A 49306-nucleotide genomic window follows, 5' to 3' on the forward strand; every position below is an offset into this window, starting at 1 on the left:
GGCCCGGCCGCCGCGCAGGCGAGCGCGCAGGCCGCGCAGGCGCCGGAGCCCCGGCGCGCCGCCGGGGGCGGCGCATGACGGCTCTCGGCGTCCGCCACCCGGTGGCCCGCGCGCGGGAGGCGGTGGTGCGGCGCGTGCTGCGACCGGGCGTCCCGGCGGTCCTGGCGCTGGTGGCGCTCGTCGGCGTGGCCGTGCTCGTGCCGCACTCCCCCGTGCTGGCCGTCGCCGTCGCGCTGGTGCTGCTGCTGGTCGTGGTCACCCTGTTCGAGCCCGCCGTGGTGCCCGTGCTGGCGATGCCGGCGCTCATCGTGGTGCAGCGCGTGGGCGGCGACGGCCTCAACCTGTCCCTCAGCGACTTCGCCCTGGCCGCCGCGTTCTGGCCGGCGGTGCTCCTCGCGCCGCGCCCGTTCAGCCCGCCGATGCGCACGCTGCTGTGGGCGTCGGCCGGGTACCAGGCGGCGACGGCGTTCACGGTGCTGGTCAACCCGTACCTGGCCAACACCGTCGAGTGGTTCCACGCGTGGCTGTCGGTCGGCGGGGCGCTGGTGGTGGGCTGGGCCGTCGGCCGGTCGGGCCGGGCGCGCGCGGGGCTGACCCTGTTCCTCCTGGCCTGCGTGGCCGTGGCCGTGCTCGCGGCGGTGCAGGGCGTCGTGCAGCTGGCGTCCGGCAACACCGGCCCGGTGTACCTGGAGTTCCCCTACCAGATGCACAAGAACTTCATCGGCTGCCTGCTCGCCGTGGCCGCCCTGGTGGCGTACGCCCGCCCGACGTGGGTGGGCTGGCCCCGGTGGTTCGCCCTCGCCGCGTTCTGGCTCTGCGTCGCCGGCACCGCCGCGTCGCAGGCGCGCCAGGCGCTCGTCGGGCTGGCCGTGGGGGTGCTGGTGCTGGCGCTGCGCCCGGAGCCCGGCCGCCGCCGGTCCCGCGTGATCTGGCTGGCGGCGCTCCCGGCGCTGTGGTTCGTGGTGCTGGCGGTGCAGGAACAGCTGGCCTCGGACAACGAGTTCAACTCCGTCAACCAGCGGCTGCAGTGGTACGAGGACGCCCTGACCGTCTGGCGGCGCAACCCCTGGTTCGGCATGGGGCTGCGGTGGTGGACCACCGGCCGCACCGAGTTCGTCTTCCAGCCGCCCAACGCGGAGCTGGAGATGCTCTCGTCGGCGGGCCTGGTGGGGCTCGTGGGGTTCCTGCTGCTGTTCGGAGTCGGCCTCGTGGCGCTGTGGCGCACCGACCGGCGGTTCGGCACCCTGGCGTTCGTCCTGCTGCTGACGCGGTTCGTCATGGGCCAGTTCGACCTGTTCTGGGTGGCCGTGCAGGTCTCGGTGCCGTTCGTGCTCGTCGGCCTGTGCCTGGGGGCGCAGGAGCACGCGCGGACGCAGCGGCGCGACCGCGCCGCCGCGGCGGGGGCGGGCACCGCCCCGCGCGCGGCGCGGGGCACGGCCCTGGGCCTGGTCCGCACGCCGGTGGGGGCCGGCACGCCCGGGAGCGAGGGGGAGGCGCCGTGAGGATCGTGCAGGTGGCGCCCGAGGTCGGGCCCGGCAGCGGCGTCGGCGGGGTGGCCCACCACCTGGAGGCCGCGTGGCGGCGCGCCGGCGTCGAGACCGCCCGGTTCACGCTGGCCGACGCCGGCGGCGGGCGCCTGCCCGCCCCGGGCCCGGGCCTGCGGGGCCGGGCGGCGCTGGCCGCGCGCGTCGTGTGGTTCTCCACGGTGGGCAGCCTGCGGTGCGCCCGGCGGCCCGGGCGCCGCCCGGACGACGTCGTCGTCGTGCACAACGACGTGCTCGGCGGCGACGTCTACGTCAACCACGGGCTGCTGCTGGTGGCCATGCGCGCCCGCGGGGCCGCCGCCGCGCGGCTGCTGCGCAACCCGCTGCACCTGTTCACCACCGCGCGCGACGCCGTGCGCTACCGCCTGCTGCCGCCGGCCGCGATCGTCTGCCTCACCGCCGGCGAGGCGGCGGCCCTGCACCGCCTGCACCCGCGCACGCGCGGGCGCACCGCCGTCGTGCCCAACGGCGTCGACACCGACCGGTTCCGCCCGCCGACGCCGGCCGAGCGGGCGGCGGCGCGCGAGCGGGCCGGCGTGCCCGACGGGGCGCTGCACCTGGTGTTCGTGGGGCACGAGCCCGACCGCAAGGGCCTGTACCTGGCCCTCGAGGCGCTCGCGCAGCTGCCGGGCGCGCGGCTCACCGCCGTCGGCGGCACCGCCGACGTCGTGGCGGCGGTCCGCCGCCGCGCCGCGGCCCTCGGTGTGGCCGACCGCGTCGCGACGCCCGGCGTCGCCGACCCGCTGCCGTACCTGGCCGCCGCCGACGCCCTGGTGCTGCCCAGCGCGTACGAGGCCAACGCGCTCGTGGTGCTGGAGGCGCTGGCCTGCGGCGTGCCGGTGATCGGCACGCCGGTGGGCCACGCCCCGGCCGTGGTGCGCGACGGCGCCACGGGGTACCTCGTCGAGCGGTCGGCGGCCGGGGTGCTGCGCGGCGTGCGGGCGCTCGCCGCGCTCGACGAGGTTGGCCGCGAGCGGCTGCGCTCCGGCGCGCGCGCCGTGGCCCTCGAGCACACCTGGGACGCCGTGGCGGCGCGGTACCTCGAGGTGCTGGCGCGGGTGCGGCCCGACGCCGCGCTGCCGGGTGAGACACCGGCCGCTCCGGGCGTGGGGCCGGGCGCCGGCGGCGGCGCCGGTCCAGACTTCGCTGCAGGCCCCGGCCCAGACCTCGCGGTCCACGGTGCGGCAGGGGGCGCGGCCCAGGGGGAGGCGCCGGTGGCGGCGCCGGCCGAGGAGGTGCGATGAGGATCCTGCACGCGGTGCGCTCGGACGGCTTCGCCGGCGTCGAGCGGCACGTGGCCCGGCTGGCCCGAGGCCAGGCCGAGGCAGGCGAGGCCGTGGTCGTCGTGGGCGGCGAGCCGGCGGCGATGGCGCGCGAGCTCGACGGCGTGCCGCACCTGCCGGCCGCGTCCCTGCCCGACGTCGCGCAGGCCCTGCGCCGCCACGGCCGGCGCGCCGACGTCGTGCACGTGCACATGACCGCCGCCGAGGTCGCCGCGGGGCTCGCGCTGTGGTCGGCGCACCCCGCCGTCGTGACCACCCGCCACTTCGCCCGGCCGCGCGGCAGCGGGGCCGCCGGCCCGCTCGTCGCGGCGGCCGCCCGGCGCCCGCTGCGCGCCCAGATCGCGATCTCGCACTACGTCGCCCGGCACGTCGACGGGCCCACGACGGTGGTGCACCCCGGCGTCGACGTCGCGCCGCACGACCCGGCGGCCCGGGAGAAGGTGGTGCTGGTGCTGCAGCGGCTCGAGCCGGAGAAGGCCACCGACGTCGCCCTGCGCGCGTTCGCCGCCTCCGGGGTCGCCGCCGAGGGCTGGCGGCTGCGGGTCGCCGGGGCGGGCAGCCGCGAGCCGGCCCTGCGCCGGCTGGCCGAGCGGCTGCGGCTCGACGTCGAGTTCCTCGGCCACCACCGCGACGCCCCGGCGCTGCTACGCACCGCCGGCGTGCTGCTCGCGCCCTGCCCCGTCGAGGGCCTGGGGCTGAGCGTCCTGGAGGCCATGGCGCACGGCCTGCCCGTGGTGGCCGCCGACGCCGGCGGGCACACCGAGCTGCTCGGCGGGCTCGACCCGCGCGCCCTGTTCCCGGCGGGCGACTCCGACGCGGCCGCCGACCACCTGCGCCGGCTGGTCGACGACGACGTCGGGCGCGTCGCGTACGGCGAGGCGGCGGCGCGGCGACAGCGCGCGGGCTTCACCCTCGCCACGCAGGTCGCCGAGACCGGCGCCGTCTACCGGGGAGTGCTCTCGTGAGCGCCGCGCCCCGCACCCCGCACCCGCCCTGGGGGCTGCTGGTGTGCTCGCTGGAGCCGTGGGACAGCGTCTGGCGGCGCAACCAGCACCTCGTCTCGCGGCTGCTCGCCGACCCCGGCCTGCGGGTCGTCTTCGTCGAGCCGCCCGTGGACCCCCTGCACGCCCTGCACCGCGGCGCCGTGCCGCGCCTCGGGCGGGGCCTGCGCCGGCTGCCGTACGAGGAGCACGAGTTCCCGGGCGCCGACCGGCTGTGGCTCTACGAGCCCACCAAGTGGGTGCCCCGCAAGATGGCGGACGGCGGCGACCGCCGCCGCGCCCGCGCGGCGCTGCGCGCGGCGCGCAGCATCGGCGCCCCGCCCGCCGTGCTGTGGGTCAACGACATCTCGTACGCGGCCCTGCTCGACGTCACGTCGGTGCCCGTCGTCTACGACGTCACCGACGACTGGCTCGCCGCCCACCGCCCGCCCGCCGAGACGGCCCGCCTGGTCGAGGCGGAGGCGCGGCTGCTGCGCGAGGCCGCGGCGGTCACGGTCTGCTCGCCGGCGCTGCAGCGCGCCAAGGGCCGCGACCGCGCCGTCGAGCTGGTGACCAACGGCGTCGACGTGGCCGCCTACCGTGACCCGGGGCCGCGGCCCGCCGACCTGCCCGCGGGGCCCGTGGCCCTCTACGTGGGCACCCTGCACGCCGACCGGCTCGACGTCGCCCTGTGCGTGCGTACCGCCGCGGCGCTCGCCGCCGTGCGGGGGCGCCTGGTGCTGCTGGGCCCGGACGCGCTCGAGGAGGACGAGCGGCGCCGCCTGACCACGGCCGGCGTGGTGCTGCTGGGCGCCCGCCCGTTCGACACCGTGCCGGCGTACGTGACGCACGCCGACGTGCTGGTGGTCCCGCACGTGGTGGACGCGTTCACCGACAGCCTCGACCCGCTCAAGCTCTACGAGTACCGGGCCGCGGGCCGGCCCGTCGTGGCCACCCCGGTGGCCGGGTTCCGGGACACCGCCGACCCCGCGGTGCGGGCGCTGCCGGCGACCTACTTCCCCGCCGCCGTGGTCGCCGCGACGCGCGCCGAGGCGCCGCGCCGCGAGCCGCCCGCGGACCTGCCCACCTGGGAGCAGCAGGCGGCGCTCATGGCCGCCGTGCTCGGCGACGCCGCCGGTCGGCCCGCACCGCCGTCGGCCCCTCCGTCCGCGCAGCCGCGGCACGCTCCCACGCGGTCATGACGGCCTCGGCGGTGACGCCGACGCCGAAGCGCCGCAGCGCCGCCGCGTGCGCCGCGGCCGCGCGGCGGCGGGCGGCCGCCGGGTCGGCGAGGACCGCGGCGATCGCGGCGGCCAGCGCGCCGACGTCGCCGGGCGGCACGAGCAGGCCGAGCGGCTCGGCGGGCGTGCCGTCGGCCGCGGGCTCGGGACCGTCCGGGGCGAGGATCTCCGGGACCCCGCCGGCATCCGTGGCCACCACGGGCACGCCGCGCACCATCGCCTCCACCACCACCTGGCCGAACGGCTCGGGCACGGGTGAGGCGTGCACCAGCACGGTGGCGGCGTCCAGCTCCGCCGCCGGGTCGTCGACGGGCGGCACCCGCTCGACGCGGCCGGCGAGGCCGAGCCGCTCGACCTCGCGGTCCACCGCCGCGGCGTAGCCGGCGGCGCCGAACAGGGGCGCGCCCACCATCCGGAACCGCACCGTGGGGTGGGCCGGCAGCACGCGCGCCGCGGCGCGGACGAGCTCGAGCTGGCCCTTGGTGGGGCTCACCCGGCCGAGCAGCAGCACCACCGGTGCCGGCGGCTCGGCGTGACGCTCGGGCGCGTCCAGCGCCTGCGCGGGCGCGAACCCGGGGTAGGCCACCGTCAGGCCGCGGGCGCCCGGCAGCGTGGCGGCCGTCGCGGCGGAGTTGGCCACGACGCCGCGCGGCAGCCGCCGCGCCGCCGCGCGCAGCGCGAGCACCACGGGCCGCGGCAGGTAGTCGTCGGCGACGCGGTCGTGCACGTGCCACACCACCGGGCGCCGGGCCAGCAGCGCGGCGGGCGTGCCCAGCACGTGCGACTTGAGCGTCGTCGTCACCACGAGGTCCGGCGAGCGCCGCCGCACGTGCAGCGCCAGCCGCGCGACGAGCGGCACCAGCCGCACCGCCTGGCGGGCCCCGGCGCCGCCCACCACCGCGGTGCGCGCCGTGCGCGCCGCCTCGGCGTCCAGCGGCAGCACGTCCACGGGCACGCCGGCGGCCGCGAGGCGCGCGGCGAGCGGGCCGTGCTCCAGCAGCAGCACCGTGACCTGCACCCGCGCCGGGTCGACGGCGGCGAGCAGCCGCTCCAGCGCCAGCTCGGCGCCGGAGGCCTGGGCGGAGTGCCCGACGACGAGGACGCGCAGCGGGCCGCCCACGGCTCAGGCCGTGCGGCGGACCGGCTGCGACACCGTCGGCAGCGGGTCGGGCTGCCCCGCCGCCTCGGCAGCCTCGTCGTCCGCGACGCGGCCGAGCGGCGCGCCGACGCCCGTGCGGGCCTCGGCGTCGTCGCCCTGGGGCTGCGCGGGGGTGCTGTCGGCGTCGCCGTAGGTGGCGGCGTACTCCGTGCGCCGGCTGCCGGCCCGCCCGGCGACCACCACGCCCAGCAGCGGCACGCCGTTGGTGCGCAGCCGCTCGGCGGCCTGCGTCAGCACGACCCGGTCGGTGCCGGCGGCGTCCGCCACGAGCACGACGCCGGAGGTGTAGGCCCCGAGGATGGCGGCGTCCGCGGCGGCGAGCACCGGCGGTGCGTCGACGACGACGATGTCCGCGGCGCGGCTGAGCCGCTGGACGAGGTCCTGCGCCGCCTCGGTGGCGAGGAAGTCGGCGGGGTCGAGCTCGACGTCGGGCATCGGGCAGACCTCAAGGTGCGGCACCCGGGTGGGGCGCAGCTCGCCGCGCGCGCCCGACCAGCCCTCCGGCGGCGGCAGCATGTCCTCGATCTGCGGGCGCCTCATGTCGCCCGCGAGCACCACCGTGCGGCGCCCGGACAGGGCGAACGACACCGCGAGGTTCGCCGCGACGAACGCGCGCGGCGCGCGCGGGTCGGCCGCCGAGACGACCACGGCGACGTGGGGCCGGTGCCCCAGGCCCACCTGGACGGCGGTGCGCAGCTCGCGCACCGACTCGGTGAACGGCGTCGCCAGCCGGGTCGCCACGGGCATGCGCCCCTCGCGCGCGCTGCGCATCGCCCGGCGCACGCCGGACAGCTCGGCCAGCACCGGCGCCTGGGTCAGCTCGGCCGCCTGCGCCGCCGACCGCACCCGGGTGTCCAGGCCGTGCCGCAGCAGCGCCGCGCCGACGCCGGCGAGCAGCCCCGCGAGCAGGGCCGCGGCCAGCACGGTGGTCCGGCCGGGCGCCTGCGCCTCGGCGGCCTGCGCCGGGGCGACGACCTGGCCCGGGGTCACCAGCGACAGGAACGCCGTGCGCGTGCCGGTCAGCGCGGTCAGCTGCGCCCCGCCGGCCTCGTCGAGGGCCGTGGCCACCGGGTCGTCCGCCTGGCCGCGCAGCGTGGCGCGGGCCGAGCGCACCTGCTCGCTCACGGCGTCGATCTGCTCGTCGAGCGCCTCCACCTGCCGCTCGATCACGGCGGGCAGCTCGTCGGCGTAGGCCTGCGCGACGGCGTTCGCGGTCGCGACCGAGCGCTCCGCGTCGGGCGTGACCGCCATGACCGCCATGCGGCGCGAGCCGGAGTCGTAGGTGGCCGACAGGCCCGCGGCGGACAGCTCCGGCACACCGAGCTGCTCGGCCGCGCGGGCCAGCACCGGCTCGGACGTCACGGTGGCGGGCGACCCGTCCGGCGTCACGGTCTCGGTGCCCGACGTGGCCTCGCCCAGCTCGACGACGGCCGTGGCGCGGTAGTCCACGATCTGCCGGTCGGTGTACACCCACGCGACGGCCACCACGACGAGCAGCGCGGCGAGCGCGTACCCGCGGCCCGACCAGATCACGTGGAGAAGCTCGCGCAGCGTCATCCGGCCTCCCCCGGTCCCGCGCCATCGGACGGCGCGGCTCCGCCAGACTAGGGCGGCGCAGCGCCGCCCCGGGAAGGGGCCGCGGGGTAACTCACCCGGGTGAATCGGCGGTCTCGCGGGCCGCCGACGGGGTGTCCGCGCAGGCCAGAGGGGGTGTGATGGTCGCCGAGGCGGGCGGCGTCCGCCGTCGCGGCGCCCGCTCAGCCCGCGGCGGGCAGGCCCTGGCGCAGCTGCTCGGGCACGAGGTCCGCGGGGAGGCGGTCGACGACGTCCTGGCAGGCGGCCAGGTCACCCGCCTGGCACTGCTCGCCCAGGCCGCCGAGCTCCTGCACCTGCGCGGCGGTGCCGAGCCACTCGGCGACCTCGCCGAGGGAGACGCCGTCGGTCAGGGGCGCCAGCAGCAGGTCCGGGACGGAGTAGTCGGTCTGCGCCAGCTCGTTCACCTGCGCCAGGCCGCGCTCGACGTCGTCGCCCACCGTGCTCCACAGCCAGACCCCGGCCACGACCACGAGCGCCGTGACGACCACCTGGATCGAGCCGAGCGTGATGCCGGTCGCCGCCATCCCGCGGCCCTGGGTGCCGCGGCGGCGCGTGCGGTCGAGCCCGATGCCGCCGAGCACGATCGCCAGCACCCCGACGAGCGGCACGACGATGCCGAGCAGCCCCGTCAGGAGGGACCCCACGGCGGTCGGCTCGGTGCGCCGGCGGGCCGGCACGGCCCCGGCGTGGGCGGGCTCGGGTTCGTACGCGGGCCTGGCCGGCGGGAAGGCGGGACGGCGGTCGGGCTCGAGGCTCATGGGGCTCCTGGATCGTGCGTCGCGCGGGCGCGGCGGGCGGTCGGTCTCGGCTCCGTCTCGACGGAGCGTCGATGGTAGCGGCCGCCCCCGGTCGCGCCACAACGCCGCCGGTCAGACCCCCAGCGCGGTCGTCAGCGCCCCGTAGTCGTACCGGTACATGCCGTCGCCGACCTGGAAGGCGACGACCAGCAGGACGATCGCGAGCACGGCGAGGACCACCCCGACGGCGCCGAGCACGATGCCGGCGATGGCGAGCCCGCGGCCGTCCTGGCCGGACTGCCGGATCCGGGTCAGCGCGACGATGCCGAGCACGATCGCCACGACGCCGAGGCCGAGGATCCCGGTCACGAGGGAGGCGATCGCGAACCCGTCGGTGCCGCGCGGCTGCTGGTACCCGCCGTACGGCGTCCCGTAGGGCGTGCCGCCGGAGGGCCCGGCCGGCGGGGCGGCCGGCGGCTGGCCGTACGGCTGCTGACCGTAGGGCTGCTGCTCGTACGGCTGCTGGCCGTAGGGCTGCTGGCCGTAGGGCTGCTGCTCGTACGGCTGCTGACCGTAGGGCTGCTGCTCGTACGGCTGCTGGCCGTACGGCTGCTGACCGTAGGGCTGCTGCTCGTACGGCTGCTGGCCGTAGGGCGGCTGGGCGGCGGCGGGCGGCGGCGCGCCCGCCGGGTCCCAGCGCGGCGACGGCGGCGCCTCGTGGCCGGTGGTCTCCGGCCCGCCGGCGCCCCGGCCAGCCGGGTCCTCGCCGGAGCGCGGGTCGTCGGCCCCGTCGGGCGGGTCCGGCACGGCGTACGGGTCCTCGCGGCTCATGAGGGCACAGTAGGCGCGCCGCGCGCCGGCGTCATCGGCTGGCGCGGGTGGTCATGCCTTCGTGTGGTAGCGCCCCTGGGCGGCGAGCAGGCCGGCGGTGAGCACCATCTCGACGGCGTCGGCGGCGTCGTCGACGAGCATCGGCAGGTCCTTCTTCTCCGTCGCCGTGAAGTCCTTCAGGACGAAGTCGGCGGTGTCCATGCGCCCCGGCGGGCGTCCCACGCCGACGCGCACGCGCACGTAGTCCTTGGTGCCCAGCGCCTTGGAGATGTCCCGCAGGCCGTTGTGGCCGCCCTCGCCCCCGCCGGTCTTCAGCTTGATCGTGTCGAACGGGATGTCCACCTCGTCGTGCACCACGAGCACCTGCTCCGGCTCGACGCCGTAGTACTTCGCCAGCCCCGAGACCGGGCCGCCGGAGGTGTTCATGTACGTGGTGGGCTTGGCCAGCACGACGCGGGGGCCGGGACGCCCGCCCGGGAGCACGCCGAGGCGCCCCTCGGCGACCACCGCCTGCGCGCGGGCGTGCCGCGAGAACCGCGCGCCGACGCGCTCGGCGAGCAGGTCGAGCACCATCTGGCCCACGTTGTGCCGGTTGCCGGCGTACTGGGCTCCGGGGTTGCCGAGCCCGACGACGAGCCAGGGCGTGTCGGTCATAGGTCTCCTCGATCAGGTGCGCCGGGGCGTGCCGGCCGGTCTGCTTCCGGGGCGGTGACGCGCCGAGGCGCCCGGTCCGTCACGGTACCGGGCGCCTCGGCGCAGAGCTGGTGGTCCGGCGGGAGGCCGGACGCGCGGCGGGACGGGCCCGCCGCCGGGAGGTCACTCCGCGGCGGTCTCGCCCTCGGCCTCGGCGCCCTCCGCCTCGGCGGCGGCCTCGCCGCGCGGCTCGGCGATGGTGACGACGATGTGCTCCGGGTCGACGACGAGCGTCGCGCCCTGCGGGAGCTTGACGTCGCCGGCGGTGACCGTCGCGCCGGCCTCGAGGCCGGTGATGTCGACGTCGACCGACTCGGGCAGGTGCGTGGCCTCGGCCTCGAGGGAGAGCGTCTGCGCCTCGACGAGGTGGATCGTGCCGGGGGCCGACTCGCCCACGACGTTGACCGTCACGTCGACGGCGACCTTCTCGCCCTGCTTCACGGCGAGCAGGTCGATGTGCTCGATGAAGCCGCGGATCGGGTCGCGCTGGACGTCCTTGGCGATGGCCAGGTGCGACTCGCCCTCGAGCTCGATCGCGAACAGGGCGTTCGAGTGGCGCAGGGCCAGCATCGACTCGTGGCCCGGCAGGGTGATGTGCACCGGCTGCGTGCCGTGGCCGTACAGGACGGCGGGGATCTTGTCCTCGCGGCGGATGCGGCGGGCGGCACCCTTGCCGAACTGGGTGCGGGCCTCGGCGACAAGCTTGATCTCGGCCATGGAACAACTCCTACGGGTCGCGTGGTGTGCCGCTGGCAGCACCAGCGGAAGGTCTCGGGGGCGGCTGCGTCGGCGTGGGACCCATGACGGACGCGCGCGACTCACGGGGACGCGCGCTCACGCGCGTCACGACCGCCCAGTCGATCACGGATCTCGACGGAACCACGAGGCCCGTCCTACGTCCCTCGCCGAGGCAACCGGACTACTGTACCCGGCCTCGCGGGGTCCGGGAAACGTCGGGGTCCCGGGCACCGCCGGCGCCGCCGGGGGCGCCCGCCGAGGGACGCCCGCCGAGGGACGCCCGCCGGGGGCGCCCGCCGGCGGGCGCACGGCGAGGGGCCCGCCGGCGCTGCGCCGTCGGGCCCCTCGTCACGCTCCTCGCGCCGCGGCGCGGGCGGGCGTCAGCTGTTGCCGTCGAACAGCGAGGTGACCGAGCCGTCGTCGAACACCTCGCGGATGGCGCGGGCCAGCAGCGGCGCGATCGACAGCACGGTGAGCTGCGGGAACCGGCGGTCGCTGGCGATCGGCAGCGTGTCGGTGATCACGACCTCGGAGGCGCCGCACTCGGACAGGCGCTGCGCCGCGGGGTGCGACAGCACGCCGTGCGTGGCGGCCACGATGACCGACTTGGCGCCGGCGTCCATGATCACCTTCACGGCCTCGGCGATCGTGCCGCCGGTGTCGATGAGGTCGTCGACCAGCACGCACTCCTTGCCGGCGACGTCGCCGACGACGCGGTTGGCCACCGACTTGTTGGGGCGGGTGACGTCGCGGGTCTTGTGGACGAACGCCAGCGGCCCGCCGCCCAGCTTGGCGGCCCACTGCTCGGCCACGCGGATGCGGCCGGCGTCGGGCGAGACCACGGTGACGTTGCCGGTGTCGACGCGCGTGCGCACGTAGTCGGTGAGCACCGGCATGGCCCACAGGTGGTCCACGGGGCCGTCGAAGAAGCCCTGGATCTGCGGGGTGTGCAGGTCCACGCTCATGATCCGGTCCGCCCCGGCGGTCTTGAGCAGGTCGGCCACCAGGCGGGCCGAGATCGGCTCGCGGCCGCGGCTCTTCTTGTCCTGGCGGGCGTAGGCGAAGAACGGGGCCACCACGGTGACGCTCTTGGCCGAGGCGCGCTTGGCGGCGTCGACCATGAGCAGCTGCTCCATGAGCCACTGGTTGACCGGCGCGGTGTGCGACTGCAGCAGGAAGATGTCCGTGCCGCGCACCGACTCCCCGAACCGCACGTACGTCTCGCTGTTCGCGAAGTCGTACGCGGAGACCGGCAGCAGGGCGATGCCGAGCTCGTCGGCGACCGCCTGGGCCAGGTCCGGGTGGGCGCGCCCGCTGGCCAGGACCAGGTTGCGCTCGCCGGAACCGTGGATCGAGTTGTTCATCAGTGCGTGCTTCCTTCGGGGGCGGCGTCGGCGGCAGGGGCAGGAGCGGGGTCGGACGGGTCGGCGGTCGGGTCGCCGGTCGGGTCGCCGGTCGCGGCGGCGCGGGCGCGCGCGGCGGCCTCGGCGGCGGGGGTGCCGGGGCGCTTGCGCTCCACCCATCCCTCGACGTTGCGCTGCGGCGAGCGGCTCACCCCGAGCGCGCCCGGGGGCACGTCGCGGGTGATCACGGAGCCCGCACCGGTGTAGGCGCCGTCGCCCACGGTCACGGGCGCGACCAGCATGTTGTCGCCGCCGACCTTCACGTGCGAGCCGATCACGGTGCGGTGCTTGGCCACGCCGTCGTAGTTGAGCGTCACGGTGGCGGCGCCCACGTTGGAGCCCTCGCCGATCGTGGCGTCGCCGATGTACGACAGGTGCGGCACCTTGGAGCCCGCGCCGATCTCGGAGTTCTTGGTCTCGACGAACGTGCCGAGCTTGCCCTTCGCGCCGAGCACCGTGCCGGGGCGCAGCGAGGCGAACGGGCCGACGCTCGCGCCCTCGCCGATCACCGACAGCACGGCGTGCGTGCGCACCACCGTGGCGCCGGCGCCGACCTCGACGTCGGTCAGCGTGGTGTCCGGGCCCACCGTGGCGCCCTCGGCCACCGTGGTCGCGCCGTGCAGCTGGGTGCCGGGCAGCAGCGTGACGTCGGGCGCGAGCTCGACGTCGACGTCCACCCACGTGGTGGCCGGGTCCACGACGGTGACGCCGTCGAGCATCCAGCGCTCGAGGATGCGGCGGTTCATCTCCTTGCCGAGCACCGACAGCGCGAGGCGGTCGTTGGTGCCCTCGACCGCCATCGGGTCGTCGGTGATGACCGCGCGGACGGCGCGGCCCTCGGCGCGGGCGAACGCGACGACGTCGGTCAGGTACATCTCGCCCTGGGCGTTGTCCGTGCCGAGCGAGGCGAGGCCGCGGCGCAGCACGTCGGCGTCGAACACGAAGATCGACGTGTTGATCTCGCGGATCTCGCGCTGGGCGTCGGTGGCGTCCTTGTGCTCCACGATGGCCAGCACGTCGCCCGTGCCGTCCTCGCGGACGATCCGGCCGTACCCGGTGGCGTCGGCCACCACGGTGGTCAGCACCGTCACGGCGTTGCCGTCGGCGACGTGCGCGGCCACGAGCTGGCCCAGCGTCCCGCCGTCGAGCAGCGGCACGTCGCTGGCGGTGACCACGACGGGTCCCTCCAGGCGGCCGCGGGCGTCGAGCGCCTCGATCGCGCACTGCGCGGCGCGGCCGGTGCCCGGCACCTCGTCCTGGTCGACGACGACCGCCGCGGCGTCGACCCGCTCGACCTCGGCCGCGACGAGGTCGCGGCCGTGGCGCACGACGACGGCGAGGGTCTGCGGGTCCAGGGACCGCCCGGCGACCATCGCGTGGCCCAGGAGGCTGCGGCCGCCCACGGCGTGCAGCACCTTGGGCCGCGACGACCGCATGCGGGTGCCCTGGCCGGCCGCCAGGACGACGACCGCGGCGGGCCGCGGGGCGGGTGCGTCGGGACGCGACGCGGCGTGGTCGGCGGACCGGCCCGCCGGTGTGCTCGAGCCTGTCGAGACCACGAGTGCTCCCATCTCTCCTCGGGTGCTGGCACCAGCTCCGCCCCCAGGACTCGAACCTGGACCAAGGGCACCAAAAACCCCTGTGCTGCCGATTACACCAAGGCGGATCGGACGCTCGAGCGGCGGGCGACGCCCCGCGCGCACCGCCGCGCGTCCCTGCGACAGTCTGCCAGGTCCACCGGGCTGCACCGGCACGCGCCCGCGCCCCGCCCGCGCCCCGCGGGTTCCCCCGTCCGGGCCGCCGCAGGCGCCCGCGGCGGCCCGGACGGGCACAATGGCACGCATGCCCTCCGAGCCCCGCGAGCCCCGCCGCGCGCCAGCCCGAGCCACGCGCGCCCGCATGACCGCGAGCCAGCGCCGCGAGCAGCTGCTGCAGGTCAGCCGCGGACTGTTCGCGGAGAAGGGCTTCGACGGCACGAGCGTCGAGGAGATCGCGGCGCGCGCCGAGGTGTCCAAGCCCGTGGTCTACGAGCACTTCGGCGGCAAGGAGGGCATCTACGCCGTCGTCGTCGACCGCGAGGTGCAGGCGCTGACGACGGCCCTGACCGGGGCGCTGGCCGCCGGCGGCCACCCCAAGGTGATGGTGGAGCGCACCGCGCTGGCGCTGCTCGACTACATCGAGGCCCACGAGGACGGCTTCCGCATCCTGGTGCGCGACTCGCCCGTGGCGCAGGCCACCGGCACGTTCTCCTCCCTGATCGGCGACGTGGCCACCCAGGTGGAGCACATCCTCGTCGCGCAGTTCCGGTCCAACGGGCTGGAGCCGCGGGTCGCGCCGCTGTACGCGCAGATGCTCGTGGGCATGATCGCGCTGACCGGCCAGTACTGGCTGGACGCCCGCCAGCCGAAGAAGGCCGAGGTGGCCGCGCACCTGGTCAACCTCGCGTGGAACGGCCTCAAGGGCATGGAGAAGCGGCCGGCGCTCACCGACGAGCGCTGAGCGCGGCCGCACGGCTCACCACGCCTCCTCGAGCAGGCGCAGCACCGCCTCGGCGTCGAGGGGGCGCGGGTTCGGCGCGGGGTCGGCGGCCACGGCCTCGGCCACCGTGCGCAGGCCCGCGGCCGGCACGCCGAGCTCGGACAGCGCCGTCGGGCCCTCGTGGCTGCGGACCAGCTGCGCGACCTCCGCCACCGCGCTGCCGCCGCACACCCGCGCGAGCCGGGCCGCGGCGTCGGGCGCGGCGCGCAGGTTGAACGCCATGACGTGCGGCAGCAGCAGCGCGTGCAGCTCGGCGTGCGGCAGGTCGAACGCGTCGGCCAGCGCGTGCGCGAGCTGGTGGTGCAGCCCCATGCGGCCGTATGCCTGGCACAGCCCCGCGAGCCACGCCGCGCCCTGCAGCCGCTCGCGGGCGACGACGTCGCCGGGGTCGTCGAGCACCACGGGCAGCGCGTTGAGGATGCCCTCGGCCGCCTCGATCGCGTACGCCCGGGTGACCGGCGTGCCGTCGGCGTCGTAGAGCGCCTCGACGGCGTGCGCGAGGGCGTGCAGCGCGCTCGTGAGCGTCAGGCCGCGCGGCATGGTCAGCGTGACGAGCGGGTCGTACACGACGGTGTCCGGCACCAGCGCGGGGTCGCGCCGGACGGCGTCGAGGCCGTCGGTGGTCTCCTCCAGCACCGGCGAGACCTCGGTGCCCGCGTACGTCGTCGGCACCGCCACGTGCGGCCACCCGGTGCGGGCGACGAGCGCCTTGCCGAGGCCGACGGCGGAGCCCCCGCCGAGCGTGACGACGCCGTCGGCGTCGTGCGCGCGCCCGAGCGCGAGGGCCGCGGCCGTGACCTCGACCGGCGCGTGCTGGCGCGGCTGGTCGAACACCGCGGCGCACCGCTCGCCGAGCGCCTCGGCGAGGTCGTCGGCCGTGGCCTTGGCCGACGGCGCCGCGACCACCAGCACGCGCCGGGCGCCGAGCCGGTCGACCTGCGCCGGGACCTCGCGCAGGGCGCCACGGCCGAGCAGCACCCGGCCGGGGAGCATCTCGTGGACGGTGATCTCGTGGGCGGTCTCGTGGGCAGTGACGGGCTGGGACACCCTCGTCTCGTTCGCTGCGGGCGTGCACGACGCCGTCGTGGCGCGCGCCCCCGCGCTCGCGTCGACGGCCCCCGCGGCCCGGGTGGGGCGGTGCGGGGCCGGCGCGGCCTCCGGGTGGGAGTCGAGCGCGGACACTCCCGAGAGTAGGCCCCGAGCGTAGGCGGCAGCACCGACCCCAGGCACGTCGCCCGCGTGTCGCGCCCCGATCAAGAGTCTTGACGTCGAGACACCGGCGGTAGGCTCGTCCGCATGGTGAGCGCACCGCGGGCGACCACGCCGCCCAGCACCGACGAGGTCGACCGGATCGTCGCGGCCTGGCACCGCGAGCGTCCCGACCTCGCGGTCGAGCCGCTCGCCGTCTTCTCCCGCGTCTCGCGGCTGGCCCGGCACCTGGACCGCGCCCGGCGCGGCGCCTTCGCGCGCCACAGCCTGGAGCCGTGGGAGTTCGACGTGCTCTCCGCGCTGCGGCGGGCCGGCGAGCCGTACAGCCTCTCCCCCGGTGCGCTGGTCACGGCCACCCTCGTGACCAGCGGCACCATGACCAACCGCATCGACCGGCTGGAGGCCCGCGGGCTCGTCGAGCGGCACCGCTCCCCCGGCGACCGGCGGGGGGTGCTCGTGCAGCTCACCGCCGAGGGCCGCGAGCGGGTCGACGCCGCGATGACCGACCTGCTGGAGGTCGAGGGTCGCGTGCTCGACGCGCTCGCCCCCGCCGAGCGCCCGCAGCTCGCCGACCTGCTGCGCACCGTCGCCGCCCAGTTCGACGAATGAGCCCGCCCGGCGGAGGTGCCGCCGGGCCCGCCCCGGCGTCCGGGACGTAATCCGCGCCACAGTCGGGCCCTCGCGGCCGGACGGCGGGCCGGCGGCCCCTCCCGGGCGGGTACCGTGGTGGCCCGTGACGACACCCGGGACCCGAGCACGTGGCGCCGGGTTCCTCCTGGTCGCGCTGATGCTGGTGGCGCTCAACCTGCGCGCCCCGCTGACCTCGTTGCCGCCCGTCGTCGCCCAGGTCTCCGACGCGCTGGCGCTGACGCCGGCCCAGGCGGGCCTGCTCACCTCGGTGCCGGTGCTGTGCTTCGCGCTGCTGACCCCGCCGTCGTCGCTGCTCGTGGCCCGCCTCGGTCCGGAACGGTCGGTGCTGCTCGCCGTCGTCGGCGTGCTCGCGGGCGAGATCCTGCGCTCGGCCGGCTCGGTGCCCGCCGCCCTCGCCGGCACCGCGGTGCTCGGCGCCGGCATCACCGTGGGCAACGTGGCCGTCCCCGTGGTGATCGCCCGCGACTTCCTCGCCCGGTCCGCCGTCGTGACCGGCATGTACTCGGCCACGATGAACCTCGGGTCCACGCTGACCACGACGCTCACCGTGCCGCTGGCCGCCACCCTGGGCTGGCAGTGGGCGCTCGCCGGCTGGGGCGTGCTGGCCGTCGTCGCGATCGTGGCGTGGGGCGCCGCGATCCGTGGGCTGCCGCACGGCGGCGCGCCGCGCGTCGCCGCGCCGTCGGCCGCCGGGGCGCCCGTCCAGACCTCGCGCCGGCTGGTGGTGCTGCTGTGCGTGGCGTTCAGCGGGCAGGCGTTCTCCTACTACGGGGCCACCGCGTGGCTGCCGGAGATCCTCCACTCCCGCCTCGGCCTCGAGCCCGCGGCGGCCGGCAACCTGTCGGCGCCGTTCCAGCTCGCCGCGATCGCCGGGTCCTTCGCCGTCCCGCTCGCCCTCGGCCGCGGCGCGTCCTTCCGCGCCTCGGCGCTGGGCACCACGCTCGCCTGGCTGGCGCTGCCGGCGGGCATGCTGCTGGCCCCGGGCCTCGCGGTGGTGTGGGTCTCGATCGCCGGCGCGGCGCAGGGTGCGAACTTCACGCTCGTGTTCACGCTCATCACGCAGCGCGCGCCCACGGTGGCGGCCGCGCGCCGGGCCTCCGCCGTGGTGCAGACGGTGGGCTACGCGTGCGCGGCGCTCGCGCCGACCCTGCTGGGCGCCGTCCACACCGCCACCGGCGGCTGGGACGTGCCGCTGCTCGTCGTGCTGGCCACGCTCCTGGTCATGGGCGTGATGCTGCAGTTGGCGACGCACCAGCCGCGCGCGGGGCGCTGACCGCGCGCGCAGCGCCGACCCCCGCGGCCGGCGCGGCCTGAGCCGCGGCGGCGTGCCGCCCGGAGGCCGCCCGTTCCCCGGTCCCCGGCCCGGCGGCCGCCCGTGCCGCCGCGGCCGCGCGCACCACGGCGGCGAACCCGCCGACCAGCGCCCGGGCCTGCGCCGTGTTCACCGGCGCGTCCGCCCGCGCCGCCTCCAGCAGCGCCGCCCGGTCGAACCCGCCCGCGGCGAGGTCGGACTCGTCCCACGTCGCGAGCCGCTCCGCCGGCACCTCGGGGTGGAACTGCACGCCCCAGGTCGTGTCGCCGAGCCGGAACGCCTGCACCCGGCAGGCGGGCGACGTCGCCAGGTGCACTGCGCCCGGCGGCAGCGCGGTGATCGAGTCCCGGTGGTTCTCGATCATGCGCAGCTCGGCGTGCCCGGCCAGGCCGCCGAACACCGGGTCCGCGGCCGCGGCGTCGAGCAGGGTGATCGCGCACGAACCGCGCTCGGTCTCGCCGGACCGCGGCGTCACCCGTCCGCCCGTCACGGCCGCGACGAGCTGCGCCCCCAGGCAGATGCCCAGCAGCGGCACCCCCGCCGCGATCGCCTCGCGGGTCAGCGCCCGCTCGCGCGCCAGGAACGGCGCCCGGGCGTCGTCGTCGGGCATGAGCCCGCCGCCCAGCAGCACGATCCCGTCCACGGGGCCCGGCAGGTCGGCGAGGCGGTCCGGGAGGTCCGGGCCCTGCACCACCGTCACGTCGACCTGCTCGTCGGCCAGCCAGCCGGGCAGGCGGGCGGGGCGCGAGCGCGCCGTGTTCTGGACCAGCACGACGTGCGGGCGGGTCTGCGGGCTGGTCGTCGGATGGGTCTGCGGGCGGGTCATCGGGCGCTCCCTGGTCGGTCCGGCGCGGCTGCCCGCCGCGCGGCACACCTTCTCCATCGAACCACCGTCGGCGCGCGACGGCGCCGCGAGGCGCACGCCGACCGACGTCGACGGGCAGGGCCGCAGCGCGGGAGGATGGCGGCATGACCACGCCCGCCGCCGGGACCGCCGCGCGGCGACAGCCCCCCGACCTCGCCGAGCGGCCCGGCCCGCCGGCGCCGCGCCCGGCACCGCGCCCGCTGCGGCCGGCCGTGCGGCCGCCCCGCCTGCGCCCGGGCGACCTCGTCGCCGTCGTCTCCCCCGCCGGCCCCGTGCCGGACGACCGCATCGACCGCGGCGTCGCCGTCCTGCGCTCCTGGGGGCTCGAGGTGCGGGTCATGCCGCACGCGCGCGGCCGGCACGCGGAGCGCGGGTACCTCGCCGGGACCGACGCGGAGCGCGCCGAGGACTTCACCGCCGCGTGGCTCGACCCGGACGTGCGCGCCGTCGTCTGCGCCCGCGGCGGCTACGGCGTGCAGCGCATGGTGGACCTCGTCGACTGGGACGCGCTGCGCGGCGCGGACCCCACCGTGCTCGTCGGCTTCAGCGACGTCACCGCGCTGCACCAGGCGGTCGCGGCGCGGCTCGGGCTGGTGACGCTGTACGGCCCGATGGCCGGGGCGGCCTCGTTCCTGGTGTCGCGCGCCGCGCAGCGGCACCTGCGGGCCACGCTGTGCGAGCCGGAGTCGGTGCGCGTCGTCGCGCGGCGGCGCGCCCACGCGCTGCGCGGCGGCGAGGCGACGGGCGTGACCACCGGCGGCTGCCTGTCGCTGCTCACCACGTCGGTGGGGACGCCGGCCACGCTCGGCACGGCACGCGGCGGGATCGTGCTGCTCGAGGACGTCGACGAGAAGGCGTACCGCGTCGACTCCTTCGTGACGCACCTGCGCCGCTCCGGGTGGTTCGACGGCGCCGCCGGCGTCGCGCTCGGCTCGTGGCAGGGCTGCGAGCCCGACGTCGAGGAGGTGGTCGCCGAACGGCTCGACGGCCTGGGCGTCCCCGTGCTGGGCGAGCTCGGGTTCGGGCACTGCCCCGACCCGCGCACGGTGCCGCTCGGCGTGCTGGCCCACCTGGACGCCGCTGGCGGGCGGCTGACCCTCGAGGAGCCCGCCCTGGCGTGACGGGCGATGCCCGCCCGGGCTCGGCCTGCCTCGCTGCCGACCGGCCCGCCGGTCGCCGTCCCACCGCCTGCCGCCCGTGGCGCCACCTCGTCTGTTCGGTGATTCGTTGGCTGATCGGTGATCCGGATCACCGATCAGCCAACGAATCACCGAACAGACCTGGACCGACGACGTAGCCGGCCGCCCGAGACCCCGCGCGACGGCGCAGACCGGCCACCGAATCCACCGTCCGACGGCGCTGGCATGCGCCGGCGGAGGCACCCCGCGGAGAGGGCGCGCGCCGGGCTGTGGACCGCACCGCCGTCCACACCCCTCAACCCGCTGCTACCGGCAGCGGCCCGCGGCAGCCAGCGTGAACGCATGGGACGACGCGAGATCCTGGTGGCCCGCGAGCACGACCGGTTCGCCCTGCGGTCGGCGTACCGCGCCGGCGCCGTGCGGCGGGTGCGTCGCGGGGCGTACGTCCGCGCCGCGGACGACGGCGGGACCGGGGGCCGGACCGGCGGCGGGACGGACGGCGCGGCCGCCCGTCACCGTGACCGGATCCTCGCCGTCCATCGCCAGCTGCGCGCCGACCACGCCTTCAGCCACGACAGCGCGGCGCTCCTGTGGGGCCTGGCCCTGTGGGACGAGCCGGACCGCGTCCACGTGATCCAGGAGTACCGGTACGGGACGACGGCCGCCCGAGACATCGCGCGCCACCACGACCGGGTCGCGGGCGTCGTCGAGCTGGACGGCATCCCCGCCACCGACCTCACCCGCACCGTCGTGGACTGCCTGACGACGATGGCGCCGCTCGCGGGGCTCGTGCTCGCGGACTCGGCACTGCGCCGGAACCTCCCGGTGGCGTCGGCGCTGGACATGCTGGGGCAGCGACGTCGGCCCAACGGACGGGCGCGGGCGCGGATGCTGCTGGGGCTGGCCGACGTCGGTGCGGAGTCGCCGTGGGAGTCCTGGCTGCGGTACTCGGCGCTGCGCCTGGGCCTACCGCGCCCGCAGACGCAGGTGCTCGTCGCGACCCGGCTCGGGCCCTTCCGCGTCGACGTCGGCTGGCCCGAGCACGGCGTGCTCGCCGAGTTCGACGGCCGGGTCAAGTACACCCCCGGTGCTCTCGGAGCTCGGTCGGACCCGCAGTCGTCGCTGTTCGACGAGAAGCGGCGCGAGGACGCCATCACGGAGGCCACCGGCATCCGGCTGCTGCGGTTCACGGCGCGCGATGCCGCTCGGCCGGCCGAGGTCGCCGAGCGCCTGCTGCGACGCTTCCCCGCCGACGTCCGGCGCGCGGCGCGGGTCGACCCGCGGCTGCCCGTCCCCGCGCCCGGCCGCGGGTGAGTCGGCGGGGCGGCGCGGACCAGCGGCGCCCGGCGGGCTGGCGTGCGACCCGCGCGGCGGCGCCGCGCGGCGGCCCGGCGATGCCGGCGGGCGCCGGTGAGCGACCGGCGTGCCGGCGTCGGCTTGTCTGTTCGGTGATTCGTTGGCTGATCGGCGATCCGGATCACCGATCAGCCAACGAATCACCGAACAGTCGCGGGGGGTCGGGCGGCGAGGCGGCGCGGCGGCCGGGCGGCACAGCCGCCGAGGGCGCCCATCGAAGCGGCGGACCGGCGGAGCACCACAACCTCGGGGCGGCGTTCGACGGCGGCCCGGTGCGGGCCCTTCCCCCGGGCGCACCGGCCTGGCACCATCAGGCCGGTGACCACCGCCCCGCCGGCGCCACCAGCGCCGACGCCCCCGTCCCCGTCGCCCGCCGCACCGCCCGTGCTGCCCGGCGGGCTGACCCCGGCGCCGTGGCTGCGCCGCGTGGTCGCCGCGATCCTCGACGCGCTGCTCCTGACCGGGGCCACCTGGGTGCTGGTGCGCAACGACGACGTCGCCCCGCCCTCGCTGTCGCTGCCCGGCCTGCCCTTCGCGGTGGCGGCGGGCAGCAGCCAGGCCGCGGACGCGCCGTGGTGGTGGCACTCTCCGTGGCTGGTGCTCGTCGTGGTGGTGATGCTCGGCCTGCAGGCGGACACCGGCTGGACGCCGGGCAAGGTCGTGGTGGGCATCCGCGTGCTGCGCGAGGCCGACCTGCGGCCCGCGGGGTTCCTGCGCACGCTCGCCCGGGTGCCCGTGCACCTCGTCGACTCGCTGCTGATGATCGGCTACCTGCGCCCCTTGTGGGAGAGGAAGAACCGCACGTTCGCCGACTCGGCGCTCGGCACCGTCGTGGTCCTGGGCCGCCCGCTGACACGCACGCCGTCGCAGGAGTACGCGCTCACGGCCGTGGCAGCGGCCGTGTGCCTGCTCGGGGCCGGCTTCGCGTTCCCCGGCGGCACGCACAGCGGCGCCGACACGACGCCGCAGCGGCAGCTGTGCTCCTTCGGCGCGCCGGTGGGTGCCGCCGGTGACGACGGCGTGCGCGCGGACGTCGCGGTGGCGCGGACCGACGTGTCGCGGCTCGTCCAGCGCCTGTGGCTCGTCGCCCCGGAGCCCGTCGAGCACTCCTTCGACGTCACGTGGCGCTGGGACGCGGCGACCGTCGGGGCCGGCGACGTCGCGATCACGACGCTGGTCGCGCGCGCGGGCGAGGACGGCACGACGCGCACGTCCCGGGTCGTCGAGGCCCCCGTCGCCGACGACGAGGTCGGGGTGCAGCGCGGCGCGGGCCGCGGGTGGCCCTCCTCGAGCGCCACCGTGCCGCTCAGCGGCGACGACTACGCCGACCTGGGCGGCGCCGTGCGGGTCGAGACCGCGCTGACGGTCGACGGTCAGGTGGTCGCCGAGTGCTCGGAGCCGAGGGTCACGTTCGACGCCGCCCCCTGAACCGCGCGCCGACGGTGCCCGCCGCCCGACCGCGCGTCACTCCTGGCGCCGGCGGCGCTCCGCGTCCGGGGTCAGGGCGTCCAGCGTCCGGAGCACCGGGTCGTCCGCACGGGCCGCACCGCCGCGCCGTGCGGCACCGCCGTCAGTCCCGGGGACGGCGTCGCCGTGGCGCGACCCGCCCCGCAGCAGGCTGCGCCGGCGCGGGGGCGTGCGGCCCTCCGCCTCGAGCTTGCGGCCGATGGTGCGCGCGCCGCCCCAGCACAGCGCGGCGACGAGCACCACCCACGCCACCTGGACCACGGCGCTCAGCGCGCCGGGCAGGTCGGCGGCGAACAGCAGCACGGTCAGCGCCACGAGGGCAACGACCCCGACGGGGTACAGCACGACCGGCCTCATGGGACCATTCTCCGCCACGCCCTCCCACACAGCTCGGCCGCGCAGCCCCGCCGCGCACGGCCGGCGTCAGGCCTCGCGCTCCTCGACCTCCGCGACGACGTCGGCCACTGCCGCCGTCACCTGGCCGAGCACCTCGAGCGACCGGCGCCAGTGGCCGCGCACCTCCATCGAGTGGTTGGCCCCCTCCACCTCGAGCACGCGCGCGCCGGACGCCTTGGCCACGTGCGTGTCCCACAGGGCGTCGGCGGTGCCGCCCACGAGCAGCGCGGGCACGCGGTGCACGCCGAGGGCGAGCGCCGCCTCGCGCACGTCGAGGGTGCCGTGCTCGGAGATCAGCGGCGTCAGCCAGACGCCGGGCACGCCCATCCGCACGGCGACGGGCATCGCCAGCGTGCCCAGCGACTTGCCGACGACGAGGTGCCGGGAGCCCGGCAGGGAGGTGACGCCGTCGTGCACCACGTGGCTGTAGACCTCGCGCGCCTCGGACCGGCCGCGGCACTCGCCGTCCCACACGAGCGTGCGGATCGTCCAGCCGGCGTCCCGCAGCACCGTCGCGGCGTAGTGGAGCAGCGGGCCCTGGGCGGTGTACCCCTGCCCGGGCAGGATCGTCGCGACGCGGTCGTGGTCGCCGTCGTCCACCCACAGCTCGAAGGCCGTCATGGGTCCAGCATGCCCCCGCCCGGCGCTACCGTCAGCACCGTGACCGGATCGATGCCTGCCCTCCACACCTCCTCCGGGACGACGCCCGGCGACCCCGTCGGCGGCCCCCTCGGCACCGACCCGCTCGCCGCCGCGTTCCGCGAGATCACCGACGACGACGTCGCCCAGGTCGTCGCGCTGTGGGAGGCGTGCGGGCTCACCCGCCCGTGGAACGACCCGCACGTCGACATCGCCGACGCGCGGCGCGGGCCGACGTCGACGGTGCTGGTCCTGCGCGAGCCCGCCGCCGAGCCCGCCGCCGTCGTCGCGACCGTGATGGCCGGGCTCGACGGCCATCGCGGCTGGCTGTACTACGTCGCCGTGGCGCCGGACCGGCAGGGCTCGGGCCTGGGGCGCGCCGCCGTCGCCGCGGGCGAGGCGTGGCTGCGCGCGGCCGGGGCCCGCAAGGTCCAGCTCATGGTGCGCAGCACGAACACCCAGGTGCTCGGCTTCTACGAGCGCCTCGGCTACGGCGACCAGGCGACGACGGTGCTGGGCCGCTGGTTCTGAGGCCGGCGCCCGGAGCGCCCGGAGCGCCCGGAGCGCCCGGACGTCAGCCCACCAGGCGCCCGATGACCCGCGCGAGCGCGTCGACCCCGACGTCGAGCGTCTCGCGCTCGACCGTGAGCGCCGGCCGGAACCGCACCGACCGCTCCCCGCAGCCGAGCATGAGCACGCCCTCGTCGCGCAGCCCGGCCAGCACGCGGTCGCGCAGGCCGGCGTCGGGCAGGGAGAGCGCGCACATGAGCCCGCGCCCGCGCGGGTCGGACACCACGCCCGGGAAGCGCGCGGCCAGCTCCTCGAGCCGCCCGAGCAGGTAGGCACCCTCCACGGCGGCCCGCTCGATCAGCCCCTCGTCCTCGTAGACCTCGAGGATGCGCCGGGCGCGCACCATGTCCGCGAGGTTGCCGCCCCAGGTGGAGTTGAGCCGCGAGGACACGTGGAACACGTTGTCGGGCACCTCGTCGACGCGGCCGCCGGCCATGATCCCGCAGACCTGCGTCTTCTTGCCGAACGCGACGACGTCGGGCGCCACGCCGAGCTGCTGGTACGCCCAGGCGGTGCCGGTGAGCCCGGCGCCGGTCTGCACCTCGTCCATGACGAACAGCGCGTCGTGCTCGCGGCACAGCGCCTGCATCGCCTGGAGGAACTCCGGGCGCAGGTGGTGGTCGCCGCCCTCGCCCTGGATGGGCTCGGCGACGAAGCACGCGACGTCGTGCGGGTGCGCGGCGAACGCGGCGCGCGCCTCCTTGAGCGCGCGGGCCTCGAGAGCCTCGACGTCGCGCGGCGTGCCGTCGGCCTCGTGCCCGGTGTACGGGGAGGTGATGCGCGGCCAGTCGAGCTTGGGGTAGCGCGCCACCTTGACCGGCTCGGTGTTGGTCAGCGACATCGTGTAGCCCGTGCGGCCGTGGAAGGCGTGGCGCAGGTGCAGCACCCGGGTGCCGAGCTCCGGGTCGATCCCGTGCGCCTCGTTCCAGCGCGACTTCCAGTCGAACGCCACCTTGAGGGCGTTCTCGACGGCGAGGCCCCCGCCGTCGATGAAGAAGAGGTGCGGCAGCGCGGGGTCGCCCAGCACCCGGGCGAAGGTGGCGACGAACCGGGCCATCTCCACCGAGTAGACGTCGGAGTTCGAGGTCTTGTTCAGCGCCGCGGCCAGCAGCTCGGCCCGGAACCGCTCGTCCTCGGCGAGGCCGGGGTGGTTCATGCCGAGCGGGCTCGAGGCGAAGAACGTGAAGAGGTCCGTCCACTCGTGCCCGTCGCGCGCGTCGACGAGCACCGACCCGTGGGACCGGGCCAGGTCGAGCACCAGGTCGAACCCGTCGACCTGCAGGTGCTCCCGCAGCGTGTCGAGGACGGCGGTGGCCTCGACCGAAGGTGTGGTTGCGGTCATAGCGTCACGGTAGAGGAGATCCTCCGGCATGACGAGGGTTCCTGCGGAGGATTTCCTCCCTCGACGGCGGTGCGCCGGTGCTTCCGCGAGGCGCCGCAGAGCGCCCGAGAGCGCCGCGGGGCGCTGCGGGGCCCCGCGCGGTCCCTACTCGAAGTACGTCTGCAGCACGATCGTCGAGCGCGTCGACACCCGCGCCTCGCGCCGGATCTCCCCCAGCAGCTCCTCCAGCGCCTGCGGCGAGGCCACGCGCACCATGAGCATGTAGTTCGCCTCGCCGGCCACGGAGTAGCAGGCCTCGACGCCCGGCAGGGAGCGCACCCGCTCCGGGGCGTCGTCCTCCTGCGCCTGGTCGAACGGGCGGATCTCCACGAAGGCGGTGAGCGGCAGGCCCAGCGCCGCGGGGTCGACGACGGCGCGGTAGCCGGTCACCACGCCGCGCGCCTCGAGCTTGCGCACGCGCGCCTGCACCGCCGACTGCGACAGCCCGGTGACGCCGGCGAGCGTCGCCAGCGTGGCGCGCCCGTCCTCCCGCAGCGCCGCCACCAGCCGGGCGTCGACGTCGTCCAGCCGCGCCGGGCCGTCCGGCAGCCCGGCGCGCCCGCGCCCGTCGCCGCGCGCGGGGGTCTCGGCGGTCATCCCGCCACCTCTGCCGCCTCGAGCCACGCCATCTCCAGCTCCTCCTTCTCCGCCGCCAGCTCCTTGAGCTGGGCGTCGGCCTGGGTCACTCCCGCGACGTCGGTCGGGTCGGCAGCGATCGCCTCGTGAAGACGCTTCTCCGCCTCGGCGATCCGCGTCAAGCGCCGCTCCACGCGGGCCAGCTCCTTGCGGGCCGCGCGCACCTCGGCGGCGGAGGCCGCGGGCGCGGCCCCGGGGGCCCCGGACGCGGCCCCGGCGGTGCCCGGGCCGGCCGTCGTCGTCGCCGACGGCGACGGCGACGAGGCGCCGTCCGCCCGCCCCGGCCGGCCGACGCCCTGGCGCCGCAGCTCGAGGTACTGCTCGACGCCGCCGGGCAGGTCGCGCACGGTGCCGTCGCCGAGCAGCGCCCACTGCCGGTCGCAGACGCGCTCGAGCAGGTAGCGGTCGTGGGAGACGACCACGAGCGTGCCGGGCCAGCCGTCGAGCAGGTCCTCCAGCGCCGCCAGCGTGTCGGTGTCGAGGTCGTTGGTGGGCTCGTCGAGCAGCAGCACGTTGGGCTCGGCGATTAGCAGGCGCAGCAGCTGCAGGCGCCGCCGCTCGCCGCCGGACAGGTCGCGCACCGGGGTGTGCGCCCGCTCGCGGGTGAACCCGAGGCGCTCGGTGAGCTGGCCGGCCGTGAGCTCCTTGCCGCCCACCACGACCGTCGACTTCTCCCGGTCGACCACCTGCACCGGGGTGAGGTGCCCGACGTCGTCGAGCTCGCCCACGTCCTGGCTCAGCTCCGCGACGTGGATGGTCTTGCCGCGCCTGACCCGGCCGGCGTCGGGCTCGCGCCGCCCGGCCAGCAGGGACAGCAGGGTGGTCTTCCCGGCGCCGTTGACGCCCACCAGGCCGAACCGGTCGCCCGGGCCCAGCCGCCACGTCACGTCGTCCAGCAGCGTGCGGCGCGCGTCGCCCTCGCCGACCGCCACGGTGACGTCCTCGAGGTCGAGCACGTCCTTGCCGAGCCGGCGGGTGGCCATGCGGGTGAGCTCCATCGAGTCGCGCGGGGGCGGCTCGTCGGCGATCAGCGCCTGCGCGGCGTCGATGCGGAACTTCGGCTTGGAGGTGCGGGCCGGCGCGCCGCGGCGCAGCCAGGCCAGCTCCTTGCGCAGCAGGTTGTCGCGCTTCTCGGCCGCTGCCGCGGCCTGCCGGGTGCGCTCGGCGCGGGCCAGCACGTAGGCGGCGTACCCGCCGTCGTAGCCCTCGACGGCCCCGTCGCCCACGACCTCCCAGGTGCGGGTGCACACGGCGTCGAGGAACCAGCGGTCGTGCGTGACGACGACGAGCGCGCCGCGCGCGCCCGGCCGGCCGTAGCGCTGCTGCAGGTGCTCGGCCAGCCACGCCACGCCCTCGACGTCGAGGTGGTTGGTCGGCTCGTCGAGCAGCAGCACGTCGGGGTCCTCGACCAGCAGGGCCGCGAGCGCCACGCGCCGCCGCTGGCCGCCGGACAGCGTCGTGGCCGGCTGGTCGAGGTCGAGGTCGGCGAGCAGCCCGTCGTGGACGGCGCGCACGCGCGGGTCGGAGGCCCACTCGTGCGTGGCCGCGGAGCCGTGCACGAGGTCGAGCACGGTGGCCGCCTCCTCGGCGTCGTCACGCTGGCGCAGCATGCCCACCGTGGAGCCGCCCACGCGGGTCACGCGGCCGGCGTCCGGCGCCGCGGTGCCGCCGAGGATCCGCAGCAGGGTCGACTTGCCGGCGCCGTTCGGGCCGACGACGCCGACGCGGTCGCCGTCGTCGAGGCCGAGCGAGACGTCGGCCAGGAGCGTGCGGGTGCCGATGGCGAGCGTGATGCCGTCCGCGCCGAGGAGATGTGCCACGCATCAAGGGTACGGACGTCCGGGCGCCCGCCCGTCCGGCGTCCGGGCGCCGGGCCCCCCTGCGGCCCGGCGCCCGGGTGCTCCCGCGCTCCTGCCCGTCGGTCGCCCGTCAGTACAGGATCGCCGTCCGCCCTCGCGGCCACGCGAGCGTCGCGTAGATCTGCACCATCGCGGCCTGGTCCAGCAGCGCGGTGCGGGCGCCGTCCACCGGGAACAGCCCGGTCCGCGGGGCACGGACCTCGTCCCACTGCCGGTCGGCGTACGCCGCCATGGCCGCCCGGTACCGGGTACCGCCGGCGACGGACTCGAACAGCAGCAGGTTCTTGAACCAGATGGAGTTGAAGAACACCTCGTGGTCGTCGAGGCGGCCCTCGGTGACGAAGTACCGGTACGACGCCTCGGCCACCGCGCGCGCCCGGTCGAGGTACCGCCGCTCGCCCGTGGCCTGGTACAGCAGCGTGAACACGCCCACGGGCACCCCCTGGTTGTAGGAGTAGTGCCGGGTGTCCACCGCGCCGTCGAGCTTGATGTTGTCCCAGTACAGCCCGTTCGGCGCGAGCAGGTGCGCGTCGGTCCACGCGACCATGCGCAGGGCCCAGTCGAGGTACCGCTGCTCGCCGGTGATCAGGTACAGCCGCACACCGAGCTGCGCGCCCGGCATGGTCGAGACGGTGTTGCGGTCGGTGCTCCACGGCGCCTGGGTCCAGAAGACCCCGCCGGGCGCGGCGTGCGTCGGGTCGTCGTCCCAGCCCGAGACCACGAGCTCGAAGATCTCCCGGGCCCGCTCCAGCGCCTCGGGGTCGCCGGTGGCCAGGTGCTCCTGGACGTCGGCGAGCGCTACCCACTCGTTGTCGTCGTAGAACATGTCGCCGCCGTCGCCGTACGGCGCCCGCGGGTACGAGTCGTACCCCGGCAGACCGGTGGTGCCGCCCTCGGCGTTCCAGTACCGCTCCTGGCCCACCTCCCGGTCGGCGAGGTCGTCCGAGAGCTGCCGGCCGACCCGGCCCGGCAGGCCCGTGAGGTCGAGCGTGGCCACGTGCGCCTGCGAGAAGGGCCACTCGAACGAGTACGTGCGGTCCTCGGGCGCCCGGGGGAAGTGCTCGAGGTAGAGGCTCGAGCCGTCGTCGGCGTACAGGTACCGCTGCATCGCCTCGTACGAGGCCAGCGCCCGCTCCACCTGGACGGCTCGGGAGCGTTCCTCGGCCGGCTCCTGCGCCACGGCGGCCGTCGGCGGTGCGGCCGTGGCGAGCAGGACGGCGGCCGTCACGAGGGCGGCCGATCGGGTGCGTCTCATGGTTCCCCCTGGGTGTCGGTGATGTGCTCGGTCCTGTGCTCGTCCTCGGCGTGGTCGGTCCCTCAGCTCCGGCGCGCTCCGTCGCCCCGCCGGAAGCGCAGCGTCAGCACCTGGAACGGGGTCAGCCGCACCACGACGTCGTCGCCGTCACGCTCGGCCGGCTGCGTGCCGCGCTCGAGCAGGTCGGTGACCACGACGTCGTCGTGCGCGAACGCGGGCCGCAGCCGCGCGGTCGCCCGGCCGCCGCGGCTCTCGTAGAGGCGGGCCACGACGTCGCCGCTGCCGTCCTCGGCGAGCTTGACCGTCTCGATGACCACCGCGTCGTCGTCCGTCGACAGCAGCGGCTCGACGCCGCGCTCGCCGCGCACCACCCGCTCGGGCAGGTTGAGCGCGTACCCGTGCCGGACGGCGTCGGCGACGTCCGCGCCGACCACCAGCTCGCACCGGAAGGTGTGGGCGCCCTGGTCGGCGTCGGGGTCGGGGAACCGCGGGGCCCGCAGCAGGGACAGCCGCACCACCGTGCCGGCCCGGCCGCCCGGCGCGCTCGTGTCGAGGTGGGCGCGGGTGACGTCGTGCCCGTAGACCGAGTCGTTGGCGACGGCGACGCCGAAGCCGGGCTCGCCGACGTGCACCCAGCGGTGCGCGACGGTCTCGAAGCGGGCGGCGTCCCAGGAGGTGTTGGCGTGCGTGGGGCGGTGCACGTGGCCGAACTGGATCTCGGAGGCCGCGCGCTCGGCGTGCACGTCGAGCGGGAACGCGAGCTTGAGCAGCTTGTGCGTCTCGTGCCACTCGACGTGCGTGGTGATGCGCAGCGCCGGGGCGTCGTCGGGCAGCTCGAGCAGCTGCTCGACGCGCGAGGCCCCGACCGTGCGCACCACCCGCAGCGCGGGGCCGTGCTCGCCGTCGACGGCCTCGACCGACTCCGCGTCGGTGAGGTCGGTGACCGAGCGGCGGTAGTGCTCGTCGATGTCCCACGCCTCCCACTCGTTGGGGATGTCGCGGTGCAGCTGCAGCAGGTTCGCGCGCGCCCCGGGCAGCACGGCGTCCCGGCCGGTCGGGCGGTGCACCGCGGAGGTGACCAGGCCGGCGCGGTCGACGACGACGCGCACGGCGGCGTTCTGCAGCACCCACCCGTCGTCCGCCTCGGTGAGCGTGGCGGCCGCCGCGGGGCGCTCGTCGCGGACCGCGGCGCCCGCGCCGGGCACGCCGTGGCGGGCCAGCGGCGAGGCGTTGACGACGACGTCGCGCTCGCCCGCGCCCGTCAGCGTCGCCAGCGCGGAGGCGACGACCTCCTGGAGCTCGGCGGTGATCTCCTCGTGCGCGCGCTCGGCCTCGCGGTGCACCCACGCGATCGACGAGCCGGGCAGGATGTCGTGGAACTGGTGCAGCAGGACCCGCCGCCACAGCCGCTCGAGGCGCTCGGCGGGGTACGGCGCACCGGTGCGCACCGTCGCGGTCGCCGCCCACAGCTCGGCCTCGCGCAGCAGGTGCTCGTTGCGCCGGTTGCCGCGCTTGGTCCGCGACTGCGAGGTGTACGTGCCGCGGTGGTACTCGAGGTACATCTCCCCCACCCACGCGGGCGGGTCGGCGTACTCGGCGCGCGCGGCGTCGAAGAAGGCCTGCGGGTCCGACAGCACCACGCGCGGCGAGCCCTCGAGGTCGGCCTCGCGCCGGGCCGCGGCCACCATCTCGCGGGTGGGGCCGCCGCCGCCGTCGCCGTACCCGAACGGCACGAGCGAGGTGTTGGCCCGCCCCTTCTCGGCGAACTGCCGCTCGGCCCGGGCCAGGTCCGTGGCGGACAGGTCCGAGTTGTACGTGTCGACCGGCGGGAAGTGCGTGAACACCCGGCTGCCGTCGAGCCCCTCCCACCAGAACGTGTGGTGCGGCATCGTGTTCGTGTCGTTCCACGAGATCTTCTGGGTCAGGAAGTTCTCGCTGCCCGCCAGGCGCGCCAGCTGCGGCAGCGCCGCGGTGTAGCCGAACGAGTCCGGCAGCCACACCTCGCGCGGCTCCACGCCGAGCTCCTCGATGAAGTACCGCTTGCCGGCCACGAGCTGGCGCGCCAGTGCCTCACCGCCGGGCATGTTCGTGTCCGACTCGACCCACATGCCGCCCACCGGCACGAACCGCCCCTCGGCGACGCGCTTGCGGATGCGGTCGAACAGCTCGGGGTAGTGCTCCTGCACCCAGGCGTACTGCTGGGCCGACGAGCACGCGAAGCGCACGTCCGGGTCGGCGTCCATGAGCGCCAGCACGTTGGAGAAGGTGCGCGCGCACTTGCGCACGGTCTCGCGCACGGGCCACAGCCACGCCGAGTCGATGTGCGCGTGGCCCACCGCGTGCACGGTGTGCGCCGTCGCGGCCGCCGGGCGGGCCAGCACGTCGGCGAGCGCCGCGCGACCGGCGGCCGCGGTGCCGGCGACGTCGTCGGGGTCGACGGCGTCCATCATGTCCTCCAGGGCCCGCAGCACCGCCGCGCCGCGGGGGCTCTCCGGGGGCAGCACCCCCACCAGCCCCGCCAGCACGCGCACGTCCTGCAGCAGCTCCCAGACCGTCTCGTCGAGCAGCACCAGGTCGACGGCGCGCAGCGCGTACAGGGGTGCGTCGCCCGCCGTCGCCTTGTCCCCCAGCGGCGTCGGGCGGGTCCACACGCCCCCCGGGACGTCGGGGTTGGCAGCGGCCTCGACGTACGCCTCCAGCGTGCCGTCGGCGCCGAGCACGTCGGCCAGCGGCACGTGCTGGTTGCGCGGCTCGACGGCCTTGACGATCCGCCCCGCCGGGGTCCACACCGTGCCCTCGGCCTGGAACCCGGGGTGCGCCGTGGTGAAGCCGAGGTCGACGAGGAGCTCGGCACGGGTGCCGTTCTCGGCCCGCCAGGCGGCGGGCACCTCGCCGCTGACCCGGAACCACACGGTGCTCCACGGCCGGCCCCACGGCGTCCCGACCGCCACGGGCGCGTACGTGGCCTGCACGGCCTCGGCGAACGGCACCGGCTCGTCCGGCACCTGCCACGCCGCGACGTCGAGCGCGAGCCGGTCGCGGTGGACGGCGGGCTCGAGGCGTTCGGGGACGAAGCGCTCGAGCCGGCCGAGCGTGCGGGCCCTGGTGTCGTGCATGCGGGTGCCTCCTGGGGCGTGGTGGGACTGAGCGGTGGGGACTGAGCGGTGGGGCTGAAGCAGCGGGACTGCAGCGGGACGGGACGACGAGCGGGCAGGGCCGGCCGGGGCGGTCAGCCCTTGACGGCCCCGGCGAGCGCGAAGGACGAGCCGGTGAGCCGCGAGACCAGCACGTACAGCGCGAGCGCGGGCACGGAGTAGGCGAGCGAGTAGGCGGCGAGCTGCCCGTACGCGACCGTGCCGTACGAGCCGAAGAAGGCGAAGATGCTCACCGCCGCGGGCTGCTTCTCCGGCGAGAGCAGCAGCACGAACGGGACGAAGAAGTTCCCCCAGGCCTGGACGAACACGAAGATGAACACCACGGCGACGCCCGGGCGCATGAGCGGCAGGACGACACGGCGCAGGGCGGTCATCGCCGTCGCGCCGTCGGTCCAGGCCGCCTCCTCGAGGGAGACGGGCACGGAGTCCATGAAGTTCTTGGTCATCCAGATGGCCATGGGCAGCGACGTCGCCGCCATGAACGCGATCGTGCCGGCGAGCGAGTCGAGCTGGCCGAGCCGCACGAACAGCGAGTAGACCGGCACCATCATCGCCGTGATGGGCAGGCACGTGCCGAAGAGCACCGTGTACAGGAACGGCTTGTTGAGGCGGCTCTGGTACCGCGACAGCGGGTAGGCGGCGAGCACGGCCGCGACGACCGTGAGCAGCCCCGTCCCCGCGGACAGCAGGAACGAGTTCCACAGCGGGCGCCACGCCAGCTCCGGCGTGAGCACCTCGGCGAAGTTCTGCAGGCTCCACTCCTGCGGCAGCCGCACCACGAGGGTGCCGCGCGCGTCGAACGACGCCAGCAGGATCCAGCCGAGCGGCAGCAGGAAGCACACGCCGATCAGCGCCAGCACCGCCGTGGTGGTGGCCCGCAGCCGCCGCCCGCCCGGGGCGGCGAGGGCGGGAGCGGCGGGCGCGGGAGCGGCGGGCGCGAGGGTCGCGTCGCGGGCCATCAGTCCACCTCCGGGCGCAGGCTGCGGATGTAGACGACGGAGAAGACCGCCCCGATGAGCAGCATCACCGTCGCGATGGCGGTGCCGTAGCCGACCTGGGCGAACTTGAACGCCTCCTGGTAGGCGAGGATCGGCAGCGTGGAGCTGTCGGTCCCCGGGCCGCCGCCGGTCATGACGTAGATGAGCGTGAAGACGCTCAGGGTCTGCAGCGTGGTCAGCATGAGGTTCGTCGACACGCTGCGCCGGATGGTCGGCAGGATGACCCACACCAGCCGCTGGCGCGCCGTGGCGCCGTCCATGCGCGCGGCCTCGGTGAGCTCCGGTGGCACCTCGGCCACTGCCGCGGAGTAGACCAGCATGGAGAACGCCGTGCCGCGCCAGACGTTCGCGAGGATGACGGCGAGCATGGGCGTCTCGTACAGCCACGTGGGCCCCTCGATGCCGACCGCGCCGAGCAGCGCGTTCAGCGTGCCGGCGTCGTGGAAGAACGCGTACAGCGCGAAGGACGCCACGATCTCGGGCAGCACCCACGCGACCACGACGAGCGTCGAGACGACGGTGCGCACCGCCGGCGCGCCGGAGCGCAGCAGCATCGCCAGCGTCAGGCCGAGCACGTTCTGCCCCACCACGGCGGAGGCGAGCACGAACAGCACCGTCAGCCACAGGGACTTGGGGAACTCGGGGTCGGCCAGCAGTTCCTGGTAGTTCTGCAGGCCCACGAACGACGGCGCCAGGGCGTTGCGGCCGGTGAGCGCGGCGTTGGTGAACGAGCCGTAGAACGACCAGACCACCGGGCCCAGCATGAAGACGCCGAGCAGCACCACGGCGGGGACGAGGGGGAGGTAGCGCACCGCGGTGCGCCGGGCCCGGGGCCGGTGGCCCGGCTCCGGGGCGCTCCCCCTCGCCCCGGCCGGGGCCGGGGCGAGGGTGGTCGCCATGGTCAGCCCTCGACCGTGTTCTGCTCGCCGACGATGTCGACGACCGCCGCGTCGTACGCGGCGGCCGCCTCCTCGACCGACTGCTGCCCGGTCATGACGGCCTCCATCGCGACCTGGATGGCGTTGGAGACCTGCGCGTAGTCCGACGTGGCGGGCCGGAAGTGGGTCACCTCGACGAGGTCGGAGAAGAACTTCGTCGTGGGGTTCGCCTCGAGGTACTCCGGCTCGGCCGCGACGTCCTCGCGCACCGCGATCTGGCTGTTCTCGACGGCGAACCGCAGCGCGTTCTCCTTGTCCAGCGCGTGGGTCAGCACGTCGAAGGCGACGTCCGGGTCCTGCGTGCCGGCGCCGATCGCGAGGGTCCAGCCGCCGGACATGCTCACCGCGCCCGGCTCGCCGCCGTCCTGCGTGGGCATCGCGGCGGTGCCCATCACCTCCGACCACTCCGGCCAGGGCGCCTCGCCCCCCTCGAGCCACGACCCGGGCATCCACGACCCGTCGAGCGCGATGCCGAGCCTGCCCTGCGGCAGCCACTCGCCGGACACGACGCTGCCCAGGTTCGGGTCCAGCGCCTGCTGCGGCGTGGGAGCCAGGCCCTCGGAGTAGATGGTCTCGATGAACCCGAGGGCGTCGCGGAAGCCCTGCGACCCGACGACCCACTTGCCCGAGTCCTCGTCGTAGAGGCGGTCGTCGGTGCCGTAGAGCAGCATCTCGAAGCCCTGCATCGTGGACGCCTCACCCATCGGCTTGCCCGAGTAGACGTTCAGCGGGATGACCTCCGGGTCGGCAGCCTTGATCGCGCGCGCGGCCTCGAGCACGTCGTCCCACGACGTCGGCGCCCAGTCCGCCGGCAGCCCGGCCTTCGCCAGCACCTCGGTGTTGAACCACAGGCCGCGGGTGTCGGTGCCCATCGGCACCCCGTAGGTCTTGCCGTCGTCGCCGAGACCGGCCGCCTTGGCGCCCTCGACGAACTGGTCCCACTCGTCCCACCCCGCCAGGTGCTCGTCGAGCGGCAGCAGGTACCCGGCCTCGACGTCGGACTTGATCATGAACGTGTCCTCGTACATGAGGTCCGGCGCCGTGCTGGGCGAGCGGTTCATCAGCGCGAGCTTGGTGAAGTAGTCGTTCTGGCTGGCCTCGATGGGCACCAGCTCGATGGTGACGTCGGGGTTGGCGTCCTCGTACTCGGCCTTGACGTCGCGGAACAGCTCGTCCGCCTGGGTGAAGTTGCCGAACTTCTGGTAGGCGATCTTGATCGTCGTCGCCCCGCCGTCGCCCCCGGCGCCGCCGGAGCTGCACGCCCCGGCGGTGAGGACGAGCAGGGCCGCGGCCGCAGCCGCCGTGAGTCGTACCTGTCGCATGGTGCTCCTTTGCCACGTGCGACGCCCGGGATCGTTCGCGGGCGGGACCGACGCATTAACTCAATACGGTGGAGTTATTGCGTGTCAAGAGGGCCCCGACGACGTGAGGGACGACGAGGGCGAGGACGCGAGGGCGGCCGGGCGCGCTCAGCCGCGGCCCGCGGGCGCGGCCCGGCGGACCACGAGGTCCGACGGCCGGGGGGTGAACAGCCCGTCCAGCACGAGGCTCGCGGCACCCAGCGCGCCGACGTGGTCGCCCAGCGCGGACCCCAGCACCTCCACGGCGTGCAGCTCGCGCAGGGTCGCGTGCGCGGCGAGCTCGGCGCGCACGACCGGCAGGTAGTGGGGCGCGAGCCGCGACCAGGCCGGCCCGCCGAAGACCACGACCTGCGCGTCGAGGAGGTCCGCGACGGTGGTGATGCCGCGCGCGACCCGGCGGGCGGAGACCGTGAGGATCTCGCCGGCCACGGCGTCGCCGTCGGACGCGGCCTCGGCGACGGCGGTGAGCGCGGCGTCGAGCTCGCGCGGCGAGGCGGCGGGCGTGCCGGGGGCGAGCACCCCGCGGGCCACCGCCTCGTCGACGAGCGTCTGCGCCGCGGCCGACGCGCCGATGCACCCCCGGCTGCCGCAGGCGCACGGCGGGCCGTCGGCGTCGACGATCAGGTGGCCGATCTCGCCCGCGTTGCGGGACGAGCCGCGCACCAGCTCGCCGTCGACCGCCACCGCCGCGGCGACCCCGAAGCCCGTGTAGAAGAACACCGACGTGCCGCGCAGCATCCGCTCGCCGCGCCACAGCTCGGCCACCATCGCCGCCGACACGTCCTTCTCGAGGACCACGTCGAAGCCGGTCGCCTCGGCGACCATCGAGCGGATCGGCACCCGCTCCCAGCCGGCGAGCAGCGGCGGGTGCACCACGGCCCCGGAGGCGAAGTCGACCGGCCCGGGCGCCGCGACGCCGAGCCCCAGCACCGCCTCCCGGTCCACGCCGGCGCGCTCCAGCAGCCCCCGGGTCGCGGCGGCCACCGCCGCGACGACGGCCTCGGGGCCGGTGGGCGTGTCGACCACGGTCTTCGCGACGGCGTCGCCGCTGAGGTCCACGAGCACCGACGTCACCACCACGGGGTCGACGTGGACGCCGAGCGCGTAGGCGCCCCGGGGGTTCAGGTGCAGCATCGTGCGCGGCTTGCCGCGCCCCTCCGCGCGCCGCTCCCCCTCGACCACGAGCCCGAGGGCGATGAGCCGACCGACGATGTTGGAGATCGCCTGCAGCGACAGGCCGGTGGCGCCGGCGAGCTCGACCCGGCTGGAACCGCCGGGCGCGCGGCGGACCTGGTCGAGCACGACCATCTGGTTGAAGTCCCCCACGCGCGGGAGGTTCGTTCCGCGTCGCACACACCCTCCGTCCGGAACGTCCCGCACGACGGCGACGGCCGCGACGCCGTCGTGCGTGCCGGGAGGTCTGCTCGGGAGTCTAGTGACGTGGCTAGAGTGCCCCCGACGACCCGCGTCGAGGACGACGCCCCGGCAGGAGGAGCCCAGGTACCCATGGCCCAGTTCGACATGCCCCGCGAGCAGCTCGAGGCGTACGCGCCCACGGTGGCCGAGCCGTCCGACTTCGACGACTTCTGGTTGCGGACGGTCGCCGAGGCGCGCGCCGCGGGCGGCGCCCCGGTGCTGGAGCGCGTGGACGCCGGGCTGAGCGAGCTCGTCGTGGACGACGTGACGTTCCCCGGCTTCGGCGGCCACCCGATCAAGGCGTGGCTGGTGCGCCCGGCGCGGCACGACGTCGAGCGCGACGGCCCGCTGCCCGCCGTCGTCCAGCTGCTCGGCTACGGCGGCGGGCGCGGCCTGCCGCACGAGCACCTGGGGCTGGCCGCCGCCGGGTTCGCCCACCTGGTCATGGACACCCGCGGGCAGGGCTCCGGCTGGGGCTCCGGCGGCGACACGCCCGACCCCGTCGGGCACGGCCCGGCGTCGCCCGGGTTCATGACGCGCGGCGTGCTGGACCCGCACGAGCACTACTACCGCCGGTTCTTCACCGACGGCGTGCGCGCCGTGGACGCCGTGCGGTCCGTCCCGGGCGTGGACCCGGCGCGCGTGGCGGTCACCGGCGGCAGCCAGGGCGGCGGCGGCACGATCGCCGTGGCGGCGCTGCTGTCCATGGCCGGCGACCCGGTCGCGGCGGCGCTGCCGGACGTGCCGTTCCTGTGCCACTTCCGCCGCGCGGTGGAGATCACCGACGGGTTCCCGTACGGCGAGATCACGAAGTACCTGTCGGTGCACCGGGAGCACGAGGACGCCGTGTGGCGCACCTTCTCCTACCTCGACGGCGTGACCTTCGCGCAGCGGGCGACGGCGCCGGCGCTGTTCTCGGTGGCGCTGATGGACACGATCTGCCCGCCGTCGACGGTGTACGCGGCCTTCAACCGCTGGGGCGAGCGGGCCGGCGGCGTGGAGAAGCGGATCGACGTCTACCCGTACAACAACCACGAGGGCGGCCAGGAGTACCGGTTCGCGCCGCAGCTGGAGTGGCTCCGCAAGCACGTCTGACGCCCCCACCGCGAGATAGAGAGGCCCCGCGCCGAGATAGAGAGGGAGACCTCTCTATCTCGGCGCAGGGCCTCTCTATCTCGGCGCGGGGCCTCTCTATCTCGGCGCTGTCTCGGGGCGTCAGGAGACGACGCGCGCCCCGTGCGCCGGCGCCGTGGTGGTCCACACGGCGTCGGCGACGCCCTCCGCCGTCCACGTCGCGGCGATCGCGAGCGCGTGCTGCCGCGAGCGCGCCAGCGCCGCCACCGTGGGCCCCGAGCCGGAGACGAGCGCCCCGAGCGCGCCGGCCTCGAGGGCGACGTCGAGCGTGCGGCGCAGGGCGGGCCGCAGCGACAGCGCCGGCTCCTGCAGGTCGTTGTGCAGCGCGGCGCCGAGCGCGACGGCGTCGCCGGCGCGCAGCGCCTGCATCAGCGGGGTGTCGTCCACCAGCGCCGCCGCCTGCGCCGTCCCCGCGGTGAGGTCGTCGAACGCGCCGTACACCTTGGGCGTCGACAGGCCCTCGTCGAACGTGGCGAACGCCCAGTGGAACTCCCCGCGGGTCATCGCGGGGGTGAGCAGGTCGCCGCGGCCGGTGCCGACGGCGGTGTGGCCCAGCAGGCAGAACGGCACGTCGGCGCCGAGCTCGGCGGCGAGCGCCGCCAGCTCGGCCCGCGGCACACCGAGGTCCCACAGCGCGTCGCAGGCGACGAGGGCCGCGGCGGCGTCGGCGGAGCCGCCGGCCATGCCGCCGGCCACGGGCACGCCCTTGGTGACGTGCAGCGCGACGTCGGGGTCCACGCCCACGTGCCGGGCGAGCAGCTCGGCGGCGCGCCAGGCGAGGTTGGTGGCGTCGGTGGGCACGCGGTCGGCCTGGGGGCCCGACACCGTGAGCGAGACGCCCGCGCCGGGCGCGACCTGGGTGGCGGTGACCTCCTCGTAGAGGGCCACCGCCTGGAACACCGACACGACCGGGTGGTACCCGTCGTCGTCGAGGGGCCCCACGCGCAGGGACAGGTTGACCTTGCCGGGGGCGCGCACGCGGACCGACGGCGCCGGCGCGGCGGCGAGTCGGCGGCTCATCGCGACATCACGGCTCCACGGTGCCAGCCGCAGGGTCGGGGCGCACGGCGTCGCCGCCCGCGCCGGCGACCTCGGGCAGCTGCTCGGCGACGCGGGCGAACTCGGCGATGCCGAGCGTCTCGCCGCGGGCGGACGGGTCGACCCCGGCGGCCCGCAGCGCCGCCTCGGCCGCGGCGCCGGACCCGAAACGGCCCGACAGCGCCGCGCGCAGCGTCTTGCGCCGCTGGGCGAACGCGGCGTCGACGACGGAGAACACCTGCTCGCGGGTGGCGGTGGTGGCGGGCGGCTCGCGCCGCTCCATCGCCACCAGCGCGGAGTCGACGTTCGGCACGGGCCAGAACACGTTACGCGAGATGGTCAGCGACCGCCAGGTGCGGGCGTACCAGGCCGCCTTGACCGACGGCACCCCGTAGACCTTCGAGCCGGGGGGCGCGGCCAGCCGGTCGGCCACCTCGGCCTGCACCATCACCAGCACCCGCTGCAGCGTGGGGAACCGCTCCAGCATCGTGAGCAGCACGGGCACCGCCACGTTGTACGGCAGGTTGGCCACCAGGGCGGTGGGCGGCTCGCCGGGCAGCCCGGTGACGTCGAGGGCGTCGGACAGCACCACCTCGAAACGCTCCGCGGCGTCCGGCACGCGCTGTGCCACCGTGTCGGCGATCTGCCCGGCGAGGACCGGGTCGATCTCGACGGCGACGACGGACGCGCCGGCCTCGAGCAGGCCCAGCGTCAGCGAGCCCAGCCCGGGCCCCACCTCGACGACGCGCTGGCCCGGCTCCACGCCGGCGGCGCGCACGATCTTGCGCACGGTGCCGGCGTCGTGCACGAAGTTCTGGCCGAGCGTCTTGGTGGGGCGGACGCCGAGGCGCCCTGCCAGGTCCCGGATGTCCGTGGGACCGAGCAGGGCGCCAGGGGTGTCGTTCATGCGCAGGAGCCTATGCCAGGCGCCCGGCGGGGCGGCCCGGAAGGCCGCCCGGGCGGCTCAGTACCAGCCGTTGGACTCGGAGTGGCCCCACGCGCCGCACGGCGTGCCGTAGCGGCCGGCGATGTAGTCCAGCCCCCAGGTGATCTGGGTGACCGGGTTGGTGCGCCAGTCGCTCGCGACCGAGCCCATCTTCGAGCCGGGCAGGGCCTGCGGGATGCCGTAGGCGCCCGACGACGGGTTGGAGGCGCTGGGGTTCCAGCCGGACTCCTTGTCGAAGAGGTTCTCCAGGCAGGTCCACTGGCTGCCGGTCCAGCCGCGCGCCGCGGCGAGCTGCTGGCCGATGGCGCGGGGCGAGCCCGACATCGACGGGCCGGAGGAGGACGAGCCGGACGACGCGCCGCCCGAGGTCGTCGAGCCCGCGGACGACGACGAGGACGAGGAGCTGGGAGCCGCGGGCTTCGGCTTCGGACGCTCCTTGGTGCCCTCGAGCACCACCTTCGCCGTCGGCTCCTTCGTGATCTTCTCCGAGACCTTGGTGCGCGACTCCTCCTTGCCGTCCACCGTGGTGACGCGCTCGACGAGCGTGCGCTCGCCCTCGGCGCCCTCCTGGCCGACCTTGGTCTCGCCGGTGTAGAGGTTGCCGTCCTTCTTCTTCTGCGTCTCGAAGGGGATGGCGGTCTTGGTGGTGACGTCCTTGGTCTCGACGCGCTGGACGACGACGGCGACGCTCGGCGCGTCGGCCTTCGACGTGTCGACGCCGGCGTCACCGGCCTCGACGACGCGCACGCGGTCGTCGCCGTCGATGGTCACCCGGGCCGCCTCGAGGACGCCCTGCAGGCCCACGGAGCCGTCGGGGGCCACGCGGGTCTTGCCGTCGGCGACCACGGCCACGGGACCCTCGGCGTCGAGCCGCAGCCCGAGGTCGGCGCGGTCGCCGGAGCGCGAGGCGACGAGGGCGACGTCGCCGCCGCGGTGCTGGAGCCCGGCGAGCGCCTCGTCCGCGTCGAGGGCCGTGACCCACACGTCGGACTGCTTGCCGTCGGTCTGCAGGGTCACCTGGCGGCCGTAGCGCACCACGATGTCGGCGCCCTCGCGGAGCGGGGAGCCGGCCGCGGGGGCGACGACGTCGCGGTCGCCCACGCGCACGCCCTGGGCGTCGAGGACGCCCTCGACGGAGCCGGCGAAGGTCGACACCGTGGTGACCTTGCCGTCGACGTCGAGCGTCACGGTCTTCTGGGCGTTGCCGTACGCGACGGCGCCGCCGGAGACGGCGAGCGCGCCGGCGGTGAGGCCGGCGACCAAGGGCCAGCGGCGGCGGCGACGGCCGGCCGCACGGGCCTTGCGGGTGGTGTCGGTGGGGGGCGCTGCTGCCGGGTCGGCGACGGCAGGGATCTGCGCGGTCGCGAGGTCGTCCGGCTCAGCGGTGGTCTTCGTGAAGTCAGTCACGCGAGTCCTGGGGTCGTGCCTCCCGGGCACGGCGGGTCGAGGCAAGGTCGAAGGGACCTCCGCGGCGCGCGGCACGCTCCGTGCGCGCACATCGCGTACGGCTCGACAGGCCGATCCGGCTGTCACGGCCCGGTGCGGGCCGAAGGGGGTCGCGCGCTACACCACGTCACAGCCGGCGGCGCGCGAAGACACTCGACCGTAACCGATTCGTTATTGAATGCCAAACGATGCGGCGGGGCAACCCGCCCCGGACCGCCCTCGAGCGCCGCCGTCGGCGCCCCGCACGACGGACGCCGGCCGCCCCGCGCGGGGGCGACCGGCGTCGTCAGGTGCGGTTTCCGGCCTCAGGCCGGGCCGCGCGCCCAGGCGCGCGAGCCGGCGGTCGAGGGATGGGTCACATGAGGCCCAGCTTCCGCGCGCACGCCGGCCACTGGCCCCAGCCCGCGCGCTCCTGGAGGATCTGCGCGCGCTGCGTCTGCTCGGCGGCCGACGCCTCGGACGGCAGGCCGCTGCCGCCGACCGACTGCCACGTCGACACCGTGAACTGGTAGAGCCCGTAGTAGCCGTTGCCGGTGTTGGTCGCCGGGTTGCCGCCCGACTCGCACTGGGCGAGCGCCGCCCAGACGCCGCTCGTCGGCGCGGACCCCGTGGCGGCCTCGTCCGAGCCGCCCGACGACCCCTCGTCGGAGGTGCCGGACGCCCCCTCGTCGGAGGCGGTGGACGACGAGCGCTCCGGCGCCGCCGCGGGCTCCGGCTCGGGCTCGGGCTCGGGGCGCTCCTTGGTGCCCTCGACCACGATCTCGTCGACCGGCGGCGTGGTGTCGCCCTCGGAGACGAGCTCGCGGGACTCCTCCTTGCCGTCCACCGTGGTGACGCGCTCCACGACGGTGTGCACGCCCTCGACACCCTCCTGGGTGACCTCCGGCTCGAGGTCGGAGAACCGCTCGGGGTCCTCCCGCGTCACCGTCTCGAACGGGATGGGCGTCTCGGTGGTGACGTCCTTGGTCTCCACGCGCTGCACCACGACGGCGACCTCGGCCTCGGTCTCGGGCACCCCGACGGCCTCCGGCGTCGCGACGCTCACGCGGTCGTCGCCGTCGATCGCCACGTCGACGCTGCGCAGCAGCGCGTCGACGCCCTGGCCGGTGTCCTTCGTCGTGCGGGTCTCGCCGTCGGCGACGACGGCGACCGGGCCGCCGCCGTGCGCGAGGCGCAGGGGCAGCGAGGCGCGCTCGCCGGAGCGGGACGCGACGAGGCGGACGTCGCCGCCGCGGGAGGCGAACCGGTCGAGCGCCTCCCCCGCGTCCAGCGCGGTCACCCAGATGTCGGCCTGGTCGCCGTCGGCCTGCAGCGTCACCTGGCGGCCGTAGCGGACGACGATCTCGGCGCCGTCACGCAGGGAGGACGTCGCGTCGGGGGCGACGGCGTCGCGCTCGCCGACGCGCACCCCCTGGGCGTCGAGCAGGCCCTCGACGGAGCCGGCGAAGGTCGTCACCGTGGTGACGGTGCCGTCGACGTCGAGGGTCACCGTCTTGCGGGCGTCCGCGTAGGCGACGGCGCCGCCCGTGGCGACTGCCGCCGCCGCGAGGCCGGCCACCCAGGGCCAGCGACGACGGCGTGCTGCGGTGCGGGTCTCGGTGTTCGGAGCTGTCACGCGGTCAGGCTCTCTGCCGGGCCCACCGGCGGATCCGGCGGGGCACTGTCGGCGACCGTAACCGGTTCGTTATCTGGGGCCAAGCGCAACGGCGCCGAGATGCCCCGTCTGATGCCTGATTGTCCGAAATATCCCCGGGTGAACATGCGCCCGAGGCGCCTGTCCGCCTGCGCGTCCGCTCGGTGCCCGCCCGGTGCCCACCCGGTGCCCGCCCGATGCCCGCCCGGTACCGCTCAGTACCAGCCGGCCCGCTGGGAGTGCGCCCAGGCCCCGCACGGCGTGCCGTACCGGCCGTCGATGTAGCCGAGCCCCCACTCGATCTGGGTGACCGCGTTCGTGCGCCAGTCGGCGCCGACCGAGGCCATCCGCGAGCCGGGCAGCGCCTGGGGGATGCCGTAGGCCGACGACGACGGGTTGTCGGCGTCGACGCGCCAGCCCGACTCCTTGGTCCACAGCTTGTCGAGGCAGGCGAACTGCGAGTCGCCCCAGCCGCGCTCCGCGGCCAGCGCCCGGGCCGTGGCGCGCGCCGAGCCCGGGTCCACGACCACGGTGTCGGGGTCCATCGTCCCGACGACCACGACCTCGTCCCGCGGCTCGCGCGTGACCACCCGGGAGGCGACGGTGCGCTCCACCTCGGCGCCGTCGAGCGTGCGGACCGCGTACGTGGTCGTCGCCTCGCCCGGCCGGCCCACCGTCCGCACGTGGCGGTAGCCCTCGGGCAGGCTGGGGTCCTCGATCGTGGTGGTCTCGAAGGGCAGCACCTCGGTGGTGGAGTCCGACGCCGTCTGGCCGCGGGAGACCAGCACCAGCATCCCGTCGGTGGCCGCGGCGGTGAGCGGCACCGACGTCGCGTCCTCCTCGGCCAGCGTGATCCCGGCGTCGGCGAGGACGTCGCGGACGGTGGCCTGCGTGGTGCGGATCGGCAGCACGGTGCCGTCCACCGCCACCCTGACGGTCTTGAGGGTGGACACGCGCACCGGCTCGCGGCCCAGCGGCGCGCTGCGCGACGCCGACGCCACCGCCCCGTCGCCGCGCTCGCCCAGCGCGGAGATGAGGTCGCCGACGGTGAGCGCCGTCGTCGTGAAGGTCTCGCTCTCGCCGTCCACCTCGAGGGTCACCACGCGGCTGGAGCGCACCACGATCGTGCCGCCGTCGGCGGCCGGGGCGCCCGCGGCGGGCTGGACCAGGTCGTCGGCCCGCACCTCGACGCCCTGGAAGGCCAGCACGTCGCCCACCGTGCGGCCGTAGGCCGAGACGGTGCGGATGCGGCCGTCGTCGTCGATCGTCACCGTCTTGTGCGCGTCGGCCACGGCGAACGTCGAGCCGGCCAGGGCCACGACGACGGCGCCCTGCAGGGCGCGGCGCACCCCGGGGCGCAGCCGGGGCCCGACGGCGGGCGCCGTCTCGGCAGGGGGCGTCTGCTCGACGCCGGGCGTCGTCCCAGCAGCGGGCGTCGTGTCGACGGCGGGCGGCGCTTCCGGCGCCCGCGGGGCGGTGGAGCGGCCGACGACGTCCTCGGGCCGCGTGGCGGCGTGCGCGGCGCGCCGCGGCGACGGGGCGGCGGCGCGGGCCTCGCGGCGGGGCCCGGGAAGAAGGGACCCGGGGACGCGGGGCACGGGCACGCGGGGTGCGGGCGCGCCGGCGTGCCGACCCTTGCGTGCGCGCGACCTCACGGGCACCAGACCGTAGCCGAACCGACCCGTCCCGGGCGCGTCGCCCCAGGCCACCGGCGCGCGAGGACGACCGGCTCCACCCGCCGGTTCACCACGTGCCGTACACGCGCGCCGTGTTCGCGGACACGGCGGCGCACACCTCCTCCAGCGGCCGCTCGAGCACCTCGGCCATGCCCCGCACGGTGTGCGCGACGGCGAACGGGGCGTTGGGCTGCCCGCGGTACGGGTGCGGGGTCAGGTAGGGCGCGTCCGTCTCGGCCAGGACGAGCTCGAGCGGCACGGCGCGCAGCGCTGCTCGCAGGTGCTCGTTGGGCTTGTAGGTGACCGGCCCGGCGAACGACAGGTACCAGCCGTGCTCGGCGCAGACGCGCGCCATCTCCGCGTCGCCGGAGTAGCAGTGGAACACCGTCCGCTCCGGGGCGCCGTCCGCCAGCAGCACGTCGATCACCTCGGCGTGCGCGTCGCGGTCGTGGATCTGCAGCGCCAGGCCGAGCTCCTTGGCCAGCGCGACGTGCGCGCGGAACGACTCGCGCTGCACCTGCGCGCCGCGCGGGCCGGTGCGGAACAGGTCCATGCCGGTCTCGCCGATCGCCCGGACGCGGTCGTTGGCCCGGGCCACGGCCGCGACCTCGGCGACCGCCTCGTCGAGCGACTTCGCGTGCCGCGGCTGCGGCGTCGGCGTCAGCCCGTCCGGGCCCACCTCGTCGACGCCCGCGTGCAGCGTGGCCTCGTTGGGGTGGATGGCCACGGCGCCCACGAGCGCCGGGTGCGCGAGCGCGCCGTCGGCGGCGCGCTCGCGCAGCAGGGCGTCGGTCCAGCGCACGGCGTCCAGGTCGCAGCCGACCTGGACGATGCGGTCGACGCCGGCGCGCGCCGCCCGGGCGACGTGCTCGGCCACCGTCGGCGCGACGGCGGGACCGCCGTCCGGGCCGGGGCGCCCGCCCGTGCGGTCGAGGTAGACCTCGGCGATCGCGTCCAGGTGGGTGTGGTTGTCCGCGACCGGGGCCGGCAGCGGCTCCGGGTCGGCCGGGAAGCCGCGCTCGCGCGTGCGGGCCACCGCTCAGGCGTCCTCGTCGAGGCGCGGGAACAGGGCGGCGCCCTTGGTGACCGTGGTGCCGGCGGGCAGCACGCCGAACGACGCCGCCGAGGCCACCGGCTGGGCCGCGATCGGGCCGAGGACCGGCTCGGCGCCGAGCGCCTCCCACAGGCGCGCGGCGGCCTTGGGCGTCACCGGGTGCAGCAGCACCGCCAGGGCGCGCAGCGCCTCGGCGGCGGTGACCAGCGACGTCGCGAGGCGTCCGCCGTCCACGCCCCTGCCCTCGGCGTCGGTCTCGCCCGGCTCCTTGGCCACCTTCCACGGCTGCGTCTCCGTGAGGTAGCCGTTGGTGGCGTCGACCAGCGACCACACCGCCGCGACGGCGTCGTGGATCGCCATGCGGTCGATCGCGGCCTCGGCGTCGGCCACGGCCTTGGCCGCCACCGCCTCGAGGTCGGTCTCCAGGTCGGTGCGCGCGCCCGCCGCGGGCAGCGTGCCGCCGAAGTACTTGCCGATCATCGCGGCGGTGCGCGAGGCGAGGTTGCCGAACCCGTTGGCCAGCTCGCCGTTGTACCGCGCGACCATGTCCTCCCAGGAGAACGAGCCGTCGCCGCCGAACCCGATCGTCCGCATGAAGTAGTAGCGGAACGCGTCCGAGCCGAAGGTGTCGATGATGTCGCTCGGCGCGATGCCGGTCAGGCGCGACTTGCTCATCTTCTCGCCGCCCACCAGCAGCCAGCCGTGCGCGAAGACCTGCTTCGGCAGCGGCAGGCCCGCGGCCATGAGCATGGCCGGCCAGATCACGGCGTGGAACCGCAGGATGTCCTTGCCCACCAGGTGCACGTCCGCCGGCCAGGTGCGCGCGAACCGCTCGCGCTCGGCGGCGTCGTCGGACCCGTAGCCCACCGCGGTCATGTAGTTGAGCAGCGCGTCGAACCACACGTACAGCACGTGCTTGTCGTCCCACGGGATGGGGATGCCCCAGTCGAACGTGGAGCGGGAGATCGACAGGTCCTGCAGGCCCTGCTTGACGAACCCGACCACCTCGTTGCGGGCGCTGGCCGGCTGCACGAACTCCGGGTGCTCCTCGTACAGGGCCAGCAGCCGGTCGGCGTAGGCGCTCATGCGGAAGAAGTAGTTCTCCTCCGCGAGCATCTCGACCGGGCGCAGGTGGATCGGGCACACCTTCTGGCCCGCGTACTCGCCGGTGCCGTCGAGCAGCTCGCCCGGGAGCTTGTACTCCTCGCAGCCCACGCAGTACGGGCCCTCGTAGGAGCCCTTGTAGATCTCGCCCGCGTCGTACAGGCCCTGCAGGAACTTCTGCACCGCCACGACGTGGCGCTCCTGCGTGGTGCGGATGAAGTCGTCGTTGCGCGCGTCGATCGTCTCGAGCACCGGCTGCCACGCCGACTCCACGAGCCGGTCGGCCCACTCCTGCGGCGAGACGCCGTTCTTCTCGGCGGTGCGCAGCACCTTCTCGCCGTGCTCGTCGGTGCCCGTGAGGAACCAGACGTCCTCCTGGCGCTGGCGGTGCCAGCGGGTGACGACGTCGGCGGCCACCGTCGTGTACGCGTGCCCGATGTGCGGGGCGTCGTTCACGTAGTAGATCGGGGTCGTCAGGTAGAAGGACTTCGCGGCCTCGGGCATGGGGTCCATCGTAGTGACCGCGCCGCGGGCGTCGACGGCCTTTCTCAGCCCGCCGGCTCGAGGGTCACGCGCAGCAGCCGGTCGTCGCCGGCGCGCGGGTCGCCGCGGCCGTCGGTGTTGTTGGTCAGCACCCACAGGTCGGCGCCGCCGGCCGCCACGACGGCGCGCAGCCGGCCGTGCTCGCCGTCGAGCAGCGCCTGCGGCTCGCCCAGCCCGGGTGCGTCGCCGTCTGCGTCCCCGGCTGCGGGCGCGACGTCGAACGGCACGCGCCACAGCCGCTCCCCGCGCAGGCCGGCGAGGTAGACGGCGTCCGGCGTCACGGCCAGGCCCGACGGCGACGCCTCGTCGGTGCTCCAGGTGGCCACCGGCTGCACCCGCCCGTCGACCACCTGCGGCAGGCGCGCGCCGGGCACGGCCGGGCTCGCCGCGCCCTCGGCCCGGCCCTGGACGTCGGGCCAGCCGTAGTCGCCGCCCGGGACCAGCAGGTTCAGCTCGTCCCACGTGTTCTGCCCGAACTCGCTGGCGAACGCCCGGCCGGCCGGGTCCCAGCCGATGCCCTGGACGTTGCGGTGCCCGTGGCTCCACACGGGCGACCCGGCCGTCGGGTTGCCCGGCGCGGGGTCGCCGTCGAGCGTCACCCGCAGCACCTTGCCGGCCAGGGAGCCGGGGTCCTGGGCGGCGGCCCCGTCGCCCGCGTCGCCCGTGGTGACCCACAGGAACCCGTCGGGGTCGAACGCCACCTGCCCGCCGTCGTGGTTCCCGGCGCGCGGGACGCCCGCGAGCACGGTGGCCAGGCGCTCGAGGCGCGGGGTGCCGCCGCCCGTGCCGAGGTGGAGGGCGCCGCCCAGCACCGCGTTGTCGTCGGCGCCGGTGCGGTAGACGACGACCGTGACGGCGTCGTCGCGGGCGGGCGCCGCGCCGTCGTCGGCGCCGTCGGCCGGAGTCCCGCCGTCGTCGGCCGGGGCGCCGGGGCCGCCCTCGGCGGGGGCGGGGACGGCGCCGGTGGGCGCCACGGCGACGCCGAGCAGGCCGCCCTCCCCGCCGGGCACCGTCTCGGCGGCGAGCTGCCCGGCGCCCGGTCCGCCGACGTCGACCACGCGGCCCGACGCCGGGTCCACCACCACGAGCCGGGCGTCGTCGCGCAGGCTCACCAGCAGCCGTCCGTCGGGCAGGGGCGCGAGGCCCCACGGGACGTGCAGGCCGTCCGCGACGGTCTCGGCGCGGCCGGTGACCGGGCCGGGCGGGAGCGCGGGCGCGGGCCACCCGGCGGTGCCGGCGGAAGGGCTGGCCGGGCCGGGGGCCGGGGTGGGCGCGGGGCTGGACGGGCGGCTCGGAGCCGGGGTCCCGGACGGGCCCGGGCTCCCCGGCGACGCCGTGGCGGCGCCGGTCCCGGCGTCCGTGGGCGTCCCGGTGGGGCCGGGCGTG

At 76.4% G+C, this 49306-nt stretch carries 41 protein-coding genes and 1 tRNA gene; 12 read left to right on the forward strand and 30 right to left on the reverse strand.

Going from position 1 to position 49306, the window contains the following annotated elements; genetic code table 11:
- Positions 1-74: 74 nt before the first annotated feature.
- The 4 genes from GSF02_RS12965 to GSF02_RS12980 are packed head-to-tail and all read left to right on the forward strand — an operon-like array spanning position 75 to position 5009.
- Positions 75-1502: an O-antigen ligase family protein gene (locus GSF02_RS12965; protein ID WP_159797139.1), complete on the forward strand. Its 1428-nt coding sequence runs from the start codon at positions 75-77 to the stop codon at positions 1500-1502.
- Positions 1499-2788: a glycosyltransferase family 4 protein gene (locus GSF02_RS12970; RefSeq protein WP_159797142.1), complete on the forward strand. Its 1290-nt coding sequence runs from the start codon at positions 1499-1501 to the stop codon at positions 2786-2788. Before GSF02_RS12965 ends, GSF02_RS12970 begins: the two co-directional genes overlap by 4 nt.
- Positions 2785-3792 (forward strand): glycosyltransferase family 4 protein, encoded by a 1008-nt coding sequence (locus GSF02_RS12975; RefSeq protein WP_159797145.1) that lies wholly within the window; start codon positions 2785-2787, stop codon positions 3790-3792. Before GSF02_RS12970 ends, GSF02_RS12975 begins: the two co-directional genes overlap by 4 nt.
- On the forward strand, positions 3789-5009 hold the full coding sequence (locus GSF02_RS12980; protein WP_235915545.1) for a glycosyltransferase: 1221 nt from the start codon (positions 3789-3791) through the stop codon (positions 5007-5009). The genes GSF02_RS12975 and GSF02_RS12980 overlap by 4 nt, the downstream gene beginning before the upstream one ends.
- Here the strand turns inward: GSF02_RS12980 and GSF02_RS12985 are convergent.
- From GSF02_RS12985 to GSF02_RS13025, 9 genes are all read right to left on the reverse strand, one after another.
- Complete coding sequence (locus GSF02_RS12985) at positions 4915-6168, reverse strand: glycosyltransferase (RefSeq protein ID WP_159797148.1); 1254 nt, start codon at positions 6166-6168, stop codon at positions 4915-4917. The genes GSF02_RS12980 and GSF02_RS12985 overlap by 95 nt on opposite strands.
- Before the next feature lie 3 nt (positions 6169-6171).
- Entirely contained in the window at positions 6172-7764 is a 1593-nt protein-coding gene (locus GSF02_RS12990; protein WP_159797150.1) for a polysaccharide biosynthesis tyrosine autokinase, read from the reverse strand.
- A 200-nt stretch (positions 7765-7964) separates the two neighbouring features.
- Positions 7965-8561 carry a DUF4190 domain-containing protein gene (locus GSF02_RS12995; RefSeq protein ID WP_159797153.1) on the reverse strand — a complete coding sequence of 199 codons (597 nt, stop codon included), beginning with the start codon at positions 8559-8561 and terminating at the stop codon, positions 7965-7967.
- Positions 8562-8672: 111 nt separating this feature from the next.
- Positions 8673-9371, reverse strand: a complete 699-nt coding sequence (locus GSF02_RS13000; RefSeq protein WP_159797156.1) for a DUF4190 domain-containing protein — start codon at positions 9369-9371, stop codon at positions 8673-8675.
- Positions 9372-9422: 51 nt separating this feature from the next.
- Positions 9423-10025, reverse strand: coding sequence for an aminoacyl-tRNA hydrolase (gene pth, locus GSF02_RS13005; protein WP_159797159.1), 603 nt, complete (start codon positions 10023-10025; stop codon positions 9423-9425).
- Positions 10026-10187: 162 nt separating this feature from the next.
- Positions 10188-10781 carry a 50S ribosomal protein L25/general stress protein Ctc gene (locus GSF02_RS13010; protein ID WP_159797162.1) on the reverse strand — a complete coding sequence of 198 codons (594 nt, stop codon included), beginning with the start codon at positions 10779-10781 and terminating at the stop codon, positions 10188-10190.
- Positions 10782-11182: 401 nt separating this feature from the next.
- The gene (locus GSF02_RS13015; RefSeq protein ID WP_159797165.1) at positions 11183-12166 is read right to left on the reverse strand and encodes a ribose-phosphate diphosphokinase; all 984 of its coding nucleotides are present in this window, start codon (positions 12164-12166) and stop codon (positions 11183-11185) included.
- Positions 12166-13776, reverse strand: a complete 1611-nt coding sequence (gene glmU / locus GSF02_RS13020) for a bifunctional UDP-N-acetylglucosamine diphosphorylase/glucosamine-1-phosphate N-acetyltransferase GlmU (RefSeq protein ID WP_159797168.1) — start codon at positions 13774-13776, stop codon at positions 12166-12168. Before glmU ends, GSF02_RS13015 begins: the two co-directional genes overlap by 1 nt.
- Before the next feature lie 23 nt (positions 13777-13799).
- A tRNA-Gln gene (locus tag GSF02_RS13025) sits at positions 13800-13871 on the reverse strand.
- Between the two features lie 233 nt (positions 13872-14104).
- Between GSF02_RS13025 and GSF02_RS13030 the strand changes: the two genes are divergently transcribed.
- On the forward strand, positions 14105-14704 hold the full coding sequence (locus tag GSF02_RS13030; RefSeq protein WP_201308922.1) for a TetR/AcrR family transcriptional regulator: 600 nt from the start codon (positions 14105-14107) through the stop codon (positions 14702-14704).
- A 15-nt stretch (positions 14705-14719) separates the two neighbouring features.
- Here the strand turns inward: GSF02_RS13030 and GSF02_RS13035 are convergent, their stop codons facing one another.
- Positions 14720-15790 carry a maleylacetate reductase gene (locus GSF02_RS13035; RefSeq protein WP_235915546.1) on the reverse strand — a complete coding sequence of 357 codons (1071 nt, stop codon included), beginning with the start codon at positions 15788-15790 and terminating at the stop codon, positions 14720-14722.
- Between the two features lie 249 nt (positions 15791-16039).
- Here GSF02_RS13035 and GSF02_RS13040 point away from each other — a divergent pair, with 249 nt between their 5' ends.
- The gene (locus GSF02_RS13040; protein ID WP_159797173.1) at positions 16040-16561 is read left to right on the forward strand and encodes a MarR family winged helix-turn-helix transcriptional regulator; all 522 of its coding nucleotides are present in this window, start codon (positions 16040-16042) and stop codon (positions 16559-16561) included.
- 124 nt (positions 16562-16685) lie between these two features.
- Complete coding sequence (locus GSF02_RS13045) at positions 16686-17876, forward strand: MFS transporter (RefSeq protein ID WP_235915547.1); 1191 nt, start codon at positions 16686-16688, stop codon at positions 17874-17876.
- On the opposite strand, the gene GSF02_RS13050 is transcribed toward GSF02_RS13045, so the two are convergent.
- Positions 17824-18741: a type 1 glutamine amidotransferase gene (locus GSF02_RS13050; RefSeq protein ID WP_159797176.1), complete on the reverse strand. Its 918-nt coding sequence runs from the start codon at positions 18739-18741 to the stop codon at positions 17824-17826. The genes GSF02_RS13045 and GSF02_RS13050 overlap by 53 nt on opposite strands.
- Positions 18742-18884: 143 nt before the next feature.
- Between GSF02_RS13050 and GSF02_RS13055 the strand changes: the two genes are divergently transcribed.
- The 3 genes from GSF02_RS13055 to GSF02_RS13065 all read left to right on the forward strand — a co-directional run bounded on the left by GSF02_RS13055 (position 18885) and on the right by GSF02_RS13065 (position 22703).
- Positions 18885-19901 carry a S66 peptidase family protein gene (locus GSF02_RS13055; RefSeq protein WP_159797179.1) on the forward strand — a complete coding sequence of 339 codons (1017 nt, stop codon included), beginning with the start codon at positions 18885-18887 and terminating at the stop codon, positions 19899-19901.
- Between the two features lie 360 nt (positions 19902-20261).
- On the forward strand, positions 20262-21233 hold the full coding sequence (locus GSF02_RS13060; protein ID WP_159797182.1) for a hypothetical protein: 972 nt from the start codon (positions 20262-20264) through the stop codon (positions 21231-21233).
- Positions 21234-21593: 360 nt separating this feature from the next.
- Entirely contained in the window at positions 21594-22703 is a 1110-nt protein-coding gene (locus GSF02_RS13065) for an RDD family protein (RefSeq protein WP_159797185.1), read from the forward strand.
- Between the two features lie 36 nt (positions 22704-22739).
- Here the strand turns inward: GSF02_RS13065 and GSF02_RS13070 are convergent, their stop codons facing one another.
- Together GSF02_RS13070 and GSF02_RS13075 are read right to left on the reverse strand one after the other, a co-directional pair.
- Complete coding sequence (locus GSF02_RS13070; protein WP_159797188.1) at positions 22740-23099, reverse strand: hypothetical protein; 360 nt, start codon at positions 23097-23099, stop codon at positions 22740-22742.
- Between the two features lie 66 nt (positions 23100-23165).
- On the reverse strand, positions 23166-23759 hold the full coding sequence (locus GSF02_RS13075; RefSeq protein ID WP_159797191.1) for a ParB N-terminal domain-containing protein: 594 nt from the start codon (positions 23757-23759) through the stop codon (positions 23166-23168).
- Positions 23760-23798: 39 nt separating this feature from the next.
- Here GSF02_RS13075 and GSF02_RS13080 point away from each other — a divergent pair, with 39 nt between their 5' ends.
- On the forward strand, positions 23799-24308 hold the full coding sequence (locus tag GSF02_RS13080; RefSeq protein WP_235915548.1) for a GNAT family acetyltransferase: 510 nt from the start codon (positions 23799-23801) through the stop codon (positions 24306-24308).
- Between the two features lie 43 nt (positions 24309-24351).
- Here the strand turns inward: GSF02_RS13080 and lat are convergent, their stop codons facing one another.
- From lat to GSF02_RS13125, 9 genes are all read right to left on the reverse strand, one after another.
- The gene (gene lat, locus GSF02_RS13085; RefSeq protein WP_235915549.1) at positions 24352-25689 is read right to left on the reverse strand and encodes an L-lysine 6-transaminase; all 1338 of its coding nucleotides are present in this window, start codon (positions 25687-25689) and stop codon (positions 24352-24354) included.
- A 144-nt stretch (positions 25690-25833) separates the two neighbouring features.
- On the reverse strand, positions 25834-26325 hold the full coding sequence (locus GSF02_RS13090) for an Lrp/AsnC family transcriptional regulator (RefSeq protein ID WP_159797197.1): 492 nt from the start codon (positions 26323-26325) through the stop codon (positions 25834-25836).
- Entirely contained in the window at positions 26322-28184 is a 1863-nt protein-coding gene (locus tag GSF02_RS13095; RefSeq protein ID WP_159797200.1) for an ABC-F family ATP-binding cassette domain-containing protein, read from the reverse strand. The genes GSF02_RS13090 and GSF02_RS13095 overlap by 4 nt, the downstream gene beginning before the upstream one ends.
- 109 nt (positions 28185-28293) lie before the next feature.
- Positions 28294-29478, reverse strand: a complete 1185-nt coding sequence (locus tag GSF02_RS13100; protein ID WP_159797203.1) for a glycoside hydrolase family 76 protein — start codon at positions 29476-29478, stop codon at positions 28294-28296.
- 62 nt (positions 29479-29540) lie between these two features.
- Positions 29541-32594, reverse strand: a complete 3054-nt coding sequence (locus tag GSF02_RS13105; RefSeq protein ID WP_159797206.1) for an alpha-mannosidase — start codon at positions 32592-32594, stop codon at positions 29541-29543.
- Between the two features lie 113 nt (positions 32595-32707).
- Entirely contained in the window at positions 32708-33592 is an 885-nt protein-coding gene (locus GSF02_RS13110) for a carbohydrate ABC transporter permease (protein ID WP_159797209.1), read from the reverse strand.
- Entirely contained in the window at positions 33592-34530 is a 939-nt protein-coding gene (locus GSF02_RS13115; RefSeq protein ID WP_159797212.1) for a carbohydrate ABC transporter permease, read from the reverse strand. The genes GSF02_RS13110 and GSF02_RS13115 overlap by 1 nt, the downstream gene beginning before the upstream one ends.
- Before the next feature lie 2 nt (positions 34531-34532).
- Complete coding sequence (locus GSF02_RS13120) at positions 34533-35891, reverse strand: extracellular solute-binding protein (RefSeq protein ID WP_159797215.1); 1359 nt, start codon at positions 35889-35891, stop codon at positions 34533-34535.
- 147 nt (positions 35892-36038) lie between these two features.
- Entirely contained in the window at positions 36039-37256 is a 1218-nt protein-coding gene (locus GSF02_RS13125) for an ROK family transcriptional regulator (protein WP_235915550.1), read from the reverse strand.
- A gap of 180 nt (positions 37257-37436) precedes the next feature.
- On the opposite strand from GSF02_RS13125, the gene GSF02_RS13130 reads away from it, so the two are divergent.
- Entirely contained in the window at positions 37437-38441 is a 1005-nt protein-coding gene (locus tag GSF02_RS13130) for an acetylxylan esterase (protein WP_159797218.1), read from the forward strand.
- Positions 38442-38561: 120 nt separating this feature from the next.
- Here GSF02_RS13130 and GSF02_RS13135 read toward each other — a convergent pair whose 3' ends face one another.
- The 8 genes from GSF02_RS13135 to GSF02_RS13170 form a co-directional block, all read right to left on the reverse strand.
- Positions 38562-39500, reverse strand: a complete 939-nt coding sequence (locus tag GSF02_RS13135; RefSeq protein WP_159797220.1) for a 4-(cytidine 5'-diphospho)-2-C-methyl-D-erythritol kinase — start codon at positions 39498-39500, stop codon at positions 38562-38564.
- Positions 39501-39507: 7 nt separating this feature from the next.
- Positions 39508-40425 (reverse strand): 16S rRNA (adenine(1518)-N(6)/adenine(1519)-N(6))-dimethyltransferase RsmA, encoded by a 918-nt coding sequence (rsmA, locus tag GSF02_RS13140; protein WP_159797222.1) that lies wholly within the window; start codon positions 40423-40425, stop codon positions 39508-39510.
- A 57-nt stretch (positions 40426-40482) separates the two neighbouring features.
- Positions 40483-41871: an aggregation-promoting factor C-terminal-like domain-containing protein gene (locus GSF02_RS13145; protein WP_235915551.1), complete on the reverse strand. Its 1389-nt coding sequence runs from the start codon at positions 41869-41871 to the stop codon at positions 40483-40485.
- 394 nt (positions 41872-42265) lie between these two features.
- Positions 42266-43525, reverse strand: coding sequence for a resuscitation-promoting factor (locus GSF02_RS13150; protein WP_201308920.1), 1260 nt, complete (start codon positions 43523-43525; stop codon positions 42266-42268).
- A 233-nt stretch (positions 43526-43758) separates the two neighbouring features.
- Positions 43759-45198: an aggregation-promoting factor C-terminal-like domain-containing protein gene (locus GSF02_RS13155; protein WP_235915552.1), complete on the reverse strand. Its 1440-nt coding sequence runs from the start codon at positions 45196-45198 to the stop codon at positions 43759-43761.
- 88 nt (positions 45199-45286) lie between these two features.
- Complete coding sequence (locus tag GSF02_RS13160) at positions 45287-46255, reverse strand: TatD family hydrolase (protein WP_159797224.1); 969 nt, start codon at positions 46253-46255, stop codon at positions 45287-45289.
- 3 nt (positions 46256-46258) lie between these two features.
- Complete coding sequence (metG, locus tag GSF02_RS13165; protein ID WP_201308921.1) at positions 46259-47881, reverse strand: methionine--tRNA ligase; 1623 nt, start codon at positions 47879-47881, stop codon at positions 46259-46261.
- Positions 47882-47925: 44 nt separating this feature from the next.
- Positions 47926-49306, reverse strand: a 1381-nt coding sequence (locus GSF02_RS13170) for a PQQ-dependent sugar dehydrogenase (protein WP_159797228.1), incomplete at its 5' end; no start/stop codon positions are given.

It is taken from the genome of Puerhibacterium puerhi (assembly GCF_009846865.1).
Taxonomy (GTDB): Bacteria; Actinomycetota; Actinomycetes; order Actinomycetales; family Cellulomonadaceae; genus Puerhibacterium; species Puerhibacterium puerhi.

What these genes read in the sequence shown, in the direction of transcription:
- GSF02_RS12965 (WP_159797139.1), top strand. Translation starts at nt 75, where the DNA reads ATGACGGCTCTCGGCGTCCGCCACCCGGTGGCCCGCGCGCGGGAGGCG.
- GSF02_RS12975 (WP_159797145.1), top strand. Translation starts at nt 2,785, where the DNA reads ATGAGGATCCTGCACGCGGTGCGCTCGGACGGCTTCGCCGGCGTCGAG.
- GSF02_RS12990 (WP_159797150.1), bottom strand. Translation starts at nt 7,764, where the DNA reads ATGACGCTGCGCGAGCTTCTCCACGTGATCTGGTCGGGCCGCGGGTAC.
- GSF02_RS12995 (WP_159797153.1), bottom strand. Translation starts at nt 8,561, where the DNA reads ATGAGCCTCGAGCCCGACCGCCGTCCCGCCTTCCCGCCGGCCAGGCCC.
- GSF02_RS13000 (WP_159797156.1), bottom strand. Translation starts at nt 9,371, where the DNA reads ATGAGCCGCGAGGACCCGTACGCCGTGCCGGACCCGCCCGACGGGGCC.
- pth (WP_159797159.1), bottom strand. Translation starts at nt 10,025, where the DNA reads ATGACCGACACGCCCTGGCTCGTCGTCGGGCTCGGCAACCCCGGAGCC.
- GSF02_RS13010 (WP_159797162.1), bottom strand. Translation starts at nt 10,781, where the DNA reads ATGGCCGAGATCAAGCTTGTCGCCGAGGCCCGCACCCAGTTCGGCAAG.
- GSF02_RS13015 (WP_159797165.1), bottom strand. Translation starts at nt 12,166, where the DNA reads ATGAACAACTCGATCCACGGTTCCGGCGAGCGCAACCTGGTCCTGGCC.
- glmU (WP_159797168.1), bottom strand. Translation starts at nt 13,776, where the DNA reads ATGGGAGCACTCGTGGTCTCGACAGGCTCGAGCACACCGGCGGGCCGG.
- GSF02_RS13030 (WP_201308922.1), top strand. Translation starts at nt 14,105, where the DNA reads ATGACCGCGAGCCAGCGCCGCGAGCAGCTGCTGCAGGTCAGCCGCGGA.
- GSF02_RS13040 (WP_159797173.1), top strand. Translation starts at nt 16,040, where the DNA reads ATGGTGAGCGCACCGCGGGCGACCACGCCGCCCAGCACCGACGAGGTC.
- GSF02_RS13050 (WP_159797176.1), bottom strand. Translation starts at nt 18,741, where the DNA reads ATGACCCGCCCGCAGACCCATCCGACGACCAGCCCGCAGACCCGCCCG.
- GSF02_RS13055 (WP_159797179.1), top strand. Translation starts at nt 18,885, where the DNA reads ATGACCACGCCCGCCGCCGGGACCGCCGCGCGGCGACAGCCCCCCGAC.
- GSF02_RS13060 (WP_159797182.1), top strand. Translation starts at nt 20,262, where the DNA reads ATGGGACGACGCGAGATCCTGGTGGCCCGCGAGCACGACCGGTTCGCC.
- GSF02_RS13070 (WP_159797188.1), bottom strand. Translation starts at nt 23,099, where the DNA reads ATGAGGCCGGTCGTGCTGTACCCCGTCGGGGTCGTTGCCCTCGTGGCG.
- GSF02_RS13075 (WP_159797191.1), bottom strand. Translation starts at nt 23,759, where the DNA reads ATGACGGCCTTCGAGCTGTGGGTGGACGACGGCGACCACGACCGCGTC.
- lat (WP_235915549.1), bottom strand. Translation starts at nt 25,689, where the DNA reads ATGACCGCAACCACACCTTCGGTCGAGGCCACCGCCGTCCTCGACACG.
- GSF02_RS13090 (WP_159797197.1), bottom strand. Translation starts at nt 26,325, where the DNA reads ATGACCGCCGAGACCCCCGCGCGCGGCGACGGGCGCGGGCGCGCCGGG.
- GSF02_RS13100 (WP_159797203.1), bottom strand. Translation starts at nt 29,478, where the DNA reads ATGAGACGCACCCGATCGGCCGCCCTCGTGACGGCCGCCGTCCTGCTC.
- GSF02_RS13105 (WP_159797206.1), bottom strand. Translation starts at nt 32,594, where the DNA reads ATGCACGACACCAGGGCCCGCACGCTCGGCCGGCTCGAGCGCTTCGTC.
- GSF02_RS13110 (WP_159797209.1), bottom strand. Translation starts at nt 33,592, where the DNA reads ATGGCCCGCGACGCGACCCTCGCGCCCGCCGCTCCCGCGCCCGCCGCT.
- GSF02_RS13115 (WP_159797212.1), bottom strand. Translation starts at nt 34,530, where the DNA reads ATGGCGACCACCCTCGCCCCGGCCCCGGCCGGGGCGAGGGGGAGCGCC.
- GSF02_RS13120 (WP_159797215.1), bottom strand. Translation starts at nt 35,891, where the DNA reads ATGCGACAGGTACGACTCACGGCGGCTGCGGCCGCGGCCCTGCTCGTC.
- GSF02_RS13130 (WP_159797218.1), top strand. Translation starts at nt 37,437, where the DNA reads ATGGCCCAGTTCGACATGCCCCGCGAGCAGCTCGAGGCGTACGCGCCC.
- GSF02_RS13135 (WP_159797220.1), bottom strand. Translation starts at nt 39,500, where the DNA reads ATGAGCCGCCGACTCGCCGCCGCGCCGGCGCCGTCGGTCCGCGTGCGC.
- rsmA (WP_159797222.1), bottom strand. Translation starts at nt 40,425, where the DNA reads ATGAACGACACCCCTGGCGCCCTGCTCGGTCCCACGGACATCCGGGAC.
- metG (WP_201308921.1), bottom strand. Translation starts at nt 47,881, where the DNA reads ATGCCCGAGGCCGCGAAGTCCTTCTACCTGACGACCCCGATCTACTAC.